Annotated in this window: 55 protein-coding genes (1 of these 55 cut by a window edge); 25 read left to right on the top strand and 30 right to left on the bottom strand. The window is 61.1% G+C overall.

From position 1 onward, the window contains the following. Positions 1-241: 241 nt before the first annotated feature. Positions 242-2,269, top strand: coding sequence for an NADPH-dependent 2,4-dienoyl-CoA reductase (locus Q1A44_RS04570; protein WP_299620329.1), 2,028 nt, complete (start codon positions 242-244; stop codon positions 2,267-2,269). A gap of 84 nt (positions 2,270-2,353) precedes the next feature. Further along, positions 2,354-3,292: a zinc transporter ZntB gene (locus Q1A44_RS04565; protein WP_299620326.1), complete on the top strand. Its 939-nt coding sequence runs from the start codon at positions 2,354-2,356 to the stop codon at positions 3,290-3,292. A 35-nt stretch (positions 3,293-3,327) separates the two neighbouring features. Here the strand turns inward: Q1A44_RS04565 and Q1A44_RS04560 are convergent, their stop codons facing one another. Further along, complete coding sequence (locus tag Q1A44_RS04560) at positions 3,328-3,726, bottom strand: DUF4399 domain-containing protein (RefSeq protein ID WP_299621376.1); 399 nt, start codon at positions 3,724-3,726, stop codon at positions 3,328-3,330. A 141-nt stretch (positions 3,727-3,867) separates the two neighbouring features. Between Q1A44_RS04560 and Q1A44_RS04555 the strand changes: the two genes are divergently transcribed. From Q1A44_RS04555 to Q1A44_RS04535, 5 genes are all read left to right on the top strand, one after another. After that, positions 3,868-4,353: an RNA polymerase sigma factor gene (locus Q1A44_RS04555; protein ID WP_299620323.1), complete on the top strand. Its 486-nt coding sequence runs from the start codon at positions 3,868-3,870 to the stop codon at positions 4,351-4,353. Next, positions 4,350-5,123: a hypothetical protein gene (locus Q1A44_RS04550; protein ID WP_299620320.1), complete on the top strand. Its 774-nt coding sequence runs from the start codon at positions 4,350-4,352 to the stop codon at positions 5,121-5,123. Before Q1A44_RS04555 ends, Q1A44_RS04550 begins: the two co-directional genes overlap by 4 nt. 130 nt (positions 5,124-5,253) lie before the next feature. Further along, the gene (locus Q1A44_RS04545; RefSeq protein ID WP_299620317.1) at positions 5,254-6,159 is read left to right on the top strand and encodes a LysR family transcriptional regulator; all 906 of its coding nucleotides are present in this window, start codon (positions 5,254-5,256) and stop codon (positions 6,157-6,159) included. A 42-nt stretch (positions 6,160-6,201) separates the two neighbouring features. Continuing rightward, positions 6,202-6,468 carry a hypothetical protein gene (locus tag Q1A44_RS04540; RefSeq protein ID WP_299620314.1) on the top strand — a complete coding sequence of 89 codons (267 nt, stop codon included), beginning with the start codon at positions 6,202-6,204 and terminating at the stop codon, positions 6,466-6,468. Between the two features lie 29 nt (positions 6,469-6,497). After that, on the top strand, positions 6,498-7,268 hold the full coding sequence (locus Q1A44_RS04535) for a hypothetical protein (protein ID WP_299620311.1): 771 nt from the start codon (positions 6,498-6,500) through the stop codon (positions 7,266-7,268). Positions 7,269-7,389: 121 nt separating this feature from the next. Here the strand turns inward: Q1A44_RS04535 and Q1A44_RS04530 are convergent, their stop codons facing one another. Genes Q1A44_RS04530 through Q1A44_RS04515 form a run of 4 tightly spaced genes read right to left on the bottom strand, consistent with a single transcriptional unit; the run spans position 7,390 to position 10,326 of the window. Continuing rightward, positions 7,390-8,319: an OmpA family protein gene (locus Q1A44_RS04530; protein ID WP_299620308.1), complete on the bottom strand. Its 930-nt coding sequence runs from the start codon at positions 8,317-8,319 to the stop codon at positions 7,390-7,392. Positions 8,320-8,321: 2 nt separating this feature from the next. Continuing rightward, the gene (locus Q1A44_RS04525; RefSeq protein WP_299620305.1) at positions 8,322-8,888 is read right to left on the bottom strand and encodes a peroxidase-related enzyme; all 567 of its coding nucleotides are present in this window, start codon (positions 8,886-8,888) and stop codon (positions 8,322-8,324) included. Then, positions 8,885-9,607 carry a GNAT family N-acetyltransferase gene (locus tag Q1A44_RS04520; RefSeq protein WP_299620302.1) on the bottom strand — a complete coding sequence of 241 codons (723 nt, stop codon included), beginning with the start codon at positions 9,605-9,607 and terminating at the stop codon, positions 8,885-8,887. The genes Q1A44_RS04525 and Q1A44_RS04520 overlap by 4 nt, the downstream gene beginning before the upstream one ends. Beyond that, positions 9,604-10,326, bottom strand: a complete 723-nt coding sequence (locus Q1A44_RS04515; RefSeq protein WP_299620299.1) for a molybdopterin-binding protein — start codon at positions 10,324-10,326, stop codon at positions 9,604-9,606. The genes Q1A44_RS04520 and Q1A44_RS04515 overlap by 4 nt, the downstream gene beginning before the upstream one ends. A gap of 48 nt (positions 10,327-10,374) precedes the next feature. Between Q1A44_RS04515 and sfsA the strand changes: the two genes are divergently transcribed. Next, complete coding sequence (sfsA, locus tag Q1A44_RS04510; protein WP_299620296.1) at positions 10,375-11,085, top strand: DNA/RNA nuclease SfsA; 711 nt, start codon at positions 10,375-10,377, stop codon at positions 11,083-11,085. A gap of 54 nt (positions 11,086-11,139) precedes the next feature. Beyond that, positions 11,140-11,952 carry a type I methionyl aminopeptidase gene (gene map / locus Q1A44_RS04505; RefSeq protein WP_299620293.1) on the top strand — a complete coding sequence of 271 codons (813 nt, stop codon included), beginning with the start codon at positions 11,140-11,142 and terminating at the stop codon, positions 11,950-11,952. A 51-nt stretch (positions 11,953-12,003) separates the two neighbouring features. Here the strand turns inward: map and rsmD are convergent, their stop codons facing one another. Beyond that, on the bottom strand, positions 12,004-12,558 hold the full coding sequence (gene rsmD / locus Q1A44_RS04500; protein ID WP_299620290.1) for a 16S rRNA (guanine(966)-N(2))-methyltransferase RsmD: 555 nt from the start codon (positions 12,556-12,558) through the stop codon (positions 12,004-12,006). After that, positions 12,555-13,757, bottom strand: a complete 1,203-nt coding sequence (locus tag Q1A44_RS04495; protein WP_299620287.1) for an FAD/NAD(P)-binding oxidoreductase — start codon at positions 13,755-13,757, stop codon at positions 12,555-12,557. The genes rsmD and Q1A44_RS04495 overlap by 4 nt, the downstream gene beginning before the upstream one ends. Positions 13,758-13,841: 84 nt before the next feature. Between Q1A44_RS04495 and Q1A44_RS04490 the strand changes: the two genes are divergently transcribed. Continuing rightward, positions 13,842-14,330: a peroxiredoxin gene (locus tag Q1A44_RS04490; RefSeq protein ID WP_299620284.1), complete on the top strand. Its 489-nt coding sequence runs from the start codon at positions 13,842-13,844 to the stop codon at positions 14,328-14,330. Between the two features lie 95 nt (positions 14,331-14,425). On the opposite strand, the gene Q1A44_RS04485 is transcribed toward Q1A44_RS04490, so the two are convergent. The 7 genes from Q1A44_RS04485 to Q1A44_RS04455 all read right to left on the bottom strand — a co-directional run bounded on the left by Q1A44_RS04485 (position 14,426) and on the right by Q1A44_RS04455 (position 21,170). Then, positions 14,426-15,280 carry a mechanosensitive ion channel domain-containing protein gene (locus Q1A44_RS04485; RefSeq protein WP_299620281.1) on the bottom strand — a complete coding sequence of 285 codons (855 nt, stop codon included), beginning with the start codon at positions 15,278-15,280 and terminating at the stop codon, positions 14,426-14,428. A 3-nt stretch (positions 15,281-15,283) separates the two neighbouring features. Next, positions 15,284-15,580: a 4a-hydroxytetrahydrobiopterin dehydratase gene (locus Q1A44_RS04480; RefSeq protein WP_299620278.1), complete on the bottom strand. Its 297-nt coding sequence runs from the start codon at positions 15,578-15,580 to the stop codon at positions 15,284-15,286. Between the two features lie 9 nt (positions 15,581-15,589). Then, on the bottom strand, positions 15,590-16,777 hold the full coding sequence (locus tag Q1A44_RS04475; RefSeq protein WP_299620273.1) for a GNAT family N-acetyltransferase: 1,188 nt from the start codon (positions 16,775-16,777) through the stop codon (positions 15,590-15,592). Between the two features lie 53 nt (positions 16,778-16,830). Further along, positions 16,831-17,598, bottom strand: coding sequence for a glycerophosphodiester phosphodiesterase family protein (locus Q1A44_RS04470; protein ID WP_299620270.1), 768 nt, complete (start codon positions 17,596-17,598; stop codon positions 16,831-16,833). Beyond that, on the bottom strand, positions 17,595-18,053 hold the full coding sequence (locus tag Q1A44_RS04465) for a RidA family protein (protein ID WP_299620267.1): 459 nt from the start codon (positions 18,051-18,053) through the stop codon (positions 17,595-17,597). The genes Q1A44_RS04470 and Q1A44_RS04465 overlap by 4 nt, the downstream gene beginning before the upstream one ends. Positions 18,054-18,135: 82 nt before the next feature. Next, positions 18,136-19,437: an HlyD family type I secretion periplasmic adaptor subunit gene (locus Q1A44_RS04460; RefSeq protein WP_299620264.1), complete on the bottom strand. Its 1,302-nt coding sequence runs from the start codon at positions 19,435-19,437 to the stop codon at positions 18,136-18,138. Further along, entirely contained in the window at positions 19,434-21,170 is a 1,737-nt protein-coding gene (locus tag Q1A44_RS04455) for a type I secretion system permease/ATPase (RefSeq protein ID WP_299620261.1), read from the bottom strand. Before Q1A44_RS04455 ends, Q1A44_RS04460 begins: the two co-directional genes overlap by 4 nt. A gap of 166 nt (positions 21,171-21,336) precedes the next feature. On the opposite strand from Q1A44_RS04455, the gene Q1A44_RS04450 reads away from it, so the two are divergent. Both Q1A44_RS04450 and Q1A44_RS04445 read left to right on the top strand, forming a co-directional pair. Further along, positions 21,337-22,098, top strand: a complete 762-nt coding sequence (locus Q1A44_RS04450) for a VacJ family lipoprotein (protein WP_299620258.1) — start codon at positions 21,337-21,339, stop codon at positions 22,096-22,098. Positions 22,099-22,100: 2 nt separating this feature from the next. Then, positions 22,101-22,691, top strand: coding sequence for a phospholipid-binding protein MlaC (locus Q1A44_RS04445; protein WP_299620255.1), 591 nt, complete (start codon positions 22,101-22,103; stop codon positions 22,689-22,691). A 2-nt stretch (positions 22,692-22,693) separates the two neighbouring features. Here the strand turns inward: Q1A44_RS04445 and Q1A44_RS04440 are convergent, their stop codons facing one another. Next, on the bottom strand, positions 22,694-24,898 hold the full coding sequence (locus Q1A44_RS04440; protein WP_299620252.1) for a transglycosylase domain-containing protein: 2,205 nt from the start codon (positions 24,896-24,898) through the stop codon (positions 22,694-22,696). A 252-nt stretch (positions 24,899-25,150) separates the two neighbouring features. On the opposite strand from Q1A44_RS04440, the gene Q1A44_RS04435 reads away from it, so the two are divergent. Together Q1A44_RS04435 and Q1A44_RS04430 are read left to right on the top strand one after the other, a co-directional pair. Continuing rightward, a complete protein-coding gene (locus Q1A44_RS04435; RefSeq protein ID WP_299620249.1) occupies positions 25,151-25,489 on the top strand; it encodes a P-II family nitrogen regulator in 339 nt (112 codons plus the stop codon). A gap of 28 nt (positions 25,490-25,517) precedes the next feature. Continuing rightward, positions 25,518-26,828, top strand: coding sequence for an ammonium transporter (locus Q1A44_RS04430; RefSeq protein WP_299620246.1), 1,311 nt, complete (start codon positions 25,518-25,520; stop codon positions 26,826-26,828). Between the two features lie 446 nt (positions 26,829-27,274). On the opposite strand, the gene Q1A44_RS04425 is transcribed toward Q1A44_RS04430, so the two are convergent. From Q1A44_RS04425 to smpB, 4 genes are read right to left on the bottom strand one after another with little or no spacing between them, the layout of a single operon-like run. After that, a complete protein-coding gene (locus Q1A44_RS04425; protein ID WP_299620243.1) occupies positions 27,275-28,456 on the bottom strand; it encodes an amino acid aminotransferase in 1,182 nt (393 codons plus the stop codon). Further along, a complete protein-coding gene (sseA, locus tag Q1A44_RS04420; RefSeq protein ID WP_299620240.1) occupies positions 28,456-29,313 on the bottom strand; it encodes a 3-mercaptopyruvate sulfurtransferase in 858 nt (285 codons plus the stop codon). The genes Q1A44_RS04425 and sseA overlap by 1 nt, the downstream gene beginning before the upstream one ends. Before the next feature lie 30 nt (positions 29,314-29,343). Next, a complete protein-coding gene (locus tag Q1A44_RS04415; RefSeq protein ID WP_299620237.1) occupies positions 29,344-29,994 on the bottom strand; it encodes a glutathione S-transferase family protein in 651 nt (216 codons plus the stop codon). Continuing rightward, positions 29,991-30,464 (bottom strand): SsrA-binding protein SmpB, encoded by a 474-nt coding sequence (gene smpB / locus Q1A44_RS04410; RefSeq protein ID WP_299620233.1) that lies wholly within the window; start codon positions 30,462-30,464, stop codon positions 29,991-29,993. Before smpB ends, Q1A44_RS04415 begins: the two co-directional genes overlap by 4 nt. 339 nt (positions 30,465-30,803) lie before the next feature. Between smpB and Q1A44_RS04405 the strand changes: the two genes are divergently transcribed. Both Q1A44_RS04405 and Q1A44_RS04400 read left to right on the top strand, forming a co-directional pair. Further along, entirely contained in the window at positions 30,804-31,853 is a 1,050-nt protein-coding gene (locus Q1A44_RS04405; protein ID WP_299620230.1) for a phage minor head protein, read from the top strand. Between the two features lies 1 nt (position 31,854). Then, positions 31,855-32,160: a hypothetical protein gene (locus Q1A44_RS04400; protein WP_299620225.1), complete on the top strand. Its 306-nt coding sequence runs from the start codon at positions 31,855-31,857 to the stop codon at positions 32,158-32,160. 180 nt (positions 32,161-32,340) lie between these two features. On the opposite strand, the gene Q1A44_RS04395 is transcribed toward Q1A44_RS04400, so the two are convergent. Next, on the bottom strand, positions 32,341-33,159 hold the full coding sequence (locus Q1A44_RS04395) for a sulfotransferase family protein (protein ID WP_299620222.1): 819 nt from the start codon (positions 33,157-33,159) through the stop codon (positions 32,341-32,343). A gap of 141 nt (positions 33,160-33,300) precedes the next feature. Between Q1A44_RS04395 and Q1A44_RS04390 the strand changes: the two genes are divergently transcribed. The 3 genes from Q1A44_RS04390 (at position 33,301) to Q1A44_RS04380 (ending at position 39,128) form a co-directional block, all read left to right on the top strand. Continuing rightward, a complete protein-coding gene (locus tag Q1A44_RS04390) occupies positions 33,301-34,878 on the top strand; it encodes a DUF5928 domain-containing protein (RefSeq protein WP_299620219.1) in 1,578 nt (525 codons plus the stop codon). Positions 34,879-34,910: 32 nt separating this feature from the next. Beyond that, the gene (locus Q1A44_RS04385; protein WP_299620216.1) at positions 34,911-36,026 is read left to right on the top strand and encodes an N-6 DNA methylase; all 1,116 of its coding nucleotides are present in this window, start codon (positions 34,911-34,913) and stop codon (positions 36,024-36,026) included. Positions 36,027-36,155: 129 nt separating this feature from the next. Further along, a complete protein-coding gene (locus Q1A44_RS04380; protein WP_299620213.1) occupies positions 36,156-39,128 on the top strand; it encodes an error-prone DNA polymerase in 2,973 nt (990 codons plus the stop codon). 226 nt (positions 39,129-39,354) lie between these two features. On the opposite strand, the gene Q1A44_RS04375 is transcribed toward Q1A44_RS04380, so the two are convergent. Continuing rightward, positions 39,355-40,545 carry a hypothetical protein gene (locus Q1A44_RS04375; protein WP_299620210.1) on the bottom strand — a complete coding sequence of 397 codons (1,191 nt, stop codon included), beginning with the start codon at positions 40,543-40,545 and terminating at the stop codon, positions 39,355-39,357. Positions 40,546-40,866: 321 nt separating this feature from the next. Next, positions 40,867-41,358, bottom strand: a complete 492-nt coding sequence (locus tag Q1A44_RS04370; protein WP_299620207.1) for a DUF3291 domain-containing protein — start codon at positions 41,356-41,358, stop codon at positions 40,867-40,869. 122 nt (positions 41,359-41,480) lie between these two features. Between Q1A44_RS04370 and gpmI the strand changes: the two genes are divergently transcribed. The 4 genes from gpmI (at position 41,481) to Q1A44_RS04350 (ending at position 45,920) form a co-directional block, all read left to right on the top strand. Next, a complete protein-coding gene (gene gpmI, locus Q1A44_RS04365) occupies positions 41,481-42,992 on the top strand; it encodes a 2,3-bisphosphoglycerate-independent phosphoglycerate mutase (protein ID WP_299620204.1) in 1,512 nt (503 codons plus the stop codon). Further along, positions 42,989-44,134 carry a peptidase M23 gene (locus Q1A44_RS04360; protein WP_299620201.1) on the top strand — a complete coding sequence of 382 codons (1,146 nt, stop codon included), beginning with the start codon at positions 42,989-42,991 and terminating at the stop codon, positions 44,132-44,134. The genes gpmI and Q1A44_RS04360 overlap by 4 nt, the downstream gene beginning before the upstream one ends. Positions 44,135-44,140: 6 nt before the next feature. Beyond that, positions 44,141-45,481: a S41 family peptidase gene (locus tag Q1A44_RS04355; protein WP_299620198.1), complete on the top strand. Its 1,341-nt coding sequence runs from the start codon at positions 44,141-44,143 to the stop codon at positions 45,479-45,481. 70 nt (positions 45,482-45,551) lie between these two features. Next, positions 45,552-45,920, top strand: a complete 369-nt coding sequence (locus Q1A44_RS04350) for a GFA family protein (protein WP_299621373.1) — start codon at positions 45,552-45,554, stop codon at positions 45,918-45,920. Here Q1A44_RS04350 and Q1A44_RS04345 read toward each other — a convergent pair. The 6 genes from Q1A44_RS04345 to Q1A44_RS04320 form a co-directional block, all read right to left on the bottom strand. Further along, the gene (locus tag Q1A44_RS04345; protein ID WP_299620195.1) at positions 45,917-47,245 is read right to left on the bottom strand and encodes a UDP-glucose/GDP-mannose dehydrogenase family protein; all 1,329 of its coding nucleotides are present in this window, start codon (positions 47,243-47,245) and stop codon (positions 45,917-45,919) included. The two genes, Q1A44_RS04350 and Q1A44_RS04345, sit on opposite strands and share 4 nt — an antisense overlap. A 79-nt stretch (positions 47,246-47,324) precedes the next feature. Then, positions 47,325-48,401: a mandelate racemase/muconate lactonizing enzyme family protein gene (locus Q1A44_RS04340; protein WP_366942591.1), complete on the bottom strand. Its 1,077-nt coding sequence runs from the start codon at positions 48,399-48,401 to the stop codon at positions 47,325-47,327. Between the two features lie 4 nt (positions 48,402-48,405). Continuing rightward, positions 48,406-49,341 carry a 2-hydroxyacid dehydrogenase gene (locus tag Q1A44_RS04335; RefSeq protein WP_299620189.1) on the bottom strand — a complete coding sequence of 312 codons (936 nt, stop codon included), beginning with the start codon at positions 49,339-49,341 and terminating at the stop codon, positions 48,406-48,408. After that, positions 49,334-50,176 (bottom strand): fumarylacetoacetate hydrolase family protein, encoded by an 843-nt coding sequence (locus tag Q1A44_RS04330; protein ID WP_299620186.1) that lies wholly within the window; start codon positions 50,174-50,176, stop codon positions 49,334-49,336. The genes Q1A44_RS04335 and Q1A44_RS04330 overlap by 8 nt, the downstream gene beginning before the upstream one ends. Positions 50,177-50,192: 16 nt before the next feature. Further along, positions 50,193-51,992, bottom strand: a complete 1,800-nt coding sequence (locus Q1A44_RS04325; RefSeq protein WP_299620183.1) for an IlvD/Edd family dehydratase — start codon at positions 51,990-51,992, stop codon at positions 50,193-50,195. Continuing rightward, positions 51,989-52,735 (bottom strand): SDR family oxidoreductase, encoded by a 747-nt coding sequence (locus Q1A44_RS04320; RefSeq protein ID WP_299620180.1) that lies wholly within the window; start codon positions 52,733-52,735, stop codon positions 51,989-51,991. Before Q1A44_RS04320 ends, Q1A44_RS04325 begins: the two co-directional genes overlap by 4 nt. A 121-nt stretch (positions 52,736-52,856) precedes the next feature. On the opposite strand from Q1A44_RS04320, the gene Q1A44_RS04315 reads away from it, so the two are divergent. Next, positions 52,857-53,735 (top strand): NAD(P)-dependent oxidoreductase, encoded by an 879-nt coding sequence (locus Q1A44_RS04315; RefSeq protein WP_299620177.1) that lies wholly within the window; start codon positions 52,857-52,859, stop codon positions 53,733-53,735. Then, positions 53,732-54,703: a D-erythronate dehydrogenase gene (gene denD, locus Q1A44_RS04310; protein WP_299620173.1), complete on the top strand. Its 972-nt coding sequence runs from the start codon at positions 53,732-53,734 to the stop codon at positions 54,701-54,703. The genes Q1A44_RS04315 and denD overlap by 4 nt, the downstream gene beginning before the upstream one ends. Here the strand turns inward: denD and Q1A44_RS04305 are convergent. Together Q1A44_RS04305 and Q1A44_RS04300 are read right to left on the bottom strand one after the other, a co-directional pair. Continuing rightward, on the bottom strand, positions 54,676-55,497 hold the full coding sequence (locus Q1A44_RS04305) for an amidohydrolase family protein (RefSeq protein ID WP_299620170.1): 822 nt from the start codon (positions 55,495-55,497) through the stop codon (positions 54,676-54,678). The two genes, denD and Q1A44_RS04305, sit on opposite strands and share 28 nt — an antisense overlap. Next, positions 55,494-55,939: the 3' portion of an aldo/keto reductase gene (locus tag Q1A44_RS04300; protein ID WP_299620167.1), read on the bottom strand. 574 nt of this gene lie beyond the right edge of the window; 446 of the gene's 1,020 nt are visible here — the last part of the coding sequence; the start codon falls outside the window, past its right edge; its stop codon occupies positions 55,494-55,496. The genes Q1A44_RS04305 and Q1A44_RS04300 overlap by 4 nt, the downstream gene beginning before the upstream one ends.

The raw sequence follows: 55,939 nt of genomic DNA, 5'->3' as shown, positions 1-55,939 counted from the left end.
CGCCCGCTCCGTTAAGCGCATGGCAAGGAACATCGCCCTTCTCCATCCCACATCTCCGCCTCACCCCAACCCGCTGTGCCAAGCTCATTTTGCCCCACAAACCTGTCCCCGCGGGGACAGGCTGCCCCCACCATGACGCCGCGTCGCGCGTGACAACCCGCGCTGCATGCCAGACACAAATACGCGTGACATCGCGTGCCCAATAACCGACACCAAGGGCATTCACGCCGGGGAGGGCACCATGACCGATTATCCACATATGCTTGCGCCGCTTGATCTGGGCTTCACCACGCTCAAAAACCGGGTGCTCATGGGGTCCATGCACACCGGCCTCGAAGAGACCAAGGATTGGAACCGCGTCGCCGAGTTCTATGCCGAACGTGCGCGGGGCGAGGTTGGTCTGATGGTCACCGGCGGCATCGGCCCCAACCTCGAAGGCTCCGTGTTGCCCGGGGCGGCCATGATGGTCACCCAGGACGACATCGACAACCATTCCATCGTGACCCGGCGGGTGCACGACGCAGGCGGCAAGATCGCGATGCAGATCCTGCATGCTGGCCGCTATGCCTACGGGCCCAAATGCGTTGCCCCCTCGCCCGTCAAATCCCCCATCTCGCCCTTCCCCCCGGCCGAGCTGGACGAGGACGGTATCGAAAAACAGATCAGCGACATCGTCGCCACCGCCCAGCGCGCCCAAGAGGCGGGCTATGACGGGGTCGAGATCATGGGGAGCGAGGGGTATTTCCTCAATCAGTTCCTCGTTACTCACACAAACAAGCGGACCGACCGTTGGGGCGGGTCCTACGAAAATCGGATGCGCCTGCCCATCGAGGTGGTGCGCCGCACCCGCGAGGCCGTCGGCACCGATTTTATCATCATCTACCGCCTGTCGATGATTGACCTTGTGCCAAACGGCTCGACCCATGACGAGGTTGTGCAACTGGCCAAGGAAATCGAAAAGGCAGGCGCCACCATCATCAACACCGGCATCGGCTGGCACGAGGCGCGCATTCCAACCATTGCCACCTCGGTCCCCCGCGCCGCCTTTGCCTGGGTCACGAAAAAGCTGATGGGGCAAGTGAGCATCCCGGTCATTACCTCCAACCGGATCAACACGCCCGAGGTGGCCGAAGAAGTCCTCAGCACCGGCTGCGCCGACATGGTGTCGATGGCCCGGCCCATGCTCGCCGACGCGCATTTCGTGCGCAAAGCGATGGAGGGCAAAGCCAACCACATCGCGCCCTGCATCGCCTGCAACCAGGCCTGCCTGGATCACACCTTCTCAGGCAAGCTCAGCTCGTGCCTCGTGAACCCGCGTGCTTGTTCGGAAACCGAACTGGTGGTGGAACCTGCGAGCACCAAGAAATCCATCGCCGTCGTGGGTGCGGGCCCCGCGGGCCTGTCCGCCGCCATGACCGCCGCAGAGCGGGGGCACAGCGTCACCATCATCGACCGGTCGGACGAGATCGGCGGCCAGCTCAACATGGCCAAACAGGTGCCGGGCAAGGAAGAGTTCTGGGGCCTGGTCGATTGGTATCGGACCATGGTTGCTGACATGGGCATCGACGTGAGGCTCAACACCGAGGCGACGACCGAGATGTTGCAAGGCTTTGACGAGGTCATCATCGCCACCGGCGTGCTGCCACGCGATCCGGCCATTCCGGGCCAGGACGGGGCCAATGTCCATTCCTATATCGACGTGCTGAAAAAACGGGCCACGCCCGGCAAGCGGGTCGCAGTTGTGGGCGCGGGCGGCATCGGGTTCGACGTGTCGGAATACCTGGTCCACGAAGGCGAAAGCCCGACGGAAAACCTGCCGGATTGGATGGTGGAATGGGGGGTCTCTGACCCCGCCGAGCATCGCGGCGGCCTGTCGCCCGAAGGGCCCAAGCCAGAGGCTCCCGCTCGCGCCGTCACCCTGCTGCAACGCAAGGCGGAAAAGCACGGGCGTCGGCTGGGCAAGACCACCGGATGGATTCACCGCGCGGCCCTCAAGATGAAGAACGTCGAATTTGTCGGCGGCGTGAATTACGAGCGGATCGACGAAAAGGGCCTGCACGTGTCCTTTGGCGAGGCGCGCGAGAACCCCACGCTGATCGAGGCGGATGACATCATCCTCTGTGCGGGCCAAGTGCCGGACCGTTCACTGGCGGATGCACTAAGCGATGCAGGGATCGTGCACCACATCATCGGCGGGGCCGACGTGGCCTCTGAGCTGGACGCAAAGCGGGCGATTGATCAGGGCACGCGGTTGGCCGCCACGCTCTGAGGCCAGACGCATCCCCGTAAGGCGGATCTTGATCCGCCACTGCCAGCCATTGCGCCGAGCGCGCGGGGGGCATACCGTCCGGCCATGCCCATTTGCGTCTTTGATATTGCCCCCGACGGCACGGCACGGCCCCCGGCCGAAGACCGCCCCCTGGGTGAAGGGTATCGGTGGTGGCACTTTGATCTGAGCGATCCGGACCTGCCCGAATTCCTTGCCGCCGAAGTTCCCGACATCCCCGCCGCAGCCCTCACTGCCCCTGAAACCCGGCCTCGCGCGGACACCTATGGCGATGGGCTGATGCTGAACCTGCGGGGCGTGAACCTGAATGCGGACGGGCCTGCGGACCAGATGGTCGCAGTACGGATGTGGATCACTGCGCGTATGATCGTCACGGTACGGGTGCGGCGTGTCTTTGCGCTCAACACCATCCGACAAGAGGCCGAAGCGGGCCAGGCCCCCTCCAGCCCCATGGGCTTTGTCGGGGTGCTGAGCGCGGGGCTGATGGCGCGGGTGCAGGACACGGTGTTTGATCTGGGCGACCGGGTCGACGCGATGGAGGACAGTGTCGTGGATGACGCCAGCCCCTTGCCGCCCGAGCTGGCTGAAGAACGGCGCATGGCCATACGGTTGCGTCGGTATCTGGGGCCACAGCGCGATGCGCTGGCCGCCCTTTTGAGCACCGAGACCGATCTGATGACCAAAGGCCAGCGCGCGCGTCTGCGCGAGCAGACTAATCTGGCCAAACTGGCCGTGGAAGAACTGGAAGCCCTGATCGCCCGCATGACCGCCGTGCAGGATCACCACACCGCGCGTGCGGCCGAGGCGCAGGGACGCAATGGCTATGTCCTGTCCATCGTGGCGGCAGTATTCCTGCCGCTGGGATTTCTCACCGGGCTTTTTGGTGTCAACGTCGCGGGGATGCCGGGCATCGAAACGCCCTGGGCCTTTGCAGCGCTCTGCGGTGGGTTGGTTATCCTTACCGCAGTGGCCATCTGGATCCTGCGGCGGATGCGCTGGATCTAGGGGCCCGGCGGCGCGCGCAAGGCCCCTGACACGGTTTACTCGACCGTGATGGTGATCACCTCACTGGTCACCGGATCGATATGGGGCACGTGGTTCAGGTCGCCCATCACCAATTGCATCGTGTGCTGACCGGCAGGCAGGTCCAGGGTCACCTGAGTCTGGCCCCCACCAAAGTGGATGTGATTGTCATCAGCAGGCAGGCCATATTCCAACTCGCCCTCTTCGCCCTCACCCAGGGGCGGACGGTTCAGCAGCAGGTGGTGGTGGCCTGTGTTTTCCTTTTCGGTCCCGGCGGGGGCAACGCCCATGCCTTCGAGCCCAAAGATGATGGTGACCGGGGAGGACACTGTTGCGCCATCCTCAAGATTGACGAAATAGACAGCGGCCCCTTCGGGCGCGGGCGTGTCCTGAGCCAGGGCGGCACCGGCCATCATCACAACCGCGACAAGGGGCGTTACAAAAGATTTCATTTCCAGTTTCCTCCGATATGTGTTCGCTTACCTGACAGTAACACCCAAAGGGCCGCTCCTATTCGCACCACTTCTCAAAATTCTGTCAGCGAGGTCCGCGACGGCATGGCCGAGGTTTTTCCCCGGCTCTGGCGCTATGCCGTTTCGCTGACAGGCAGGCGGGATTGGGGCGATGATCTGGCCCAGACCACATGTCTGCGCGCGCTGGACAAAGCCGACCAGTTCGAAGCGGGCACCCATCTGGATCGCTGGATGTTCCGCATGGCGCAGCGCATCTGGCTGAACGAATTGCGGTCGCGAAAGGTCCGCACCGGCGGCGGGCTGGTCCCTGTCGAAGAAATCGACCTGCCGGATAAAAGTCCTGACGCGGAAGTGAATATATTTGCGCGTGACGTGTTGAATAAGGTGAATGCTTTGCCAGAGGCGCAGCGCCAGTCCGTGGTGCTCGTCTATGTCGAAGGGTACTCGTACAAGGAAGCCGCCGAGATCATGGAGATCCCGATCGGCACCGTCATGAGCCGTCTCGCCTCTGCGCGCAAACGGCTGAACACTCAGATGGCTGACACGCAAGGGCAAGGGCACAGCACATGACCGCACCGCGCGCCTTTACAGACGAAGAACTGACCGCCTTTCTGGATGGGGAAGCGGACGATGAACTGCATGCTGCGATTGATGCGGCCCTGGAAACGGATGCCGCGTTGCTGGCCCGGGCTGAGGCTCTGTTTTTGCCGCCCGAGGTGATGGGCGCGATGGCCCAAGGCTATGACGCGTTGCTGGACACTGCGCCTGCGATGGCGGCCTTGCCCGAACCTGTCGCGCCGCCGGCACGCCGTCGTCGGTCCTGGGCCGTGCTGCCCTTTGGTGTCGGTCTGGCCGCAGGTCTGGCTGTGGCCGCCTTTGTGGGCCTGAGCACGCCCGAACCTGCCCCCGCCCGCGGTTGGGTATCTTTTGTGGCCAGCTATCAGGCGCTTTATACCACCGCGACCTTGGCCGATGCCGCCCCGACGGCGGCAGAGACAACCGCGCAATTGGTCACCGTCTCGCAGGCTGTGGGCCTGGACCTGACCGGATTGCCGGAGGCGGCAGGCCTGACCTTCAAACGGGCGCAGGTGTTGGGTTTTAACGGCAAGCCGCTGGTGCAGATTGCCTTCCTGCGCGACGATGGCACACCCGTGGCGCTGTGCATCATCCCCGCGGGGCCGGATGCGAAGCCGGTGAATATGGGGGCTGCCGAAGGGCTGGGCCTGGCGCGCTGGAACACGCCGGGACACGGGTTTTTGTTGATCGGGGGGACGGATGCCGCCCCGCTTGAGGCCGAGGCCGAAACCTTTGCCGATTGGGCCGAGGACATTGCGACCTGAGGCATGCCCAACCGTTTCCATGCCTTCAACGATCCCTGCAATCACCCTGATATTATCCCACCCCTGCCCTGATCTTGCCGTGTTTGAGGTCGATACCTGATCCTCGAACCGCTAGATGAAAGGGACGGGCATGGACCGCCTCACTGAAATGGAAGCCTTTGCCACAGTCGTGGACCAAGGTGGCTTTACAGACGCCGCAAAGAAGATGGGGATTTCAAAATCCGCCGTGTCCAAGCACGTGTCTTCGCTGGAGGCCCGTCTGGGTGCCCGCCTGTTGAACCGGACCACCCGCCGGGTCAGCCCGACCGAGATTGGCCTGGCCTATTATGACCGCGCCCGCCGCGTGTTGAACGATGCTGGCGAAGCGGATTCGCTGGTCACTTCGATGCAATCGGCGCCCTCGGGCCTCTTGCGGATTTCGGTGGCGACGGACTTTGGTGTGAACCACCTGTCGCCGCGCCTGTCCGAATTTCTTGAGGATTTCGAGGATATTACCGTCAACATGGTCCTCAACAACCGCTATGTCGAGCTGATCTCGGAAGGGTTTGACATGGCCGTGCGCATTGGGGAGTTGGAAGACAGCACCCTGCGTGCCCGCAAGCTGACCGAGACGACCAAGCGGATGATCGCCTCGCCCGAATATTTCGAGAAATACGGCCGTCCCGAAAAGATTGACGACCTGAACGAGCACAAGCTCTTGCATTATTCCAACCAGTCTTCGGGCAATGTGTGGAAGCTGACTGCCCCCTCAGGGGAAAAGCGTCAGGTGCGCACCGCCGGTTGGCTTTCGGTCAATGACGGGCAATCCTTGCTGAATGCGGCCATCTCGGGTCTGGGCATCGCCTACCTGCCCTCGTTCCTATACGGCGAGGCGATGGAAAAAGGTCTGGTGATGGACGCCATCCCCGACCTGCCGGTCGAGACCCAGGGCATTTATGCCGTCTACCCGCCGGGCCGGTTCACGCAGCCCAAGGTTCGCGCCTTCATTGATTTCCTCGTCCACGCCTTTGCCGACAAAGGCCCCTCGGACTGGTAACCCAACAACCATCCTCCCCTCGGTTGACCTGCCCCGGTGCGCATGCATCGGGGGTTCTTTTTGCAGAGCGTGACTTATGATGCGCGCTATGCATCGAATGTCTGGTTGGAGCCCTTTTTGCAAATTGCTGCGCAGCGCATGTATGTCCGCAAGTTACGCGCAAGCAAACTCTCGATTTACTTTTTGGTCTTGTGGCATGCGGACATTACTCCTTGGCGAGCTAGGAATTCATTGATGCCAGGTGAGCCACGAAGCTGGAAATTACACAGCGCCGATGATACTGGCTTTGAGGAAATGAAAGAGTTTTGATTGATGCATAGCGTTTTGAAGATTGTAGAATGAGATGGTTTGCCAAATGGCTGAAAGAGCACCCAGTCGTGGTGCTTATCGGTCTCTTGGGTGCTTTAATTGGTGGCGTCAGGTCAATACTCGGTGCCGTGACCTATATCTGTACTTTAGCGTCATTTTGCCAAGACGATTCTGCTCTGACTGTAAATCTTAATTTTGCTTCCTTTGACTATGATTTCAACTACATCAGCGCTACCAAGTTTTCGCAAAGCACGGAGATTAACGGCTCACTAAAAGTGAAAAATTTCGGTGAAACTAGCGCAAGAATACACGCTGTATTGCTTGAGAACACCGCTGTTGCGTCACAACTATATTCCGTCGAGGGCTGCGGTTGGGGAGAAATCGAGGTAACCGCAAGTACGGTGCCTGCAAATGGATTTGAAATAGAAATACCCACCAAGATTTTTTTTGGTCTCGACTATTCTCAGCAGATGTCCGGTTACGTCAGCTCTCATTCAGGCCAAATCGACTTGGGGATAAATGCTGAATATTTCGAAGAAATTATCAGAGATTCGATGAATATCCTTGTATTTTGGTCTGATCCCAACGGCTCTTTCTATACGAAAATCCAGAACGGTGATTACAAGAATTTTGTTGAGTACGACACTGGGATAGGAGATCGCGATATCTGCCGTGATCCTGTACTTAGGAGCGAGCTTGGTCTAACGACCAGCGAACGTAATGAATATCGTGCAGGGCTCAACCGCTCTTTCAGAATCGGTGATACTACAAGGTTCTCGGATTTACTTTTAGCGCAGTAGCAATTTCGCCCGAGTTTTTCGATCTGAATATGTCGGCCTGATGAGTTAGAACCGAGATCAAAAACGGCCGTTGGCGCAGCCGCAGCGAAAGCCCGCTTCGTCCCGCTTACCTGCTGCGCCCCTACTCCCCTTCGCCGACAACAATCACCTCGACCCGGCGGTTTGCTTCGCGACCCTCTGCGGTCAGGTTGGAGGCGCGGGGGGCGAGGTAGCCCATGCCTTCGGCCTCGACCCGCTCGGCTGAGACGCCGTAGTCGCTGATCAGCTTGTTGCGCACCGATTGCGCGCGGGCGCGGGAGACGGTGATGTTGGCCTCCAGCCCGCCGACCGTGTCGGTGTGCCCGACCACCGCCACCCGCAGCCCCGGGCGCGCGGCCATCAGGTCGGCCAGCGCGGACAGATCAGAAGAGGTTTGCCCGTCAAGCGATGTGGTCCCCACCGCAAATTCAATGTCATGCAGGACAACCGAGCCCTGTGCCAGAAGGCGGGCCGAGAGGCTGTCGGCGGCCTCTTGAGCGCGGGGCCGCGACACGGGTGGGGCGGGCAGTACGGGCGCCGGGGTCACCCCGCCCCCTGCGCGCACCACTTGCAGATAACCCGCGCTGCCCGCCGCACTGGCCAGCAGGGTAATCGCCTCGCCGCTGGTGGGGTGCAGACCCGTCACAAAGTGGAAGGCCCGGATGTTCACATACATGTTCGGCGCAGGCAGCACGTCGATGGCGAAGCGGAAATCATAACCGCCGCAACTGTTTTGGTTGCAATCGAGCACAAGGTCGAACCCTGCCGCCTCTACCTGCGTCCGTAGGGGGGCAAGCAATTGCAAAGGCGTGAGGCCCGGCGTGTTGATCCGGTAGGCGCGGCGGGTCACCGCCCCTTCGAACTGTCGCGTGGCCAGGCTTCCATCTGCAAAGGGGCCGACAGGAATGTCGATCTGGTCCAGCGTGCTGTCGCGCGACGCCGTGGCGGTGGCGGCGCGTGGAAGCTCAAGTTGCAGCGCATGGAGCGGCCACGCCGCCAGACAGAGCACAATCCAGAGCCCGCGCATGCCCATTCTTAGCGCGCCTGCCCGTGATATTCGGGGTTGGGTTGCATCGCTGTGGCACTGGCCACCCTGTTGGACATGTTGAAAAAGGCAGCCACGTTTATGACGTCCCAGATGTCGCGGTCACTCAGCCCGTGATCGCGCAGGGCCTGGCGGTCGGATTCTTCGATCGTGGCGGAGGCGAGCGTTATTTTCTCGGCCATCACCAGCATGGCCCTTTGCCTTTCGGTGACATTTGCCACCCGCCAGTTCATCACCAGTGCTTCGCCCAGGGCCGGGTCGCCTGACAGTTGCCGCACCGCCGCCCCATGCGCCGTCAGGCAATAAAAACAACGGTTTGTGGCGCTGACCACCACCGCGATCATCTCCCGCTCAAGCTTGGTCAGCCCGCTGTCGGCCAGCATCAGGTCATTGTAGAGCCCGGTGAAGGCATCCAGCTTGGCCACGTCAAAGGCGTGCGCCTTGAGCACGTTCGGCACCATCCCAAGTTTGTCCTGGCAGATGTCGAAATATTTCTGTGTCGCGTCGGGCAGCGGGTCGACCATGGGCAGGTCGAGGGCGGTGGGCTGATCTGTCATGTATCCTCCGGGTGTTGTCGGTAATGATAGCCGCAGAGTTTGCGAAAACCCAACCGTTGATAGAGCGCATTGGCCGGTTGATTGGCCTCGACGCAGAGGACGGCCATCCTGTCTGCCCCGTGGTTTTGCGCCCAGAACGCTGCCGCCCGCATGATCCATCCTGCCACGCCCTGGCGCCTTTGGTGTTCCAGCACCTCGACCGCGTGGACCATAGCGATGCCGTTGTGCACAGCGACGAATCCTGTGCCTGCGGGCTTTTCGTTCCACCGCGCTAGGATGCCGGTTTTGGTCTTGGCCCGCGCCATCACGTCCAGCCGTTCCGGACCGATACCGCCTTTGGCCCAGATCTCGGCCATGATGGCCAACGGCTCCCAAATGGCGAAGGCCGTGACGCGGGGGATGGGCTTGTCGGTAAGCGTTGCGGAGTCGGTGATGTAGCCATTGACCGGATCGACAATGGTATAGCCGCGCGCGTCGAGCAGCCTGTCGAGTGCCTTGTCCGTGTCGCGGATCATGAACAGAGGGCGCTGGCCAAAGCCCCGCATCCCATCCTCGGCCATCCCGATATCCGCGTCAGTCACCGGACGGGTGGCCGTCGCAGCACTCACCCGTTTGCCGCCCCCGGCCCCGTCGCGCAGCATCCAGGGCCCGATCCGATGAAGCGCGGCGGCAGGCCAAGTGCCGTCGATCGCATCATAGAAGGCGGCAGGTGTCGTCATGCGGGGAACTGCGCTTGGAGCGTTGCGAGGGCCGTCGCAATCTGGTCCGCGTCGGTGCCCCGGATCACGATATTGGAGCCGTATTTGCCGTCTTTCTGGAAGGGATAGGAGCCGATGCTGAGGTCCGGGTTTTCGGTGGCCAATATGCCAAGCGGGCCTGCGATGTCGCCCTCCCCCCGCTCGATCCGGAGGGTGGAGGACAAGAGCGGCGCGCCCCCGGTCAGTGTGGGCAGAACGCTGGCGACCATGGCGGTGAAAACCGAAGGCACCCCCGCCATCACATGCACATTTCCGATGCTGAACCCTGGTGCTGCAGAGACAGGATTGTCGATCAGGGTGGCCCCGTCCGGGATACGTGCCATGCGCAGGCGGGCCGCGTTCAGTTCAGAGCCGGATTTGGCGTAGTGTTCAGCGAGGATGGCACGGGCGTCGTCGCGCACGTCGATATGGGTGTCAAAGGCCGCCGCGATACAGTCGGCGGTGATGTCATCGTGGGTCGGCCCAATGCCGCCCGAGGTGAACACGTTGTCATAGGCCCCCGACAGCGCTTGGACGGCCGCAATGATTGCGTCGCGGTCATCGCTGACGACGCGCACCTCGCGCAGGTCAATGCCGGTTTCGGTCAATTGCCCGGCCAGATAATGCATATTGGCGTCGCGGGTGCGGCCCGACAGAATCTCGTCCCCGATCACGAGCATGGCGGCGGTGGGGTTGGGCATTGTCAGACCTCCTTGAGCAGTACCGTGCTTGGGTATAGGCCCGTGCCCATGCGCTTTCAAACCGAACTTGTCCCCGCCACGCTGATCCGACGCTATAAACGCTTTCTGGCTGATTGTACCCTGGCGGATGGGCGCGAAGTGGTGGCCCATTGCGCCAACCCCGGGTCGATGATGGGGCTGGCGGAGCCGGGCATGCGCATCTGGCTGGAGCCCAATGACGACCCCAGGAAAAAGCTGAAATTCGGTTGGCGGTTGGTGGAATTGGAGGACGGCTTTGTCGGGGTCGACACGTCGGTGCCCAACCGTGCGCTGCGGGCCGCGTTGGAGGCGCAAGCGGTGGCGGAGTTGGACGCCTATGACGAGGTCAAGCCGGAACAGAAATACGGCGAAGGCAGCCGTATTGATTTCCTGCTGCGCGGTGCGGGCCTGCCGGATGCCTATGTGGAGGTGAAATCGGTGACCTTATCACGCCAAACCGGTCTGGCCGAGTTTCCTGACAGCGTGACGGCGCGCGGTGCGAAACATCTGGACGAACTGGCCCGTATGGCGCATGCCGGGCACCGAGCAGTGATGCTTTATCTGGTGCAGCGAACCGATTGTGACCGCTTTACCTTGGCCCATGACATCGACCCCACCTATGCACAGGCGTTTCGTCGCGCGCGGGCCGCCGGGGTGGAAACCCTGTGCCTGGGCACCCATATCAGCCCTTCGGGTGTCGACGTTGCTACCCCGATATTGATCGAAATTGACGGCCCCTAGCCCTTTTTGCCGCAGTGCAGTAAAAAGGGCGCGAATTTGCCGATGGAGCAGACAGTGAACCATGAGACCCGCGGCCGCCTGACCAAGGACGGCATTCGCATTTATGATCAAGCCGACTTTGCCGGGATGCACGCGGCGGGGCGCCTTGCGGCCGAAATTCTGGACGCCATGGGTGCCCATGTCTTTGTCGGTCAGACCACGGGCGAGATTGACCGCATCATCACCGCGATGGTCGAAGAGGCGGGCGCAAAATCGGCTACAATTGGTTACAAGGGCTATAAGCACGCAAGCTGTATCAGCGTGAACCATGTGGTGTGTCACGGGATTCCCGGCGACAAGACATTGAAAGATGGCGATATTCTGAACATAGACGTGACTGTGATCGTCGATGGGTGGTTTGGCGACACGAGCCGGATGTATGTGGCGGGCAAACTGCCCCGCAAGGCCGAGCGCCTGATCGAGGTGACCCATGACGCATTGATGCGCGGCATCGAAGCCGTAAAACCGGGCAACACCTTTGGCGATATCGGCCACGCCATTCAGGCCTTTGTCGAAGGGCACCGGATGTCGGTTGTCCGCGATTTTTGTGGCCATGGGCTGGGCCGCGTTTTTCACGCGCCCCCCAATGTTCTGCATTACGGTCGTCCGGGGACGGGGGCCGTGTTGGAACCGGGCATGTTCTTTACCATTGAGCCGATGGTGAACCTGGGCCGCCCCGAGACCAAGACTTTGGCCGATGACTGGACGGCCGTAACCCGCGACAAATCCCTGTCAGCCCAATTCGAACATTCTGTGGGTGTGACAGAAGACGGCGTTGAAATCTTTACCCTGTCGCCCAATGGCACATTTCATCCCACATATGGCTGAGGGATGGCGGACGACACGTCCGCCTTACGGGGCAAGCGTGACCGCCACGCGTCAGTCATTGGGCGCGCGTTCGAGCAGCGTGACATGCGCCTCGCCGAATTTTCTCTGGTCTAGCGCTCGATAGCCCGGGGGTGCCACCATGACCGCGTTTTCTTCCCAGATCACTGTGGCCTCTGGCGCCAGCCACTCTTGGACTGCCGCCAGTGCCTGTTCCCCCATCCCTTTGCCGTAAGGCGGGTCGAGGAACACCAGATCATAGGCGGCGTCCGGGTTCGCGCCCAACCGTGTCGCATCGCTGCGCAGCAGTTTCGTCTTCGCCTTGGCGTTGAGCTTGGCAATGTTTTCTGCGATCAGCCGCTGCCCCGTCCGCCCGTTTTCGACAAAGGTTGCCACGGCCGCGCCACGCGACAGCGCCTCCAGCCCCAGCGCGCCCGTTCCTGCAAAGAGGTCAAGAACCCGCGCGCCGTCCAGCACCCCGCGATGGGTCAACATGGAAAACAGGCTTTCGCGCACCCGGTCCGGTGTGGGTCGCAGATGTGCGCCCGGATCGCCCTTGCCCAGCGTGGCCAGCCGTGTGCCCCGCCAGCGCCCTGCGATGATCCTCACTTGAGCAATGCCTTGAGGTCTGCATCCGCATCCGCGACCAGCGCGGGATCGGCCGTCTTGCCCGCCTCGATCAGCCGTTTGCCGATCATGTAGCCGCGCGGATCGTTGGCCGCGTCCACCGCAAGAAGCGTGTCGCCCTTGTAATACCAGAAGGATTTCGCTGCCCCGCCATCGCGCGTCACGACCCGGTCATAGCCGGTGTTAAGCCCCGCAATCTGCAATTTGACGTCATATTGATCGGACCAGAACCAGGGCTTGGCCACGTAATCGCGGCCCGCGCCCATGATGTTTTCGGCGACACATTCGGCCTGATCAATGGCGTTGGGCACACTTTCCAGCCGGATGCGCCCACCGCGATAGGGGAAGGACGCGCAATCGCCCGCCGCCCAGACTTGGGGAGCCGAGGTGCGGCCCTGCGCATCGGTTTTGATGCCGTTCTCGATCTCGATCCCGGCAGCCTCGGCCAGCTTGGTGCCGGGGGCGATGCCCACGCCCACAACCACGAAATCCACGTCGAGCGTGCTGCCATCCGACAGCTCAGCCGCTGTGACGGCGCTGTCGCCGGTCAGGCGTTGCAGGCCGACGCCCTCGCGAATATCGACCCCATGCGCGGCGTGCAGAGTGCGGAAGTAACCGCTTGTTTCGGGCGCGGCCACCCGTTGCAAAATGCGGTCCGCCATCTCGACCAAGGTCACGTGCAATCCCTGCTTGGCCGCGACCGACGCCGCCTCAAGCCCGATATAGCCGCCACCCACGATCAGAACCCGCGCGCCTTTGACAAAACGCGGCGCCATGGCGTCCACGTCCGACAGGTCGCGCACGCCGAACACGCCGTCCAAGTCGCCGCCAATCGCAGCAGGCAGACGGTGGGGGACGGAACCGGTGGCAAAGACCAGATCGTCATAGGCCAACACCTCGTCCCCCAGCGAAACGGTCTGTGCGGCGGTGTCCACGCCTGTGACCTCAGCACCAAGGCGCAGATCAATGTCATTCTCGGCGTAAAACGCCTCAGGTCGCAGGAACAGACGCTCCAGCGTCATGTCGCCCATCAGGTATGCCTTGGACAATGGCGGGCGCTGATATGGGGGCACCGGTTCGGCACCGATCAGGGTCACGCGCCCCTCAAACCCCGCATTGCGCAGCTTGGCCACGCAGGACGATCCGGCCTGACCGGCCCCAATTACAACCACATGGCTCATTTCTCGCCCTTTTCGCTCGCCCGATGCCGCTCATCAGCCTATATCGCACTCAAGTAACAACGCAATTCCAAGAAAGGCGACCCCATGGCGATTTCCCAAGGCGATACACTTCCCGATGCAACGCTGGTGCAGATGGGTGCGGATGGCCCCGCCCCCGTGCAGCTGTCGGACAAGACCAAAGGGCGCAAGGTTGTCATCTTTGCCGTGCCGGGGGCGTTCACGCCGACCTGCCATTCGGCCCATGTGCCCAGCTTTATCCGGACAAAGGACCAGTTCGACGCCAAGGGCGTGGACGAGATCATTTGCGTGTCGGTCAACGACCCTTTCGTGATGAAGGCGTGGGGCGAAGCGACGGGCGCCACAGAGGCCGGGATCACCATGCTGGGCGACGCGGAAAGCGCGTTTACGACGGCGATCGGTATGGATTTCTCTGCCCCGCCCGCGGGCCTGATGGCGCGGTCGAAACGCTATGCGATGCTGGTCGAGGATGGCAAAGTCACGCTGCTGCAGGAAGAAGAGAGCCCCGGGGTGTGCGAAGTATCAGGCGGCGAAGGGTTGCTCGCGTCGATGTAGGCGCCAAATCAAGAATGACTGAGTGCATTCCGTGTTGCTGTAACACGGAATGTACTCGAAAGGCTCCCGCATCGCGGGGGCCTTTTTCATTTGGATCAGTCCGCAGCCTGGACAATCGTACGGGTGGGGAACGGGATGTCGACGCCCGCATCGTCCAGCGCCTCTTTGACCTTGCGCTTGATGTCGGCCTGAAACTGGAAATATTCCGAACTGTCGCACCACGCCCGCACCAGAAAATCGACTGAACTGTCGCCCAGATTGTTCACCTGCACGAAGGGTTTCGGGTCGGCATGGGTGCGTTCGTCGGCCAGAACCGTCTCGCGGATTACATCCTCGGCCGCCTTCAGGTTCACGCCGTAGCCTACGCCAAAGGTCCAGTCGGCCCTGCGCGTCGGGTAGGACGAATAGTTCACGATCACGTTTCCCCAGACTTCGGAATTGGGGATGATGACTTGGACGTTGCCCACATCCGCAAGCTCGGTAAAGTTCAGCGTCACGTCCTTGACCGTACCCATCTTGCCCGCAACATCCACGAAATCGCCGATCTTGAGAGGTCGGAACAGGATCAGCATCACACCCGCCGCCACGTTGGACAGCGTCCCTTGCAGTGCCAGACCAATGGCCAGGCCCGCCGCACCCACGGCAGCCACCACCGACGTCGTTTGCACCCCGAACGTGTTCAAAACAATCATGCCGGTAAAGCCCAGCACCGTGTAGCGCACCAGCGAGCCCAGGAAATTAAAAAGCGTGTCGTCCAGATGCGCCGTTGCCTCACCGATGCGCCGCACGCGCCGACCCAACCAGGCGGCGATGATCCAGCCCAGAAACACGATGGTGATGGCGGCCAGAACCGACCCCAGGATACTGGCCAGAAATTCGACCGTCAGAAAGTCGCCAAGCGTTTGGCCCTGCCACACTTGTGTGGACAGCAGTTCGTTCACGTATTCCATGGTCTACCCTGCCAAACTGTCCATCTTGCGCGCCAGTTTGGCGTCCAGTGTGCTCAGCCCACCCACGTCATGGGTGGTGAGCGTCACCTCTACAGTCTTGTAAACATTGGACCATTCTGGGTGATGGTTCCACTTTTCGGCCCAGATCGCGACCCGCGCCATCCAGCCGAACGCATCCACGAAATCGGCAAACACGTAAGTCTTGTGGATCGCGTCCCGCCCTTCGATCAGGTCCCAGCCATTGGCCAACAGCGGGGCCAGCAAGGGCGCGCGTGTTTCGTCGCTTAATAATTCTGTCATCGCGTTTCCTTAGTCCTGTTCTTCGATCCGGGTCCGTTTGAAGGGCCCATAGTCCGTCAGAATTTCGATTTCTTCCTCTACCGCCGCCCGTTCGGCGTCAAGGTAACGGGCGATGGCATCGGCAAAGCCCGGATCACCCACCCAATGCAGGCTGTGGGTCTGTGTCGGCAGGTATCCCCGCGCCAGTTTGTGTTCGCCCTGTGCGCCTGCCTCGACCCGGGCCAGACCCCGCGCAATCGCAATGTCGATGGCCTGATAATAGCACAGCTCGAAGTGCAGGCAGGGGTGGTGTTCGTTGCAGCCCCAGTATCGTCCATAAAGCGTCTGCGCACCCACAAAGTTCAGCGCACCGGCCACATATCGCCCGTCCCGCTGCGCCAGAACGAGGGCCATGTCATCGCGCAACGTCTCTTGGGCAATGCGGAAAAACCGGCGCGTAAGGTAAGGCGTGCCCCATTTGCGCGCGCCTGTGTCCTGGTAAAATTCCCAAAACGCGTCCCAGTGTTCCGGTTGCAGGTCGTCGCCGGAAAATGTGTGGATGGTGCCGCCGAACTCCTGCGCCTGTTTGCGTTCCTTGCGGATGTTCTTGCGTTTACGGCTGCTGAGCGTGGCCAGAAAATCGGCAAAGCTGCCGTAGCCGTCGTTCAGCCAATGAAATTGCTGCGTCATGCGGGGCATCAGGCCCAGTTCGGTGCCCAGGTCTTTTTCGTCTTCGGTGCAGAACGTCACGTGCAGGGAACTCAGGTCGTTGTTCTTAGCCAGTTGCACCGCGCCTTGCACCAGAGCCGAAAACCCGGCCTCTGGAAAATCGGGGTGCGTCAAAAAGCGTCGGCCCGTGGCGGGCGTATGCGGCACCGCCATCTGCAATTTAGGGTAATACCGCCCCCCAGCTCGCTCGAACGCGTGCGCCCAATTGTGGTCAAAGATGTATTCGCCCTGGCTGTGCCCCTTGGCGTACATCGGTGCCACACCGATGGTCTGACCTGCCAAGGTCGCCTGCAAATATTGCGGCTGCCAGCCGGTGCCGGGGCCAACCGAATTGCTGTCTTCCAACGCCTTGAGAAACCGGTGCGTGGTAAAGGGATCGTTGGGGCGTGCGCCCTCTGCCGCTTCGGGGCAGGCGCAGGCATCCCAAGTGGCTGCATCAATCTGGGACAGACTGGGCAGCACACGAATTTCGATCTCTTGCTCGGACACGGGCCGCAATACCTCTTGGTGGAGTGCTTAATGTGTGGCGGGTTGGCGTCGGATCAACCGGGCAAGGCGGCCAGATACCCTTCAAAGGTCACATTTTGCGCGACCTTGCGCGCCTCTGCCTCGGCCTTGGGGGACCGGATCGTCCAGCACAGGATATTTGCGCCCGCCCGTTTAAGCTCCGCAACGCGCGGGCGCGACAAATCGGCGGCCTCGTGACTGATAAAGGACGCGCCGACCCGATCGAAATCGGGGATCGCGCGCAACCGGTCACAGGTGGCCTGCGGCAGGGGCCAATCGGCCTTGGCATAGCTGCTGGTAACAAGGCCTCGGGGGATGTGGGGCATGAGATCCGCCATGCGCGCGACCGAATGCGGGTTAAAAGACATGACGGCAACCGGCCCTTGATATGTGGCAAGTGCCGCGGCGGTGGCCACCTCAAGCGGGCCGATGTTTTCGCCCATGCCGCCATCCTGATCCTTGATCTCGATCAGCAGGGGCACCTGGCCCGCGACCTGCGCAAGCACCTCCTCCAGGGTCGGTATCCCCTCGGCCCCACCCAAGAGCGGCGTATGCGTGAGTGTTGTTGCTGGGACCGCCCGCACCGGCCCTTTGGCCGCAGCCAGCCTGTCGAGCGCGTAGTCGTGAAAGACCATGGGCTGGTCATCGGCGCTAAGCTGCACGTCAATCTCGATGCCATAGCCATGCGCGATGGCGGCGGCGATGGCCGCGCGGCTGTTTTCCGGGCGGCCATCCGTCATATCATGCAAGGCACGGTGCGCCAGAGGCGCGCCCAGAAAGGCATCGTCGAGGCGGGGGGTCATTTGATTTGAAAGATGCCTTCGATCTCGACCGACACACCCAGTGGCAACGACGCCGCAGAGATCGCAGAGCGGCTGTGACGGCCCGCATCGCCCAGTGCCTCGACAAGGAAGTCGGACGCCCCGTTGATGACCTTGGGTTGGTCGGTGAAATCGGCGGTGGAATTGACGAAACCCGTCAGCTTGATGACCCGCACCAGCCGTTCGATATCGCCCCCACAGGCTGCTTTGACCTGAGCCAGCAGGCTAATGGCACAGGTCCGCGCGGCGGCGGCACCGGCCGCAACGTCCATCTCGGCACCCAGCTTGCCCGTGATCAGGCCATCGGGCCCGTTTGATATCTGGCCCGAAACATAGACGATATCGCCCACTTGGACGAAAGGCACGTAATTGGCGGCAGGGGCCGGGGCGTCGGGCAATGTGACGCCCAGTTCGGCGAGGCGGGCAGAGATACTCATGGCAGCGTCCTTTCGGGGATTGTGGTTGCGCGGACGCTAGCCCGCGCGGACGGGCATTGAAAAGCCCCAGAACACGAAACGGTCAGGATTCGCGGAAGGCCCGGTTGAAATAGTCGGCCATCGGCTTGACCAGATAGGCCAGAGGCGAGCGATCCGCCGTCTTGATAAACGCCTCGACCGGCATGCCGGGGATCAGGATTTGCCCCTCGGCCAGCTTTTCCTGCTCGCCGGGGTTCAGCACGATCTCGGCCCGGTAATAACTGGCCCCGACATTCTCGTCCTCGAACGCGTCGGCAGAGACCAGCGCCACCTTGCCCACCAGTTCGGGGGTGGTGCGTTGATCGAGCGCGGAAAAGCGCAAATTCACCTCCTGGCCGGTGACAATCTGGTCGATGTGGATCGGGTCGACGCGTGCGGCGATCACAAGCGGGCGATCCTGGGGGATCAGAAACAGCACCGGATCGGCGGCCCGCACGACCGAGCGCAGCGTGCGCACCCGCATCCCATAGACGATACCCGACACTGGCGCACGGATTTCCATCAGGTCAATCTCGGACAGCAGGGCGAGGCGCTGTTCCACCAGTTCGGATTCACGCGACCGCAGGTCCCTCAGGCGAGTGATTGCCTCTTCGCGGCGCTGGGTGATGAGGCGGAGCGATTCGATCTCGATCTCGGTGATCCGTTGTTCGGCCTGCGCCTTGGAGGCGGCCAGTTCGCCCAGGCGCCCGTCAAGCGATGCGGATTCCCGTTGCAGCGCCAAGACCCCGGCGGCAGGGGCCAAGCCGCGTTCAAACAAGCTTTGCTGCACTTCCAGCTCTTGCTGGATCAGTTCAAGCTGTCGGCCCAGCGAGGTTTCCTGAGCGGTGATGCCCACGATCTGATTGCGGGTCTGGTCGGCGCGTTTTTCAAGCTGTTCGGTCTGGCTGGCGATGGAGGCGGCGCGCGCCAGAAACAGGTTGGTCTGACCATTGATCAGTTCGCGCACATCGGGGCGGTTTTCCTGGGCGGCCAGCAACTCGGTGTCATAGGTGATCTGGTCCAGCTCATCCCGTTCGGCGGACAGCCGCCCGCGCCGGGCCATCAACTCGTAAAGCTGGCTTTCGATGATCGCGAGGCTGGATTTCATCTGTTTGACGTCCAGCTGGATCAGCAGATCGCCTGCATTGACCGCGTCGCCTTCCTTGACTTCGATCCGGTCGACGACACCGCCCACCGGGTGTTGAACGATCTGCCGGTTCTGATCGACCTCGATCCGGCCCGAGGCGATGATGGCCCCCGCAATCTCGGTTTGGGTCGCCCAGATGGCAAAGCCGCCCAAGAGCCCAAAGAGCCCAAAGCAGCCGAAAAGCACAGCGCCCCGCGCGGACCATGTATTGTCGCTCATGTCACACCTCCGGCACCTGCGGGGGCGCGCTGGATCTGTTCGTGGTTCTTGACCATGGATTTGAGGACCTCGTCCTTGGGCCCGAAGGCCGTGCGCGTGCCATTGTCGATGACCAGCAGCAGGTCGCATTCCTGAATGGCGGCGGGTCGGTGCGCCATGATGATCACTGATTGCTGGTTGGCTTTCATCGCGCGAATGGCCGCATTCAGCGCCTGCGTGCCCTCATTATCGAGGTTCGAGTTCGGTTCATCCAACACCAAAAGCACCGGTTCATCATAAAGCGCGCGGGCGAGGCCGATCCGCTGGATCTGTCCCCCGGAAAGCCGCTGTTGGCTGGAGTTGATCCGGGTGTCATAGCCTTCGGGCAGTTCCAGGATCATCTTGTGGGCGTCGGCCTTTTGCGCGGCAGCTACCACCTTTTGACTGTCCGGCTGCGTGGACAGGCGGGCGATGTTTTCCGCGATGGTGCCGTCAAAAAGCTGCACCCGCTGGGGCAAGTAGCCGATGTGCTGGCCCAGAACAGCGGGCTCGTATTGATCAAGTGCCGCGGAATCGAGCCGGATCGAACCGCCCGCGGGCCGCCACACACCGGTCAAGCACCGCGCCAGCGTGGATTTGCCCGCCCCCGAGGGGCCGATCACGCCCATGGCGTGGCCCGGTGGCAGGTCAAAATTCAGGCTGCGCAGGGCGGCGGTCTTGTCCCCCGGTGGCACCACCGTCAGGGCCTTGGCCACCAGCCTTGCTTTGGGTTTGGGCAGGGCCGTGCGCTCCGCCTCTGGCGGGACTGCGCCGAGAAGTTCCGACAGCGCGTCCCAACCCTTGGTCGCGCGTTGCACCATGGGCCATTGCGTCAACATGGTTTCGATCGGGGCCAGTGCGCGGCCCAGCAGGATGGAGCCTGCGATCATCGCACCGGGCGTCATTTCGTTTTGCAGCACCAGGTAGGCCCCAAGGCCCAGCATCGCGCTTTGCAAGAAGAGACGCAGCGTCTTGGTCAGTGAGGTAAAGCCGCCGCCGACATCCGTGGCCTGGATTTGCGCGCTCAGCGCCTCGCCGCGCGCCTGTTGCCAGCGGTTGAAGGCCGCGTCGCGCATGCCCATGGCCTGCACCATCTCGGCCTCGATCCGCAACTGATCCGACATGGCACCGGCCACCTGACCCGCCTGCCCCGCCTTGAGTTGTGGCCTGCGCGACAGAACCTGGTTCACCAGAGCAATGACGATCAAAAGCGCGCCGCCAGCCACGGCCAGCCAGCCAAGCAGCGGGTGGAAGAGGAAGATGCCCGCGATAAAGATGGGCGTCCACGGCAGGTCGAAGAATGCAAGCAGTACCGGTGAGGTCAAAAACCGCTGGATGCTTTCCAGATCGGCCAGACCCGATTGCGTGCGCATATCGGGGGCCACCGCAGATTTTCGCACAACGGCGTCAAACACGCGGCGGTCAAGCCGGGCCTGAAACCGGGCGCCAACACGGGCCATGATCCGGCCGCGCGCGTAATCGAGGATGCCCATCACGCCGTAAAGGAACAGCACCAAAAGCGACAGGGCGATCAGGGTTTCTTCACTCCGGCTGCCCAGGACGCGGTCATAGACCTGAAGCATATAGATCGGGCCGGTCAGCATCAGCAGGTTGGCAAAGAGGCTGAACAATCCAACCGCCCAATAGAGCCCACGGCTTTGGGCCCGCGCGGTTCGCAATTCGGCCCGACCCATCTGTGTCATCTTGTCTTGCATGGGCACCTTTTCGCCTGCTGGCTGCTCAGCTTTTGTTTGAGCCTACCTTTGGCCCTATTTTCCTGTCACGCAAGTGCCACAAACGTATCAAATGATGTCAAAAGACTATGGGCATTTCGCGCTGACACATTAGGTACGTCATACGAATATTAACCGGAGATTTCCATTGGCACTTTTTTACCGGGCCACACGCATCATTTCCGCGACACTGCTGGCCCTCTCGGTTGCAGCGTGCAGCGCACCTGACGACGTTGCCGTGACGCAAGATGGAATTTACGACCCCTATGAGACGCAGAACCGGAAGGTACATGCGTTCAACCTTGGGCTGGACCGCGCCATCGTGCGCCCGGCCTCTGTCGGCTATTCCACGATCCTGCCTGACGATGTGGAAGACAGCGTGTCCCACTTTGCTCGCAATCTTGGCCAACCTTCGGTCGTGGTGAACAGTCTGTTGCAGGGGGACTTGCGCGGTGCAGGCCTGTCGACGGCGCGTTTTGTCACCAACTCCACCCTGGGTATCTTTGGCCTCTTTGATGTGGCCAGCGATTTTGACGTACCCGATCATGACACCGACTTTGGCCAGACATTGCAGGTCTGGGGTGTGGGCGAAGGCGCCTTTATTACCCTGCCCGTGCTTGGCCCATCGACACAGCGGGACACGGCTGGCAAGGTTGTGGACCTGTTTACCAACCCGCTTAGCTATGCGGTCGACAGCCCCGAGGCCTATTACGGCACCGCGGCCAGCGTCGCCTCTGGCCTGAGTACGCGCGGCCGGTTCTCGGACACGGTTGACGCGATCCTGTATGAGAGCGCCGACAGCTATGCGCAGGCCAGGTTGATCTACCTGCAAAATCGGCGGTTTGAATTGGGCGATCAGGAATCTAGTATCGAGATCGACCCGTTTGCACTGGACACAGAAGGATTTTGATCATGGATCGTCGTTCTATCATCGCCGGCATCGGCGCATCTGCCGCTCTGCTGCCTGCCTTTCCGGCCCTTGCCATCACCGAAGCGGGCGCTGAGCGCCTTGTCAACGCGCTGGTCAGCGACATCAATGGCGTCATTGCCTCGGGCAAGAGCCAGAACGCGATGTTCCGCGACTTTGAGCGCATCTTTGCGAAATACAGCGACACCTCCTATATCTCGGCCTATGCGATGGGTGTTGACGGGCGGCGTGCCACGTCGGGCCAAAAGCGCGCCTTTTCCAAGGCGTTCCAGGGCTATATCGCCCGCAAATATGGCCAGCGTTTCCGTGAATTCATCGGTGGGCGGCTTGAGGTCAAAGGCGTGAAACCCGTCAAGAACTGGTATGAAGTCACGACAACCGCCTTTTTGCGCAACGAAGCCCCCTTTACCGTGACCTTTCAGGTGTCGGACAGGGCGGGCAAGGACCTGTTTTTCAACATGTTCATCGAAGGGGTGAACCTGCTGTTGACCGAACGGACCGAAGTGGGCGCATTGATCGACCGCAATGGCGGCGACATCGACGCCATGATCGCGGACCTCAGCAAGGCGGGTTGACCCTAGCGGCTTTCGCCCGGAATACGGTTGTTGGGTTGGCCCGATGGTGGGCCGCCCCCGCCCAGAATATCGCGCAGCAGCATGTCAATCAGACCCTCGGTCGTGCGGGGGATCGTCCGTTCGCGCCGGTTGCTGGTTGTTTCGGCCTGCGGTCGCGGCGCACCTTGCGGCGCAAGCATCGGGAGCGGCCTGACTGGCACACCTTCGTGAACCCGGATCATCGTCTCGCGAAATATCTCTGCAGGCAATCCGCCCCCGGTCACGCCTGTCAGCGGCGTGTTATCGTCATAACCCATCCAGACGCCCGTGACGTAATCCGCCGTAAAGCCGATAAACCACGCATCCCGCGCAGCCTGCGTCGTGCCGGTCTTGCCCGCGATCTGGCGGCCACCGAATTGCGCCCGCGCGCCCGTGCCTTCTGACACAACCTTTTCCATCATCCAGATAAGTTGCCCGGCCGCCTCTTCTTGGATGACCCGCTCGCCGATGCCGCCACCGGTGCCCATCAAAGGTTCAGTGTCGCCCTGCAAGCGCAGGTTCACAAGGCCGTAGGGCGTGACCGATGACCCGCCATTCAGGATGCCCGCATAGGCCCCCGTCATCTCAAGCAACGTGCTTTCCGATGCTCCCAGCGCAAGTGCGGGCCCGTCTGCCAGATCGTTTTCGATACCGAACTGGCTGGCCACTTGGCGCACAAGGTCGCGGCCCACCGATTCCGATACTTTGACCGCAGGTATGTTCAGCGACTGCTTCAACGCGTCGGTCAACGTCACCTGGCCCGAGAACGTGTTGGTATAGTTGCCGGGACACCATTCGCCCGAGCCGGGGATGTTCAGGCAATAAGGTTCGTCCACAACCGTGTCCAAGGGCGAATAGCCCAGATCCATCGCCGCGGCGTAAACGAATGGCTTGAAGGCAGAGCCGGTTTGCCGTTTCGCCTGGATCGCGCGGTTGAACACACCCGCCACACGGCTTTCACGCCCACCAACCATGGCCCGCACAGCGCCGTCCGCCCCCATGACGACGATGGCAGCCTGGGCCTTGGACCCCTCGCGCACCTTGTTTTCGAATATATAGTCAAGCGCCTCTTCGGCGGCCCGTTGAAGGCGCTGATCCAGCGTGGTGCTGATAATCACGTCTTCGGTCGTGTTGCGGGTAAAGAACTCGGGGCCGGACGCCATGACCCAATCGGCAAAATACCCCCCTGCTTTGCGCCGGGCGGCCGGCGACAGGGTGGCGGGGTTTTCCTGCCAGCGCGCGACCTCCGTTTGGGACAGGTATCCTTGATCCCCCATGAGGCGCAGCACGGTGGCCGCCCGATCCTGCGAGCGTTGCAGGTTCGCGGTTGGCGCAAGCGAGGACGGCGCGGTCAATAGTCCGGCCAGCATCGCGGCCTCTGCCGGGGTGGTCAGAGCCGCCGCCTTGCCGAAATAACGCTGTGCAGCCGCCTCTGTGCCATAAGCGCCGCCGCCCATATAGGCACGGTTGAGGTAGATCGACAGTATCTCGTCCTTGGAATACTTCGCCTCCATCGCCAGGGCATAGACGGCTTCCTTGGCTTTGCGTTGCAGCGACCCACGCCGACAATCGCGCACGTAAGCCGCCTCGGAGGCCCAGGCGCTGGGATCATATTCAACGCCGAGGCAAAGCAGTTTCGCCGTCTGTTGGGTGATGGTCGAGCCACCATGCCCCTCAAGCGGCCCGCGCCCCTCGCGCAGGTTGATACGCACGGCCGAGGCGATGCCGCGGGGGCTCAGCCCGAAATGGCGATAGAACCGGCGGTCTTCGGTGGCGACCACAGCGTCGCGCAGTGCGGGCGAAACGGTAGCCACGGTCACGGCCCCGCCGAACTGGTCCCCGCGCCAGGCAAAGGTTTTTCCCTCGCGATCCTCAAGCGTCACTGACCCCCGTGCGCGGCCATCCAGCAAAGCATCGGCATTGGGCAGCGTCGTCCATGTATATCCAACCGCCAGCGCCAGGATCAGCACGGCCACCGCCGTGACGCGCCAGGTGATCACCCAGATCAAACGGAGGAACCAGCGAAGGATGCGAACAAGGATATTGTCGGTCTTTTTGGGTTTGCGGGCAGGCGTGCGCCGTTTGGGCGCGGGTTTCTTGACAGGCTTTTTGGCGGGCGCTTTGCCCGTGCCCTTGGGATACCGGCGATCAGCCACAAGGGGCCGTTTCCCACGTTTTGAATCACTCATTATCGACCCCTGCCCGGCCTTTTGTTTTGCGCATCATATCGTCTTTGATCGGCTTTGCCACGCCCGTAGAGCGGCCTGATTGCGATTCCTAACTGATTATTAATTAGGCGATCTATGCTTTTTGCGCATTTTTTATGCACACGCACAGAAGATCATCGCCCGATTCCGGCGCCACATCTTTGCCCCAAAGCCCCGATGCACTCTTTTCCCCAGCATATCGCAGGGACACCTGCCAAGCGAAGGGGACACGAGGTGAAACTCATTATTGCAACGATCAAACCGTTCAAGCTGGAGGAGGTTCGCGAAGCGCTGACCGAGGCCGGCGTGCGCGGCATGATGGTCACGGAAATCAAGGGCTTCGGCTCGCAATCGGGCCACACGGAAATCTATCGCGGTGCGGAATACGCCGTGAATTTCGTGCCCAAGGTCAAGATCGAGATCGTGGTCGCCGCCGCAATGGCCGACCAGATCGTCGAGACCATCACAAAGACCGCCCAGACCGGCAAGATCGGCGACGGCAAGATCTTTGTTCTGGATGTGGAACAGGCCGTGCGCGTGCGCACCGGCGAAACCAACGAAGACGCACTTTAAGCGCACCAGCATAGGGAAACTACGGACAATGAAACTCACGAAATCTCTTATCGTTGGCGCGGCTCTGACCGCATTGCCGACGCTGGCGCTGGCACAAGATGCCCCCGCTCCGAGCTTTGACGAGATCGGCCCATATATCATGACAACCCTGCTGTTCTGCATGGCGGGTTTCCTCGTATTCTTCATGGCCGCCGGCTTTGCGATGCTCGAAGGCGGCCTTGTCCGCTCCAAGAACGTCACGATGCAGATGACCAAGAACATCGCGCTCTTCTCGATCGCGGCGATCATGTATTGGCTGGTCGGCTTCAACACGATGTACCCCGGCGACTTTAACGGGTTCTTTGCCCTGGGTGGTTGGACCATTCTGGACGATGTTGGCGTTTCGGCTGCGGATGCGGCCCTGGATTATGCGTCCGTTGGTTCGGATTTCTTCTTCCAGCTGGTGTTTGTCGCGGCCACCGCATCCATCGTTTCGGGTGCCGTTGCTGAGCGGATCAAGCTGTGGCCCTTCCTGATCTTTGTCGTTGTTTTGACTGGCTTTATGTACCCGATCTCGGGCTCCTGGCAGTGGGGCGGCGGCTGGTTGTCCGAGCTGGGCTTCTCCGATTTTGCCGGCTCAACGGTCGTGCACTCTGTGGGTGGCTGGGCCGCTCTGGCTGGTGTCATCGTGCTTGGCCCCCGCTTGGGCAAATACAAGGACGGCAAAACAAATCCGATGCCTGGTTCGAACCTCGCCCTTGCTACTTTGGGTACGTTCATCCTGTGGCTGGGTTGGTTCGGCTTTAACGGTGGTTCGCAGCTTGCGATGGGCACCGTGGGTGACGTGTCTGACGTATCGCGCATCTTTGCCAACACCAACATGGCCGCCGCAGCCGGTGCTGTCACAGCGCTGATCCTGTCGCAACTGCTCTACAAAAAGCCTGACCTGACCATGGTGCTGAACGGCGCGCTGGCGGGCCTGGTGTCCATCACGGCCGAGCCTCTGGCACCGTCCCTGCTGGGTGCGTTGCTGATCGGTGGTGTTGGTGGTGTGATCGTTGTGTTCACCATTCCGCTGCTCGACAAGCTGAAGATCGACGACGTTGTCGGCGCCATTCCGGTGCACCTGTTTGCAGGCATCTGGGGCACCATCGCGGTTGTGTTCAGCGGTAGCGCGACCCTTACGGCTCAGCTGACAGGTATCGTGGCATACGGTGTGTTCACCTTCGTCGCATCGCTGATCGTCTGGTTCATCCTCAAGGCTGTCATGGGTATCCGCGTCAGCGAAGAGGACGAGATCAACGGTCTGGATATGTCGGAAATGGGCATGGAAGCGTACCCTGAGTTCTCCAAGGGCTGAGCACCTTCCTCTCGGAACCTTGAACCACTGGCCGGGCGTTCGCGCCCGGTCTTTTTTTGTCCAATGAACAGAACGCTTACACAGCGTGCGGTGGGTTAAGGGACAATCCCGGTTTTCCGCAGCGCTGACGTTTCTTTTGAAAAACGTACAGTGCGGGGCCAAACCTGTGCACTTTGAGCGGGGTGGATTTGCGCCAAATCCATGCTCATTTTTAAAATGAGCACTTTGTGCCCCAATCTGTACAGATTGATTTGGCCCTACGGATGGCAGGGTTAACAAAGCGATATCTGCCGGGAATTTGTGCGCCGTTAACCGGGTGGTTAGATTTAGGCCGTTGCACCTGTGGCCAAACGACCCTCCGGGGGGAGCATATTTTTGGAACAATGAAGATAAAGAGGGCCGCCCTGGAGAGAGCGACCCTCGTTTGCATTGTGGGCGTCGGGGTTTCAGACGCCTGCTTTGACGATCGCCTCGGCCAGCAGCGGGACGCTGTTGGCGTTGAGCCCTGCGATGTTGAGGCGGCTGTCACCGACCATGTAGATGCCATGATCTTCGCGGAGTTTCTGGACCATCTCGGGCGTGGTGCCGAGCCGTGAGAACATGCCCCGGTGTTGGGCGATGAACCCGAACCGGTCAGAGCCTGCCCGCTGCCGCAATTCCGTGGCCAGTTGTTCCCGCAGGCCCAGCATGGAGACGCGCATCGCCTCGACCTCGGCCATCCAGTCGGTACGGAGTTCGTCGTCATTCAGGATCATCGTCACCAACCGCGCGCCGTGATCGGGTGGGAAAGAGAAGTTTTGACGATTGAGGAAGGCCAGCGTGCCCTGCGCCACTTTGGCCTCTGTTCCGTTTGCGATCATCATCAGGATGCCGGTGCGTTCGCGGTAGATGCCGAAGTTTTTCGAGCAACTGGCGGCAATCAGGCATTCGGGCAGCGCAGCGGCCACGGCGCGGGTGGCTTGCGCGTCCGCCTCTAGCCCGTCGCCGAACCCCTGATAGGCAATGTCGATCATTGGGACTGCGCCAGTCTGTTGCAGCACCGCGATGACCTCTTGCCATTGCGGCATGGTCAGGTTGGCCCCGGTCGGGTTGTGGCAGCAGCCGTGCAGCAGCACGACATCGCCCGCTTTGGCCGTTTTGAGATCATCGAGCATGGCATCGAAATCCACGCCCCGTGTTTCGTTGTCGAAATAGCGGTAGGGCACCATTTCCATGCCCAGATATTCGAGGATCGACAGGTGGTTGGGCCAGGTCGGGTTCGACACGAACACCCGCGCATCAGGCCGCGCCAGCTTGATCAGCTCAAACGCCTGCCGCACAGCGCCTGTACCACCGGGCGTTGCCGCCGCCGAGACGGTGGCGCGCGGCACCGCGTCGCCCAGCACCAGTTTGACCATTGCATCCGAGAAGCCCGGATCGCCCGTCAGCGCCACATAGCTTTTGCTGGTCTCGTTTTCCCAAAGCTGCTGTTCGGCGGCCTTGACCGCGCGCATCACGGGCGTGTTGCCCGACGCATCCTTGTAGACGCCGACGCCCAGGTCGATCTTGTCGCTGCGCGGATCGTCCTTGAACATCTGGACCAGAGCGAGAATCGCATCGGGTTTTTGGGCTTGCAGGGTTTCGAACATCAGGCCTCTCCTGTGGCGACGGGCACGGTGGGGAACATCCCCCATTCGGCCCAGCTTCCGTCATATAGCGACCAGCTGTCGTGGCCTGCGCGTTCCAGCGCGAGGCCGAGGATCGCGGCGGTGATCCCTGATCCGCAGCTGGTGATAATGGGTTTTGACATGTCGATGCCTGCCGCTTCGAAAATGGCTGTCGTCTCGCTGGCGGGCTTCATCGTTTGGTCGTCATTGAGCAGCAGGCCAAACGGCACGTTGCGCGACCCCGGGATGTGCCCGGCGCGCAGCCCCGCGCGTGGCTCTGGCGCCTCACCCCGGAACCGGGCGGCGGCGCGCGCGTCCACGATCTGGGTCGAGCCCAGTTTTGAGGCGCGACTGACTTGGGTGACGTCCCGGACCAGTTGGTTCTGGAACCGCACCGTCATGTGCCGATCCTTGACAATGGGTGCCATGTCTTCGGTCGGGCGCCCCTCGGCTTGCCATTTGGGCAGCCCGCCGTCGAGCACCGCCACGTCCCGGTGCCCCATCAGTTTGAAGAGCCACCAGACCCGTGGGGCCGAGAAGATACCCGTGCCGTCATAGACCACCACCTGGTGCCCGTCGCCCACGCCAAGGGCCCGCATCCGGCTCATGAATTTCTCGACCGGGGGGGCCATGTGCGGCTGATCGGAGCGGGCGTCGGAGATCTCTTCGATATCGAAGAACCGTGCGCCGGGGATATGCGTGCCCTCGTATTCGGCGCGCGCGTCCCGCCCGCTGTCGGGCATGTACCAAGAGGCGTCGAGGATCCGCAGATCGGGGTCTTTGAGATGGGCCGCCAACCAATCGGTTGAGACCAGTGTTTTGGGATCATCCTGGGGCATATGCGCCTCCCGCTTTGCGTCCTTGTCTGGTTACGCCTGCGCGGTGAGCGTTGCAAGACCGGGGTCGGTCGCAATGTAGCTTGGATGCTGTTGCATCTTGTCCCACCATTTGGTGAGCGCCGGGTGGGTCTGCAGCGCCTGAGCGCCTTGGGGGGCCATGGCGAAATAGCCGAGCATGGGGGCGAGGTGGAAGTCGGCGAGGGTCAGGGGGCCGTTCAGCACGAGCCCTTCGGCAGCGATGTCGTTCAGTTGGGCGAGGATGGGGGTCGCGGCGGCGAGGCCTTGTTGGACCATTTGCGGGTCTGCATCGGCGCCGATGAGGGGCCGGAAGACGCCGTGGGAGAACACCTGTCGCACCATGGGCCAGTAGCCGTAGGCGTCGATGATGGCGATGGTCTGGGCCATGCGGGCTTGGGCCTTTGGGCCGCCGGGGATCAGGTTTGTGCCCGGCAAGGTCGTCGCGAGATAGCGGGTGATGACGGACGTTTCGCACAGGGTGAAGCCGTCGTGGTCCAGCACGGGGACGCGATGGAAGCGGGTAATTTTTGCCAGTTCCGGGTCGGGTAGATCAGCGAAGGGGTCCACTTCGACCGAGATGTAGTCAACGTTCAGAGCGGCCAGCGTCATCCGGGCGATGCGTGTGTAAACGCTGTAGCGGTAACCATAGAGGGTCAGCGTCATCCTTGTTTCAGGAGCCGCTGTTTCTGGCGGCCCCAATCGCGTTTGGCCGAGGTGTCGCGCTTGTCATGCAGCTTTTTGCCTTTGGCGATGCCGAGTTTGATCTTGGCCATGCCCTTGTGGTTGAAATAGAGGACCAGCGGCACGAGGGTCATGCCCTTGCGCTGGGTCTCGTTCCAGAGCTTGGACAGTTCCTTGCGGGAGACGAGGAGCTTGCGGCGGCGGCGTTCTTCATGCTTGAAGGATTTGGCCTGGGCGTAGGGGGCGATGTAGGAGTTCACCAGCCACAACTCGCCGTCCTCGACCGCTGCATAGCTTTCGGCGATGTTGGCCCCACCCTGGCGCAGCGCCTTGACCTCGGAGCCTTCGAGAACGACGCCGCATTCGATGTCATCCTCAATGGCATAGTCAAACCGCGCCCGCCGGTTCTCGGCAGCGATCTTGTAGTTGGGGTCTGATTTACCGGTGGCCATGGGGTGAGGATGTAGGGGGTGGGGGTGTGGAGGGCAAGAGGAAGAGGTTTGTCACACCTGCTACGCGGCGCAGCGCGATACTGTGCTACATAAGGTGGCTGGCCGCATTGCGCAGAAAGCGGACTTTGCAAAGTTTGGCGTGTTTCCCGACAACAGCCGTTCGTGTAGCATGCGGCTAAAGCCGGGTCAGAGCCCACTTTACCGGATGCTTCGCCATTAACGAACGGCTGCTTATGAGTGTCAACCACGTTGCGCTATTGAACTGCTCATAGAACGCAGCGAGCAGTTTTTGTTCATAAATTCGCAGTAAGTCTTGCTAAACTATTGCGCGGAGAGTCCATGCAACAGAATTTTAGTGACTTCCTAAGGCATGGCGGCACTGGCCAATACGTCCTTTCGCACCGGCACGGGAGAATTCTAGGCCGAAACCTTGGGCTTTCTCTCAAATCGGCTTTCCCGAACTACTCCGCTCTACGGGCAGATTTTGACGACCGCCTTGACCAAGTGGCGGCCGAAAACACCCGGATGCTTCTGAACGCTTTGACGCCCCCAGATACCGTGCCGCTCGTGTCTGAAGCTGATCTCAGAGACGTGTCAGACGCCAAAGAGGAAGCGTTAAGCGCATGGGAGTCGCGACTTGATAGCATATTCAATGAGTACCAAGACCACCCTCAACGACTGAGACCTCTGCGTACGGCAATGGAAGAACGCTTGTTGCGAGCGTTTGCTGGTCTGATCAACCAGCTTCGACAAGAGGACCTTGGTATTGAGAGCTATGTTTGGCGCTCACAGGATGATGCCAAAGTGCGGGATAGCCATGCAGAGTACGACGATCAAGTATTTCGCTGGGATGATCCCCCGGCTGGCGGGCATCCGGGCGAAGCTCATAACTGCCGGTGCTACGCGGAACCCATGGCGCCAACCCCTCGAGACAACGTAATTTTAGCTGACTTTGACGGCAGCGTTCCGCCACAAGATTTGTTGGAACATGAAGTTCGTGGAGGGCATACCATTGCTCAACACGTAGGAAAGAGCGATGATTTCCTGCTGAGTTCTGTCACGACCCCTCGCGTTCGATCACCATTTCTTAGCCTTTATCGCTATCGTCACGGATCATTTCCGTCCCTTGAGGCTGCACGCAAGTTGACGAATTCCAACCTTGCTAACAATGCTGCTGTTGTCGAAGACGTCGTAAGCGGAAGGAGAAAAAGGGCATTCTTGAAAAGTGATTTTTCTTCACCGACGGGAACGGAGGCGTTCCGAATGACCCAACGACGCTCATCACCCGTAATTCTTCGGCAGACGTTTGGGGTTGGAACGGTGATTGAGTATGCCCCAGATATGCCCGATGGCTTTATTATCATCACATCGTATCCAAGGAGGGACTGATATGAAGCCACCCCAGTCGTTTTATGACTTTACTCTACAGCTTCACCAGGACCTAGATCTTGTCTATCCCGGATGGGATTCAGACACGCCGGGCGCGCGCTATGAAATTTATGAAGATTTTCGCCAAGGATACGGTGATCGGGCAGTCCGGGAACTGGCCAAGTACGGCAAAAGTCTCTTAGCTGACGACAAAACGGACCTGGGCACACTTTGGTTCAATGAATCCAGGGCTGATTGGGCTATTCCAGACAAGGGCGTCCGTTTTCTGTTCGAGGATTTTTTGAGCTGGGCAGCTTCGCTTTCTTAGGCCGTTTCTGAACTTAAGAGCTCACAAAGCAGACCTTAGCGCAAGCGCAGCGAAAAGCAGCTTCGTCCCGCACCTTACCAGTTGGCGACTCGCGCGTCGAAGGTCAGCTATCGCACAATCCCGTCAGAGGGCATGGGTCCGCTTTGGGCTGACACCTGCCATTGATGGAACCAATGCCCCTCAATCGCCGAGCTTTTTATGCACCTCGTCCAGGTCGATCTCGCCTATGGGCATCTTGTTCCCCGGGTTCTCGAAGTCGTATTTGAACAGATTGAAGTCCCGTTTGTAGATTTCGTAGACCAGATGCATCGACAGGTCGTCGAAGTAGTCTTCGACCGGGTGGGCGCGTTTGGGGCCATGGCCTTCGCTCTCGTTGAACCTTGGGATGTCTTCGAGGTTCACCGCGTTGGGCGTCTTGATCGCCCCCATGACATCGGCCATGCCTTCGTTGAATTTCTCTGTCCAGATAATCTTGTCGTAGCGGCCGCCATTCACGATGAAGGTCGAGACGTGGCCCGACATGGCGGACCAGTGGATGTCAGGCTCCATCGGGCGGCGCCAGCGGATGGTGTCGCGGGCAAAGAGCAGGAAGCGGCGGAACGATTTGATCTGATCGAACTCCTGCTTGCCGTCGTGGCCCCCCACCTCGATCCCGTATTTCTGGATCAGCAGCGGCACGAGGTTGCCGCGATAGCGTTTGCCGTTGCGCTGGATACCGCAGATCTTGTCGAAGAACGAGCTGAGGATCCGCGTGTAGGGGTTGCGCACGCAGGTGAACGCGTAGCTGGAATGGGTTTTCACGTTGTCGGTGATCTTGGGCTGGCTTTCTTCCAGCGCCCATTTGTGCATGCCGCCCTGGGCGTCATGGATGTCGCCGTCGAAAAACTCGCCATGGTCGGAGTAGAACATGATCTGGCCGATGGTCGAGCAGGCGCATTTGGGCACCACACGGTACACCACGCTCTCGCTTTCCGTCATCCACGTGCCTGGAAACCCCATAATACTCGCCCCTGATCTGTCGCCGCTTTGTCGCGCCCGCTCATTGAACGCCAAAAAAGCAAATAAATTCTGTTTATTCAATCTCTCCTTAGTCTTATCTACGTAAACAATCCCACGTAAAGAGGTTGGTACGTTTCCAGAATGGCAAAAATCGCCTACATCCTGCTCTGTCACAAAGACCCCGACGCCATCATCAAGCAGGCGGAGCGGTTGACGGCGGCTGGCGACTATATGGCCATCCATTTTGATGCCCGCGCCAACCCTGTCCATTTTGCGGCGATCCGTGCGGCGTTGAAGGACAACCCAAACGTGACCTTTGCCCATCGCCGCATCAAGTGCGGTTGGGGCGAGTGGAGCCTGGTGCAAGCCACGCTTTATGCTGTGGAATCCGCAGTCGAGGCGTTTCCGAGGGCCACCCATTTTTACATGCTCTCGGGCGATTGCATGGCCATCAAGTCGGCCGAATACACCCATGAGTTCCTGGACAACAACGACGCCGACTTTATCGAGAGCTTTGACTATTTCGACAGCGACTGGATCAAGACGGGAATGAAGGAAGAGCGGCTGATCTACCGCCATTTCTTCAACGAGCGGACCCAGAAGCGCCGCTTCTACGCCAGTTTCAACTTTCAGCGCCGCTTTGGCCTGACCCGTGACATTCCGTCCGACATTCAGGTCCAGATCGGCAGCCAGTGGTGGTGCCTGCGCCGCCAGACCATCGAGGCAGTGCTCGATTTCACCCGCAAGCGCCGCGACGTGATGCGCTTTTTCCGCACCACCTGGATCCCGGACGAGACGTTTTTTCAGACCATCGTCCGTCATGTGGTGCCCGAAGAGCAGATCAGGGGCCGCACTCTGACCTTTCTGATGTTCACCGATTACGGGATGCCGGTGACGTTTTATGACGACCACTATGACCTGCTGGTCAGTCAGGACTACCTTTTTGCCCGCAAGATCAGCGCCGAGGCCAAGGACCTCAAACGCCGTCTTGGCCTGCTCTATGCGGCGGAAAACGTGCAATTCCAGATCTCGAACGAGGGGCGGAGCCTGTTTCAGTTCCTCACCGGGCGGGGCCGGATTGGCCGCCGCTTTGCCACAAGGTTTTGGGAGACCGAAAGCACGCTGGGCCGCAATCGCGAGCTGATGATTATCATCTGCAAAAAGTGGCACGTGGCCAAGCGCCTGCTGGAACGCATCCGCCAGGTCACCAATGTGCCCTCGATGGAATACCTCTTTAACGAAGAGCACACGCCCCTGCCCGACCTGGGCGGCATCCAGAATACCATCGGCAAGCGGACAAGGCACCGCCGTGCCCTGATGCGGATGCTGTTTGACTATTACGAGACCGATCAGCTGATCGTGTGCATGGATCCGGGTGCCATTGACCTCTTGCAGGATTTCGCGGGCGACCGGTCGATCACACGGATGCTGGAGATTCAGTGCGAGTTTTCCGACGACTACCTGATCGGCCATGCGATGCGCGTGGGCCTGGCGGGCGAGCAGACCTCGATCGAGACGCTTGAGCGGCTCTTGCCCACGATCCGCAACGACATGACCTTTGAATCCGATCGCATCCGGGATGCTGATTTCGAACATCTCGACCGCATGCGCGAGGCGGCCGATCTGGATGACAATGCGCGCGCCCTGGCCCGTTTCCTGTCCATCACCGACGACAAGGCCCGCCAGATTGCCGAGGCCGATTACCTCTTTGCCGATTGATCATCGCGGCCCGGCCCGGATAAGCACGCGGGATGAACAACAGCCCAGATTTGGAAATTTTTGCCATTACCCTGCCGGGGATGGAAGACACGCTGGCCCTTGAGGCCCGCGAGATGGGCTTTGACGTGGGCAGCACGATGCCTGGCGGCGTGACCTTGCGGGGCGGGTGGCCCGAGGTGTGGCGCGCCAATCTGGAGCTGCGCGGCGCAAGCCGGGTGCTGGTGCGTCTGGGGTCTTTCATGGCGTTCCATCTGGCGCAGCTCGACAAACGGGCCCGCAAATTCCCCTGGGGTGACGTGTTGCGCGCCGATGTCCCGGTGCGGGTCGATGTGGCCACCTCGCGCAAGTCCAAGATTTACCATGCGGGGGCCGCCACCGAACGGATCGCCAAGGCGCTCGACAGCGACGGGTTCACCGTCGCCGCAGATGCGCCCGTGATCCTCAAGGTGCGCATTGATGACAATCGGGTCACGATCAGCGTCGATACCTCGGGCGAGCTTTTGCACAAACGTGGCCACAAAGAGGCCGTAGGCAAGGCCCCGATGCGCGAAACGCTGGCGGCGCTGTTCCTGCGCCAATGTGGTTTTGACGGCAGCCAGACCGTCTATGACCCGATGTGCGGGTCGGGCACGTTCGTGATCGAGGCGGCGGAAATTGCGGCAGGCATGCAAGCGGGGCGCGCGCGCGGCTTTGCCTATGAACTGCTCACCACATATGAGGCCACAGCCGCCGCCGCGCTGCGCCGTACCACGCGCACAACTACCCCCAACACCCGGTTCTACGGCAGTGACCGGGACGCAGGCGGGGTCGACATGGCCCGCGCCAATGCGGAGCGGGCGGGCATCGCGGATCTTACCCGGTTCACCCAAGCCCAGGCCAGTGACATGACGCCCCCTGACGGCCCGCCGGGCATCGTCATGGTCAACCCACCCTACGGCGCCCGGATCGGCGACAAAAAATCGCTCTACCCCGTTTACGGGCGGCTGGGCCAGGTGCTGCTGGAACGGTTCTCGGGCTGGCGCGTCGGGATCATCACCAGCGAGGCGGCGCTGGCCAAGACTACGGGCCTTCCCTTTGCCCCCGACGGGCCCAGCATCGCCCATGGGGGCCTGCGCGTGCGGCTCTATCGCACAGAACCCCTGCCCTGATCTTCATTGTTCCATAAATACTGCCGGGGGAGCGCAGCGGGGGCAGAGCCCCCTCCAACATATCCATTCAAAAAGGAACAAAACGTGAATATAGTGAAGACTTCCTAACCTGCGAATCTGCTGCCACAGATGTTTTGCGAACTGTCGATCACGTCGAATTTTACCTTTCTCACCGGGGCGTCCCACCCCGAGGAGTATGTGGGCCGTGCCGCCCTTCTGGGGATGGAGGCGATTGCGATTGCCGATGACAACTCGGTCGCAGGCATCGTGCGGGCACATACAGAGGCGCGCAAGATCGCGCGGATGGTCAAGGAACGGCAGGGTTTTGACGCGGCATATGGCCTGATCGGGCCACCGCGTCCCGCGCATATCCCCGCCCCCCAAAGCACGATCATGACAACGCCGCGGCTGATCCCCGCCGCGCGCCTGATCTTTGCCGATGCGCCTCCCATCACCGTCCTGCCGCGGGACCGCGAGGGCTGGCGCAGCCTCTGCCGGATCATCTCGCGCGGGCGGCTCAAGGCGAACAAGGGCAGTTGCGACATCACGCTGGCCGACCTTGAGGAATTCAGCACCGGCCTCTCCCTCCTGCTCTGGCCACAAGCGCCACAGTCGCAGCCCGGCGCGGGCAATTGGGTGCAAACGGCGCGACGGCTGACGCGCCGCTTTGCCGGGAACATCCATGTGTTGATGGTGCCCAAATATGACGGGCGGGATACGGCGCGCTTTGACCGGATTGCCGATCAGGCCCGCGATCTGGGCCTGCCCACCCTCGCCTCTGCCGCGCCGTGCATGCATCACGGCGCGCGGCGCAAGCTGGCCGATGTGGTCACTGCCATCCGGACGGGCACGCGGGTTGATGATTTGGGCCGCGCGGCGCTGGCCAATGGCGAGGGGCGCTTGCGCGGGGCGGCTGACATGATGGCCCTCTTTGCCGGGCACGAGGCCGCCGTGACCCGCACCGCAGCCCTCGCCCAAAGCCTGACCTTCTCGCTGGACGAGCTGCGCTATGAATACCCCTCCGAGGTGACGGATGCTGAAACGCCCAGCCAACGGCTGGAACGGCTGGCCTATGAAGGGTTGAACTGGCGCTATCCCGGCGGGGCCTCGGACCATGTGCATGGTCTATTGCGCCACGAACTCACTCTGATTGCCAAGCTGAAATACGAGCCCTATTTCCTGACCGTCCGCGACATCGTCGCCTTTGCCCGCAGCCGCGATATCCTGTGCCAAGGGCGCGGGTCGGCTGCCAATTCGGTGGTTTGCTATTGCCTCGGCATCACCTCGGTCAGCCCCGAGATCGGGACCATGGTGTTTGAGCGTTTCGTCAGCGAGGCCCGCGACGAGCCCCCCGATATCGACGTGGATTTCGAGCATGAGCGCCGCGAGGAAGTGATCCAGCACATCTATGAACGCTATGGCCGCGCCCGCGCGGGCCTATGCGCCACCGTCGTCCATTACCGGGGCAAACGTGCCATCCGCGAGGTGGGCCGCGCCATGGGCCTGAGCGAGGATACGATCTCGGCCCTCAGCTCCCAGCTTTGGGGCTTTTTCTCCACCAAGGGGCTGGAGGCCGAGCGCATGGCCGAAATCGGCCTCGATTTCCGCGACCGCCGCCTGCAACAGACCATCGAACTGGTCTATGAAATCAACGGCTTTCCCCGCCATCTGTCGCAGCATGTCGGCGGGTTCATCATCACCGAAGGGCGGCTGGACGAGCTGGTGCCCATCGAGAATGCCACGATGGAGGATCGCACCGTCATCTGCTGGGACAAGGACGATATCGACACGCTGGGCATCCTCAAGATCGACGTGCTGAGCCTTGGGATGCTGACCTGTATCCGCAAGGCGTTCGACCTGCTCAAGATGCACCACCAGCAAACCTTTACTCTGGCCACCCTGCCCCCCGAAGACCCCCACGTCTATGACATGCTTTGCAAAGCCGACAGCGTCGGGGTGTTTCAGGTGGAAAGCCGCGCGCAGATGAACTTTTTGCCGCGCATGCGCCCGCGCTGTTTCTATGATCTGGTGATCGAGGTGGCCATCATCCGGCCCGGGCCTATTCAGGGCGACATGGTCCACCCCTATATCCGGCGGCGGAACGGAGAGGAGGAGGTCAGCTTTCCCTCTGACGCGCTGGGGCGGGTGCTGGGCAAGACGCTGGGCGTGCCTTTGTTTCAGGAACAGGCGATGCAGATCGCCATTGTGGGCGCGGGCTTTACCCCCGATCAGGCGGACCGGCTGCGGCGGTCGCTGGCCACCTTCAAGAAGCATGGCAATGTCAGCGAGTTTCGTACGCTTTTCCTGCGGGGCATGCGCAAGAACGGCTATGATGACGACTTTGCCGAGCGGTGTTTTTCCCAGATCGAGGGGTTCGGCTCGTATGGCTTTCCCGAAAGCCACGCGGCGAGCTTTGCGCTCTTGGTCTATGCCTCAAGCTGGATCAAATGCCACCATCCGGGCATCTTTGCCTGTGCGCTGCTCAACGCTCAGCCGATGGGGTTTTATGCCCCCGCCCAGATCGTGCGGGACGCGCGTGAACACGGGGTCAAGGTGCGCCCGATCTGCATCAATGCCAGCTTTTGGGACAATGTGATGGAGCCCGATGGCCAAGGTGGCCTCGCCCTGCGCCTGGGCTTTCGCCAGATCAAGGGGCTGAGCGAGGAAGACGCCACCTGGATCACGGCGGCGCGGGGCAACGGGTACCGGTCGGTGCGGGACGTGTGGCGGCGGGCCGGGCTGGGGCCGAATGTGATCATATCGCTGGCGGAGGCGGATGCCTTTGCAGGCATCGACCTCAGCCGCCGCGATGCGTTGTGGGAGGCCAAGGCCCTGGTGCCCGGTCCGGCCCTGCCCCTCTTTGCCAACGACATTGACGGCGAGGTGGTGGACGAGCCTGCGGCGCTGTTACCCCAGATGACATTGGGTGAGGAAGTGGTGGAGGATTACGTCTCGACCCGCCTGACCCTCAAGGCGCACCCGGTCGCCTTGCTGCGCCATATCCTGACACCAGAGCCGGGTCGGCCGGCGCCCTTGAATGCGGCGGATGTACGGGCCCCTGATCTTTCAAAGATCAGTTACACCCGTGGCAACCCGGATTGAGCGGAAGGCGGGGAGGCTGCGGGGCAAGTGATCGCCGCGGCAAAAAAAGTCAAATCTGAAAAGGTTGTACGGCACATATCGAAGGTCGGCAATGCGGGGCAAAGCTGTCGTTGCCGCTCCCAGAACGAATGGCCGCAAGAGGATGTAAACATACACTGTAAAAAATGGGGTCAGGTTAGAATAAGTGCTAAAAATTCGTGAGACTGCTTTGCGTTTTGAGTTAAACTTAATTTCCTCCAAACACCCGAGCTTCCACTTGAATAGACTGATCCAAGGTGCCATCTGGCACGCCAAAATCAGACAGCCGCCATTGCACGTTGTTGAATTCAACCTCGCCAAATTGGAGCAGATCGTTGCTGGCTTTTATGACCGGAACCCCGCGCATTCCCGGCGACATTGTTGTATCCATGGCCGTGCGCAACAGGCCAAGTCGAGTAGACAGATCGGCTTCTTGATACTTCTTTCCTGTATCCAATGTGCTCAACCGGCGCCGCACCTGAACAGCGCCGGTGCGGACAACGGCTCTATAGACTAGAAGAATTTCGCGCTCGGTCCGCAAGCCAGCGTTGAGGGCTAAACCGACAGCCCAATCGTAGAACGACTTCGATACTTGATCGTAACTCGCCCAGAACATCAAATTGCGGCTAAGCGGGTCCATAGCCTCTGAAAGTATGCGCAGCTGATCAGCTGACAAACGGTTGCGCGGAACCATGTTTTCAGCGACCTCTCTCAGACCTGACAGCGCAAGTGTTTCCAAAAACTCGAGTTTGTGCGCTTCCTCCATCTGATGGACAATTGAGTTCAAAGGGATCCCTTCACAACCCACGTTGACACCAAAGGAATTGACCACGTAGCTGCGAGCGCATTCAGGTGTTCCCATTTCGAACAAGCCAATAATCGCCTGCGCGCGGTCAAATTCAGGCGTAGCTGACGCAATTTGGAGCATCGTGCGTCTAGGTTCAAACACTTCGGTAGCGCGCTCGGCTTCACCAGTAGGTAGAACGGCACCGGTATCGATGTATTCCAGTTGGAGACCTGCCGGTCCGTCATTTTCGGTGGCGACCGGCACTAACCGAACCACGATGCTGTCGCTTGTCGTAGGCAAAGACTGTTTGCCAGCGGCGTAGCCCGCGCCGGTCCAAGACACATCAAACTCTCGGTTCCGGCGCAACTCGAACACGTAATCCTTACCTGGTAAAAGTGTTCGGCGTACTGGGTCGTTGTCCGTTTCATCTACGTCTTTGAAACGCAACAGCACCGGCTGTTGCGTAGGCCATTCCTCGAAGCTTACTGTCACATTTGTCTGCCCATAAAACGCTGGAGCAATGTATTTAGTGTGGAATGCAATGATATCGTCGACGTTTGATAAAACCGCTGCGACAGCCGCCACAACCGCGACTATTGTTGCTGTATGCATGAACACTTGCCTCATTCGTCATCGGGTTGCCAATTCTACCATGAGACTATGAATGCACCATTCCTTTAAATCGACCAGGTCACCGGCAATGGCTGTAAGGCTTCCGTTTCAAGGACCATATCGCTGCATCAAAGAAGTCGGTAGGGCAGGAAGGCATGGATAGGCAGTGCATGTATGACTCAATGCCTGCTTTGTTTCTCTTATGGACCATTGGTAAAGCGCGCAGCAATTTGCAATTTAGGCTCAAACCCGACATTCGTCGGCTCCGCACGACCGGCTTACGGTCACAGTGTCGAACCTGAGGCCTGCATGCTTTACGGCCTAGCCCGGGGCCGCGCGCGCTGTGCGTGGGGTGAAGACTGTGTCTGATGGCCCGTCGCGGCGCAACCGCGCCAGCTTGTCCCACGCCTCGTCCAACGAGACCCGTGTCCCCCTTGGCGCCCACCAGAGTGCAAGTGTCGGCCCTTCGGATCTGTCCACCCAGCCTTTGAGCCGACGGATCCCTTCGGCGTGCAGCGGTTCGCGGTAGGTAAAGCGTTGCATTGCGGCCAGATCGCGCCAGCCCGCCATGGTCATGATGTGAAAGTTCTCTTCGGTCGCTGTTGTGCTGTGCGCCATCACCCCAGGCAATTCAAGATAGCCGCCATCGGGCAGCCGCGCGCCGTGGTTGTGCCAGAACATGTCTCCATCTTGCTTGGCCCGCGCAAAGACCAAGGGCAGTTGCGAAAAGAAATAGACGGCGTTGTCCTGGGCTGCGCTGAAGGCCCCGATCGGGCGCACCACATTCAGGTGCACCAGCATATGTTCGCTCATCTCGCCCTCCTTGCCGTTGCGATCACCATAGAGGGGCCGCAAGGTGGGGCAACCGTTCTTCCCAAGGGGGCGCGAGCGCGGTAGAAGTCGCCCAACCGCTGAAATCAAAGGTGATTGCGCTTATGCCTGCTCCGAAACCTGTTGTTCTGTGTATCCTTGATGGCTGGGGCCTGCGCGCGGACACCACCGGCAATGCGCCTGCCCTGGCCAACACCCCCACCTTTGATCACATCATGGCCACCTGCCCCAATGCCACCCTGATCACCCATGGCCCCGATGTGGGCCTGCCCCGCGGGCAGATGGGCAATTCGGAGGTCGGCCACACCAATATCGGCGCGGGCCGCACCGTCGCCATGGATCTGGGCCAGATTGATCTGGCCATCGAAGAGGGCAGCTTTTTCCGCAATCCGCAGCTGACCGCCTGGATCGCCGCCATCAAGGACGCGGGCGGGCGCGCGCACCTGATGGGCGTGATGTCGGATGGCGGGGTCCATGGCCACCTCACCCACATGATTGCAGCGGCCAAGGCCTGCACCGATGCGGGCCTTCAGGTGCTGATCCATGCCATCAGTGATGGCCGCGACGTGGCCCCGAAATCCGCTTTGACCTACCTTGAGACGCTGCAGGCCGCCCTGCCGTCGGGCGCGCGCATCGTGACCCTGACGGGCCGCTATTTTGCCCTTGACCGCGACAACCGCTGGGACCGTGTCGAAACCGCCTTTGCCGCTATGGTCCGGGCCGAAGGCACCATCGCGGAAACGCCGGAAACGGCTGTTGCCATGGCCTATGATGCCGACAAGACCGACGAGTTCATCCCCGCCACCGTCATGGACGGCTACAAAGGGGCCAAGGATGGCGATGGCCTTTTCTGTCTGAACTTCCGCGCCGACCGTGCCCGCGAGATCATGGCGGCGATGGGTGATCCGAATTTTAACGCATTTGAACCTGCGGGCCGCCCCGACTGGGCGGGTCTGTTGGGCATGGCCGATTATTCCGAGGCCCATGGCGCCTATATGACCACCGCCTACCCCAAGCCCGAAATCGTGAATACCTTGGGTGCGTGGGTCGCCAAGGCGGGCCTGCGTCAATTCCGCCTGGCCGAGACCGAGAAATACCCCCATGTCACCTTCTTCCTGAATGGTGGCGAGGAAAAGCCCGAACCGGGCGAAGAGCGCGCGATGCCCAAATCGCCCGCCGTCGCCACCTATGACATGCAGCCCGAAATGTCGTCCGTCGAGGTGACGGACAAGTTCGTGGCGGCCATCGAGGAAGGCTATGACCTGATTGTCGTGAACTATGCCAACCCTGACATGGTCGGCCATACCGGTGATCTGGAGGCCGCGATTGCCGCCTGCGAGGCCGTCGATCAGGGCCTTGCCCGCGTCTTGCCCGCCCTTGAGGCGGCGGGGGGCGTGATGATCGTGACGGCGGATCACGGCAATTGCGAGACCATGATAGACCCCGACACCGGCGCGCCGCACACAGCCCACACCACCAATCTGGTGCCTGTGGCACTCGTGGGCGCCGACGGCACGTTGAACCATGGCAAGCTGGGTGATCTGGCCCCGACCCTGCTGGAGCTGATGCAGTTGGACAAGCCAGACGAGATGACGGGGCAGAGCCTGCTGGGATGAGATGGTTCGCGGCCTTTTGCCTGAATTTGGCTCTGAGCCTTGCGGCCTCGCTGGCGTCGGCGCAACAGGATGCGGGGGCCTTGGCCCGAGAGGCGGGGGCGGCACTGAACGCGGCCTCTTTGCAACTGAGTGCAGCCGAGACCGCGCGCGACCGGGTTCGTGCCCTGACCCAGACGGTACAAGCCTATGAGGACGGGTTGGCCGCCATGCGCGTGGGCCTGCGCCGCGCCGCCATTCGCGAGGCGCAATTGCGCGCGCAACTGCAAGCCCGCGATGCGGAGATTGCCCAACTGTTGGCCGTGTTGCAGACCCTGACACCCGGTCAGGGGCCGACCGCGTTCCTGCATCCGGGTGGCCCGAATGGCACCGCACGCGCAGGCATGTTGCTGGCCGAACTGACCCCTGCCCTGAACCAACGGGCGCTGACCTTGCGCAAGAACCTGAGCGATGTAGAAACCCTGCGCATCCTGCAAGAGGATGCGGTGGCCCAGTTGCAAACGGGCCTGAAGGAAGTGCAGACCGCGCGCTTTGCCCTCAATGACGCGATGGCCGAACGCACCGACCTGCCCATGCGCTTTACCGAAGATCCGGTGCGCACCGCGATCCTGCTGGGATCATCCGAGACGCTGGATGCGTTTTCCAGTGGGCTGTCTAACATCACCTCGAACGATGCGGCCTGGACCCCGCCCCTAATCGCCGATCAGATCGGGTCACTGCCCCTGCCCGCGCGCGGCGTGGTATTGCGCCGCGCGAACGAGCCGGATGCCGCAGGCATTGCGCGCCCCGGCATCCTGCTGGCCACCCGGCCCGGCGCGCTGGTGACCGCGCCGACGGCGGCCACGGTCCGCTATGTCGGTCCCCTGCTGGACTTTGGGAATGTGACAATCCTTGAGCCGCGCCCAGGCACTTTGTTCGTCTTGGCGGGCCTTGGCATTACCTATGCAGTCACCGGAGAGATCATCGCGGCACAGACACCTTTGGGCCTGATGGGGGCTTTGCCGTCACAGGGCGGACAAAATGCCCTGTCAACTGTCGGTGAAGGGGGTGGCGCTGCGGCTTCGGAAACGCTCTATATAGAGGTAAGACAGGATAACGTGCCTCAGGACCCGCTTGCGTGGTTCAGCACCGACAAGGATGGATAGAAAAGAATGAAGAAATTCGTCATGGCCGCGTTGGGCGGCACCCTGGCCGGGGCCATCGCCACAACGCAAGTGGCGGGACCGCTGTTGGCCCAGGAAAGCGCATCAAACGCCAGCGTCTACGAGCAGTTGGACCTGTTTGGCGACATCTTTGAGCGTATTCGCAACCAATATGTCGAAGAGGTCGAGGCAAACGAACTGATCGAGGCGGCCATTGACGGCATGCTGACCTCGCTTGATCCGCATTCCAGCTATCTGTCACCCGATGACGCTGCCGCGATGCAGGTGCAGACGCGTGGCGAATTTGGCGGTCTGGGCATCGAAGTCACCCAGGAAGAAGGTTTTGTCAAAGTCGTGTCGCCCATCGACGGCACCCCGGCGGCCGAGGCGGGCATCGAGGCGGGCGATTTCATCACCCATGTGGACGGCGAATCGATGCTGGGCCTAACCCTCGACAAGGCGGTTGAGCGGATGCGCGGCAGCGTTGGGTCGGAGATCATCATCACCGTTGTGCGCGAGGGCGAGCCCGAACCCTTTGACGTGTCCATCATCCGCGACATCATCGAATTGCAGGCCGTCCGCAGCCGGACACAAGGCAACGCCGTTGTCCTGCGGGTGACCACGTTCAACGACAAGACCACGCCAAACCTGGTGTCCAAGCTGGACGAAGAGGTTGAGGCGCTGGGGGGCATCGACAATGTCGACGGCTTTATCCTTGATCTGCGCAACAACCCCGGCGGTTTGCTGACCCAGGCGATCCGGGTTTCGGATGCCTTCCTTGAAGAAGGCGAAATCGTGTCGACCCGGGGCCGTAACCCCGCAGATGGCGACCGGTTCAACGCCACCCCCGGCGATCTGGCCCAAGGCAAGCCGATCGTGGTGCTGATCAATGGCGGCTCTGCCTCTGCCTCTGAAATTGTGGCGGGTGCCTTGCAGGATCACCGCCGGGCCATCGTCGTGGGCACCAAGAGCTTTGGCAAAGGGTCGGTGCAGACTGTCATGCCATTGCGCGGTTCCAGCGGGATGCGCCTGACAACAGCCCGCTATTACACGCCGTCGGGCCGGTCGATCCAGTCGCTGGGTGTGAGCCCCGACATCGTGGTGGAACAGCCACGCCGCGCTGCCGCCACCGAGGAAGAGGATGAGCCCGCAAGCGCCGTGCGCCAGCGGTCAGAGGCGGATCTGCGCGGGTCGCTCAACAACGACTCGCTGAGCGAGGACGAGATTCGCCAGATCGAGGAAGACCGGGCCAAGGCCGAAGCGGCCGCCGCCCTGCGCGAAGAGGATTATCAACTGGCCTATGCCATCGACATCCTCAAGGGTCTGAACGCGCTGGGTCCGCAGGACTGAGGGTTTTCCTTTTGACCAAGAACGAAACCCCGCATCCTGGTTGGTGCGGGGTTTTTTCGTGCAGGGTGGCGTGCAGATGGTGAGCGGTGGATGCGGTTGCGGTGCGGTGCGACTGGTGGCTTCGGGCGTGCCGGACCGTGTGGGCCTGTGCCACTGTCTGGACTGTCGCAAGCATCACGGCGCGCCGTTTTTCGCGGCGGCTGTGTTTCGCACTGCGGAGGTCGCGGTGACCGGTGCCACCCAAAGCCACGCAGGTCGGCATTTTTGCGCGATCTGCGGCGGCTCGGTCTTTGCCCGCAGCGGGGAAGAGGTGGAGGTACACTTGGGCGCATTGGACCAGCCGAGCCTTTTCACCCCAACCTATGAGTTGTGGACAATCCGCCGTGAACGTTGGCTGGCCCCGGTGCCCGGGGCCGTGCAATTCGAGCGTGGGCGTTAATCGGGATCAGCGTGGAACGGGGGGCGCCCGAGGCTGTCATAAGCCACAAAGCCCGCGCGCTTGGCGTCCTTGACCGAGTAGATATTGCGCAGATCGGCCATGCGAGGCGTCGCCATGCGTCGCGCTACTTTCTTGAGGTCCAATGCGCGGAATTCGTTCCATTCGGTCAGGATCACCATCAGGTCAGCGTTTTGTACTGCCTTGTAGGCATCAACCGACCACTGAACGCCGGGCAGCAGCGCCTCGCCCTCGTGTTTGCCTTGCGGATCGGTCACGCGGACCTTGGCGCCTGCGCCCACAAGCGCCGGCACAATCGTCAGCGCGGGCGCGTCACGCATGTCGTCCGTGTTCGGTTTGAAAGTCACGCCCAGCACCGCCACTGTCTTGCCGTTAAGCGAACCGTCGCAGAGGTCGAATATCTTGTCGATCATCCGCCGCTTGGTTTCTTCGTTCACCTTGATCACGGTTTCAGTGATCTGCATGGGCACGGCGTGATCCTGGCCCATACGGGCCAAAGCCTTGGTATCCTTGGGAAAACACGACCCCCCATAGCCGGGACCGGCATGCAGGAACTTGTTGCCGATACGCCCATCTAGCCCCATGCCCTTGGACACCTGTTTGATGTCGGCGCCTGTGCGTTCGCACAGGGCGGCGATTTCGTTGATAAAGGTGATCTTGGTCGCCAAAAACGCGTTGGCGGCGTATTTGATCATCTCTGCGCTTTCCAGATCGGTGGTCACGATGGGGAAATCCCGCAGGAAGAGGGGGCGATAGATCTCGGCCATGACGTCGGCGGCGCGATCCGATTGGACACCCACAACCACGCGGTCTGGTTTCATGAAATCGTCGATCGCAGCGCCCTCGCGCAGGAATTCGGGGTTAGAGGCGACGTCAAAATCAAGGTCGGGATTGGCCTTGCGTACCGCTTGTTTCACCTGACGATTGGTGCCCACGGGGACGGTGGATTTAGTGACGATGACCACGTAATCCTTGGCCATCTGCGCAATTTCCTCGGCGGCGGCCATCACATAGGTCAGGTCCGCATGTCCGTCGCCGCGCCGGGTGGGCGTGCCCACCGCAATGAAAATCGCTTCGGCCCCGTCGATGGCCTGGGCCAGATCGAGGGTGAAGGACAACCGCCCGGCAGCGACGTTCTTGGCCATGAGCGCATCAAGACCGGGCTCGTAAATGGGCACCTCGCCGCGTTCCAGCATCTCGATTTTGGCGGGGTCCTTATCGACACAGACCACTTCGTGCCCAAAGTCGGAAAAACACACACCCGAGACGAGGCCGACATAGCCTGTCCCGATCATCGCAATTTTCATGGCTGTCTGCCTTATTCGTTACGCCTGCTCTTGCCCTTTCGTAGGGTGGCCGGGGGTGTTGCGTCAACCTTTGGCCGGATCAGAGAGGAACTTCGAATGGTTCAAGTTGTGCCCAGTCGAATTCGACCCCGGTTCCGGGCTGATTTGGGGCAACCGCCAGGTGGTTTTCGATGACAAGGGGGCGTTTGGTGTAACGGTCGATCGGAAAGCTGTGCACCTCGAGCCAACCACCATGGGGTTGAGACGAGACCAGAGAGACGTGCAATTCCTGCATCCCGTGACTGCACACAGGGACATTGTGGTTCTCGGCCATCTTGGCCACTTGCAGCCAGCCGGTGATCCCGAGGCAATTGGACGCGTCGGGTTGGATGAAATCCACATGCGGCAGGGCGCGTTCAAATTCGTGCATCGTGTGCAGGTTTTCGCCCTGAGCGACGGGAATGCCGGTCGCTGCGCGGATCTTGCCATAGTCCTCGAAGGCGTCTGGGATAATCGGTTCCTCGAACCACGTGATGCCGTGCGGCTTGAACGCATTCGCCATGCTGATCGCCTGATCGACCGTCATGGAATAGTTGGCATCCACCATGAAGGTTGTGTCGGGGCCAATGAGATCGCGCACTGCCTTGATCCGCGTCAGGTCTTCGGCCTCGGTTGGCTGGCCGATCTTGATCTTGACCGCATTATGCCCCCGATCCAGATAGCCTTGGATGCTGTCCAACAGCTTGGGCAGGTCAAAGCCCAGATCAATGCCGCCCGCATAAGCCTTGCACCGGTCAGACACGCCGCCCGCAGCCTGCACCAGCGGCAGGCCCGCCTGTTTCAGTCGCGCATCCCAAAGGGCGATATCCACCGCCGAGATTGCAAAGCTCAGCACGCCGCCCCGGCCCACATAGTGCATGTGCCAGTCCATGGCGTCGGTGAGTTGTTCAACGTTATCCGCGTCTTGACCCAAGAGGAACGGGGCCAGATCGTGTGTGATCATGGCCGCCGTCGCGTGCCCGCCCCGACCCCCGTTATAGGTATAGCCTGTGCCGGTCACGCCATTGTCCAGCGTCACTGTGGCGGTGATCAGGTGAAAGTGGCTGTGGTCGCCATGTTTGGCATCCACGAGCACTTCGTCCAGTGGCACGGCGAAAAGCCGTGCCGTGACCGACATGATCCTACCCATTGAGGTGTGCGGTTTCCGGCACCGGCGTCAGGACCTTGCCGTTTTTCAGATGCTCCAACAGGTTGTCCACCACCAGCCCGCCCATGGCGGCGCGGGTTTCCACCGTGGCGCTGCCCACATGGGGCAGAAGGACGACGTTGGACATGGTTTTCAGTGCATCCGGGATTTTTGGCTCGGCCTCGAACACATCAAGGGCGGCATAGCCCAAACGCCCGTCTTGCAGCGCTGCAACCATCGCCGCCTCGTCCACCACAGACCCGCGCGAAACGTTGATCAGGGTGCCGTCAGAGCCAAGTGCATTCATGACATCCGCATTGACGATCTTGTTGGTCGACGGACCGCCGGGTGTGATGCAGATCAGCACTTCGACGGCGGCTGCCATGTCAGTGAGATTGGCGTGGTACGTGTAATCCACGTCCTTTTTGGTCCGCGTGTGATAATGGATTTCGGCGTTGAACGCCTCAAGCTTGTCGGCGATGGCCTGACCGATCCGACCCAGACCCAGGATGCCAACCTTGCGATTGTCGGCGCTGCGCGACAGGGGCGCATTTCCATTCGCCTCCCAATTGCCGGACCGGGCGTGTGCCTCGTCCGCCAAAAAATTCCGGAAACTTGCAAGCATCAGCAAGATAGTGGTCGAAGCGACTTCGGCGTTCAGAACATCAGGCGTATGGGTGACCAGAATGCCCCGATCCGCTGCCGCCTTGGTGTCGATGGCGTCATAGCCGACGCCGTAGCAACTGACCATTTTGAGGTTCGGCAGGCCCGCCATCACGTCGCTTGGGACGCCATCATGGCCGTTCGTGGCGATGTGGGTGATGGCATCGGCGGGATAGGTGCCGTCAGCCAACTTGTGGATGGTGAACTCGGCTTCCAGACGGTCGCGCATGGTGTCGGTGATCCCACCGATCTGCAAAAGATCAGGCATCTTGTTTCACCTCTTGGCGCTGTTTGCCCAAGCTTTCGATTTCCAGTTCCATCACGTCGCCGACCTTGAGGAAAGTGGGCGGCTTCATCCCCAGACCGACGCCGGGAGGCGTGCCCGTGGTAATTACGTCACCGGGGTGCAAGGTCATGAGTTGGCTGAGATGTTCGATGATCTCGGCCACGGTAAAGATCATGGTGGCGGTGTTGCCGGTCTGCATCCGCTTGCCGTTCACGTCCAGCGACATGGCGAGGTTTTGCGGGTCAGCCACCTCGTCCCGGGTCACAAGATACGGACCCGTAGGGCCGAAGGTGTCGCAGGATTTGCCCTTGGTCCACTGGCCCGTCAGGTTCGCCTGAAAATGCCGTTCGCTGACGTCGTTGACGACGCAATAGCCCGCCACATAGTCCAGCGCCTCGTCCTTGGAGACGTATTTGCAGGTGGTCCCGATGACCACGCCCAGTTCGACCTCCCAATCTGTTTTCTCGGATCCGCGCGGCATGTAGACGTCGTCATTGGGGCCGACGATGGCCGAGTTTGCCTTGAAAAACAGGATCGGATGTTCGGGGATCGCGGCCCCGGTTTCAGCGGCGTGGTCGGAGTAGTTGAGACCGATGCAGAGAAACTTGCCAATGTCGCCGACGCAGGCCCCGATGCGCGGATTGCCGTCCACTGCGGGCAGCGTCGCGGGGTCAATGTCGCGCAGTTTGGCCAGGTTGTCATCGCCCAGCGTCGCACCATTGATGTCGTCTATCACGCCGGACAGGTCGCGCAGCGTTTCGCCGTCCATCATCCCGGGCTTTTCGGCACCCACATCGCCGTAACGAACTAATTTCATGACTTTAATTCCCTGTTTAGTGGTTGTCGCGCGGCATGTGCTTGCGCGAGATATCCTGGTAATCGGCGGCCCCTTTCAGAGTCATCCCTTCATCAAAGCGTCCCACGCGGTCGCGGAAGATCTCTTGCCACGGGCTTTGGTTTTCCGGGCTGTCATAGCCGCCCGCCTCGGCCAGCGCCACGGATCGCGCCGCGAGTTCAGAGGCGTCGATCAGCATGTCGGCGGTACATTTCTTCAGGTCGATCCGCACCTTGTCGCCGTTCTTGAGCAGGGCCAGACCACCCCCATCCGCCGCCTCGGGTGAGGCGTTGAGGATCGAAGGGCTGCCGGAGGTGCCCGACTGTCGCCCGTCACCGACGCATGGCAGGGCGTGGATATCCTTTTTCAGCAGGTACGAGGGCGGACGCATGTTCACCACTTCGGCCCCGCCGGGATACCCTTTGGGGCCCGCCCCGCGCATGAACAGGATGCAATTTTCATCAATGTTCTCTGCCGGATCGTCGATGCGATGATGAAAATCCTCGGGGCCGTCAAACACCACGGCGCGGCCTTCAAAGGCATCGGGGTCGTCGGGGTTTGACAGATAGCGATTACGGAATTCATCTGAAATCACCGAGGTTTTCATGATCGCACTGTCGAACAGATTGCCCTTGAGGTTGATGAAGCCCGCATGCTCCTTCATCGGGTCCGACACGGGGCGGATCACGCGGGTGTCCGCGCTCCGCACCCCTGCGCAGTTCTCGCGCATGGTCTTGCCATTGGCGGTGATCACGTCCGGATGGGGCAGCAGATCGGCGGCGATCAATTCCCCAATAACGGCCGGCACGCCGCCCGCATGTTGGTAATCCTCGCCCAGATATTCGCCTGCAGGCTGCATGTTCACGATCAGCGGGATTTCATGGCCGACGTTTTGCCAGTCGTCATTGTTCAAAGGCACATCGAGATGCTTGGCGATGCCGTTGAGGTGGATTGGCGCGTTCGTTGACCCGCCAATGGCGGAGTTGATAACGATTGTGTTTTCAAAGGCTTCGCGCGTCATGATGTCGGAGGGGCGCAGGTCTTCCCACACCATATCAACGATGCGGCGTCCGGTTTCATAAGCCATCTGCCCCCGCTCGCGGTAAGGCGCGGGGATGGCAGCCGCCCCCGGCATCTGCATGCCCAACGCTTCGGCAAGCGAGTTCATCGTGGTCGCGGTGCCCATCGTGTTGCAATAGCCGACCGAAGGGGCGGAGGAGGCGACCAGTTCCATGAACCCATCGTCGTCAATCTCGCCCGCTGCCAGCATTTCGCGGGCCTTCCAGACGATTGTGCCTGATCCCGTCCGCTCACCCTTGAACCAGCCGTTCAGCATGGGCCCGACCGACAGGGCCACGGCGGGGATGTTGACTGTGGCAGCGGCCATCAAAAGGGCCGGAGTGGTCTTGTCACAGCCGATGTTCAGAACAACGCCGTCCAGCGGATAGCCAAACAAAGTTTCCACCAGCGAGAGATAGGCGAGGTTGCGATCGAGCATAGCGGTGGGCCGCTTGCCGGTCTCCTGAATGGGGTGCACGGGCACTTCGATGCACGTGCCACCCGCCGCGATGATGCCGTCGCGCACCCGCTTGGACAGTTCGAGGTGATGGCGGTTGCAAGGTGACAGGTCGCTGCCCGTCTGCGCAATCCCGATGATCGGCTTGCCCGATTGGAGTTCGGCCCGGGTCAGGCCGTAATTCAGATAGCGTTCAAGATAGAGCGCCGTCATTTCCGGATTGTCGGGGTTCATGAACCATTTGCGCGACCGCAGGTCTTCGATACCGATACGTTTTGTCATTGGCCTGACCAGCCTCCGTCGATGATATGGGGGTGCCCGGTGGTAAAGCCGCTTTCGTCGCTGGCCAGATACACCACAAGAGCAGCGATTTCGCTGGCAGAGGCGACGCGGCCCATGGGTTGGCGGGCCACGAACTGTGCCAGAGCCTCGTCATAGCTGCCCAATTCTTCGCCCAGTGCCTTGACCCGGTCCAACCAGCTTGGGCTTTCCACCGTACCGGGGCAGATGCAGTTGCAGCGGATGCCTTTGGTCACATAGTCCACGGCGACCGATTTGGTCATGCCGATCACGGCGGCCTTGGTCGTGCCATAGATGAACCGGTTGGGCGCGCCGATGATGCTGGAACAGGCCGAGGACATGTTGATGATCGACCCGCCACCCCGTTCGATCATACCAGGCAAGGCCGCCTGCATCGTCCGCGCCATGGAGCGCACATTGAGGGTGAAGGCGAAATCCCATTCGTCGTCGGTCGCGTCCAGAACCGTACCGTGATGCACAAAGCCCGCACAATTGAACAAAACATCCGGTGCCGCATGGGCGACCCCGGCTTTGATGCTGTCGGCGTCCATCGCATTCAGCACCAGTGTTTCGATATTGTCCCCGGTAAGGTCGGCCAACGCCGCCTCGTTCACATCGGTGGCAAAGACTTGTGCGCCCTCGGCGGCCATGGCCAGTGCACTGGCCCGCCCAATTCCCTGGCCCGCAGCCGTCACAAGCGCGCGCTTACCGTCCAAACGGCCCATGGCGTCGTCCCTCCCATTTTTGATCAGGTGTTGCGCAACGGCGTCCGCTGCGTTTTGGTGTTAGCGTAAGACAAGGCGTTGGGCTTGACCAGACGGCTTGCGAAATTTCGGGAGTATCAGAATGGCGATGGAAAAGGTGGCTTTGTTGGGCACCGGGTTGATGGGATTTCCCATGGCCCGCAATCTGGCAGCGGCGAGTGTGCCGCTGACCGTTTGGAACCGAACCCAGGCCAAGGCCGATCCGCTGGCCGTTCATGGCGCGACGGTCGCAGCCACTGTGGCAGAGGCTGTCGCCGGGGCCGATATCGTCATTTCCATGATGAGTGACGGGCCCACAGTCTTGGCCGTGGTCGAGGAAAACGTGGGCGCGTTGAAGGACGGGGCGCTGTGGATCGACATGTCGTCGACCAAGCCTGAAGAGGCCCGCGCCCAAAAGGCGATCCTGGCCAAGGCGGGCATTGCCCATCTGGATGCGCCCGTGTCGGGTGGCACCAAGGGGGCCGAAGCCGCCGGTCTGGCCATCATGGTGGGCGGCGAGGCGTCTGATTTCGACCGCGCCCGCCCGGTGTTCGAGGCGATGGGCCGCCCTGTGCACGTGGGCCCTGCGGGAACGGGGCAACTGTCCAAGCTTTGCAATCAGACGATTGTGGCCGTGACCATTGGCGCGGTGGCCGAAGCGATGCTGCTGGCCGCTGAGGGTGGCGCCGACCCTGCGGCGCTGCGCGCGGCCCTCAAGGGCGGTTTCGCTGACAGCACCATCCTGCAACAGCATGGAGAGCGGATGACAGAAGGCAATTTCGTGCCGGGTGGCCTGTCCAAATTTCAGCTCAAGGACTTGGACAACGTGCTGGCCGAGGCCGCACATGTGAACCTGTCGCTGCCCATGACCCAAGGCGTGCGCGACCGTTTCGCGCATTTTGTGGACGACATGGATGGGGCGGACATGGATCATTCGGGCCTGTACCTTGAGCTGAAGAAACGCAACGGGATGCTCACATGAAACGCATTCTGATCCTGGGTGGTGGCGGCATGGTGGGGCAAAAGCTGGCCCACCATCTTGAAACGAACGGCCTGCCAAGCGGTGAAGCTTTCGATCTTACTTTGCACGACATTGCCCCGCCGCCCGCAGCCCCGAACCGCCGTCATCTGGTGGGCAATCTGTCGGTTGCCGCCGAAGGGGCGGCCCTGGCTGCGGAACGCTTTGACCTGATCTATTTCCTGGCCTCCGTCGTGTCGGGCGAGGCCGAGCAGGATTTCGACAAGGGCTGGCAAACCAATCTGTGGCCCATGTGGAATTTTCTTGAAGCCCTGCGCGCCCAACACCGGGCGACCGGCGGCGCCTATGTGCCCAAGCTGATCTTTACCTCGTCCATCGCCGTCTTTGGCGGGCCGTACCCGGACAAGATTTCGGATGAGTTCCTGCAATCGCCGCAAACCAGCTATGGCGCGCAAAAGGCCTCTTGCGAGCTGATGATTCAGGATTTTTCCCGCAAGGGTTTCATTGACGGGGTGTCGTTGCGCCTGCCCACGATCTGTGTGCGTCCGGGCAAGCCGAACCTCGCGGCCTCGTCGTTCTTTTCCGGCATCATTCGCGAGCCTCTGAATGGGGTCGAGGCGATCCTGCCGGTGGCGGATACGGTGCGTCATTGGCATGCTTCGCCCCGTTCTGCCGCCGGGTTTCTGGCCCATGCAGCGGGGTTGGACACAGAGGTTTTGGGTGGGCGGCGCGCGCTGAACCTGCCGGGCCTCAGCTGTACGGTTGCTGAACAGATCGAAGCGTTGCGCGATGTGGCCGGCAATGACGTGGTGGCCCGGATCAAGCCGCAACTGGACCCTGACATTGTCAGCATCGTTGACGGCTGGCCCCGTGACTTTGCGCCTGAGCGGGCGATTGGGTTGGGCTTTACGTCCGAGACGACGTTCCGCGACATCATTGACGTCTATGTTAACGAGGACATGCGCGGATAGGCGGCGCGCACGGTCTTGATGGCCTCGGGCTGATCCCGCATCAACCCCTTAAACGTGTCGCGCCACTGCCCATACTCGGACGCGAGGTTGACCACCGGCCAGTCGCTGCCAAAGAGGACGCGAGCGGGGCCAAAGGCCTGCACGACATGGGCCACGTAAGGCGCGAGGTCCTCTGCCGTCCAATCGGCATTCGCTTCGGTCACGAGGCCGGAGACTTTGCAGAAAACCTGTGGGTTCGCGGCGATCTGGGTCATGTCGCTGGCCCACGGCTCAAAGGCCTGATTGCGGATCTCTGGCTTGGCGCAGTGATCTACAACGACGCGAAGGTCAGGATAGCGCGCGAGGAAGGCTTTTAGATGGACCAGATGCCGGGGCATCACCAGCGCATCAAAGGTAAGATCGAGCGCAGCCATAGCGGCGAGGGCAGGCGCAATCGCATCGCGCAGCATCCAGGCATCATCGGCAAGGTCCTGGATCATGGGACGAATGCCCACCAGCTTGGGGTGCGCGGCAAGCCGGTACAAACTGTCCACGGCGCTGGGTGCCTCAAGGTCGACCCAGCCGACAACGCCCACGATCCAATCGTGTTCCTGCGTCAGTGACAGCAGGTATTCGGTTTCGGCCTCTGTATCCGCGGCCTGCACCGCGATGGTGCCGTCGATGCCCGCGGCGTCCAACAGCGGTTTGAGGTCTGAAGGGGCAAAATCGCGGTAAAGCGGGGCAAGCTCCGGTGTCAGCCAGCCGTAATCACCGCGATCGAGTTTCCAAAAATGCTGATGCGTATCGATCCTCATCCTTGTGCCTCCTCAAAGGGATGGGGGCGCGGTGTCGGCGCGTCGGGATGCATGAGTGCGCGCTGTTTCAGCGTCTCCCAAAAAGCGGATGGAATCGGGTGTGCAGCCCAGCGCAGTGTATCCGCCAGCTCGGCCCGGTTGCGCAGTCCGGGGATGACCGAACAGACCACATCGTGGCCCAGCGGGAATTGCAGGGCGGCCGCCGACAGCGGCACATCGAAATCCTGGCAAACAGCGCGCAAGGCTTGAACCCGGGCCACAACTTCGGCAGGGGCGGCGGCGTAGTTCCAGGTTTTGCCACCAGCAAGAATGCCGGAATTGAATGGCCCGCCCACCACGATCGACATGCCCCGCGCTGCGCATTTGGGCAGCAATGCGTCCAGCGCAGTCTGTTCCAGCAGCGTGTAGCGCCCGGCGAGCAAAAAAACGTCCCATTCGCCGA

The sequence above is a fragment of the uncultured Tateyamaria sp. genome, from assembly GCF_947503705.1.
In the GTDB taxonomy this organism is placed as follows: Bacteria; Pseudomonadota; Alphaproteobacteria; order Rhodobacterales; family Rhodobacteraceae; genus Tateyamaria.
Note: the sequence above shows the minus strand (reverse complement) of the source record. Positions and strands in the feature narration are given on the sequence as shown.

Bases quoted from the DNA above. Each gene is read 5' to 3' on its own strand.
- Q1A44_RS04570 (WP_299620329.1), top strand. From the start codon at position 242: ATGACCGATTATCCACATATGCTTGCGCCGCTTGATCTGGGCTTCACC.
- Q1A44_RS04565 (WP_299620326.1), top strand. From the start codon at position 2,354: ATGCCCATTTGCGTCTTTGATATTGCCCCCGACGGCACGGCACGGCCC.
- Q1A44_RS04560 (WP_299621376.1), bottom strand. From the start codon at position 3,726: ATGATGGCCGGTGCCGCCCTGGCTCAGGACACGCCCGCGCCCGAAGGG.
- Q1A44_RS04555 (WP_299620323.1), top strand. From the start codon at position 3,868: ATGGCCGAGGTTTTTCCCCGGCTCTGGCGCTATGCCGTTTCGCTGACA.
- Q1A44_RS04550 (WP_299620320.1), top strand. From the start codon at position 4,350: ATGACCGCACCGCGCGCCTTTACAGACGAAGAACTGACCGCCTTTCTG.
- Q1A44_RS04545 (WP_299620317.1), top strand. From the start codon at position 5,254: ATGGACCGCCTCACTGAAATGGAAGCCTTTGCCACAGTCGTGGACCAA.
- Q1A44_RS04540 (WP_299620314.1), top strand. From the start codon at position 6,202: ATGCATCGGGGGTTCTTTTTGCAGAGCGTGACTTATGATGCGCGCTAT.
- Q1A44_RS04535 (WP_299620311.1), top strand. From the start codon at position 6,498: ATGAGATGGTTTGCCAAATGGCTGAAAGAGCACCCAGTCGTGGTGCTT.
- Q1A44_RS04530 (WP_299620308.1), bottom strand. From the start codon at position 8,319: ATGGGCATGCGCGGGCTCTGGATTGTGCTCTGTCTGGCGGCGTGGCCG.
- Q1A44_RS04525 (WP_299620305.1), bottom strand. From the start codon at position 8,888: ATGACAGATCAGCCCACCGCCCTCGACCTGCCCATGGTCGACCCGCTG.
- Q1A44_RS04520 (WP_299620302.1), bottom strand. From the start codon at position 9,607: ATGACGACACCTGCCGCCTTCTATGATGCGATCGACGGCACTTGGCCT.
- Q1A44_RS04515 (WP_299620299.1), bottom strand. From the start codon at position 10,326: ATGCCCAACCCCACCGCCGCCATGCTCGTGATCGGGGACGAGATTCTG.
- sfsA (WP_299620296.1), top strand. From the start codon at position 10,375: ATGCGCTTTCAAACCGAACTTGTCCCCGCCACGCTGATCCGACGCTAT.
- Q1A44_RS04495 (WP_299620287.1), bottom strand. From the start codon at position 13,757: ATGAGCCATGTGGTTGTAATTGGGGCCGGTCAGGCCGGATCGTCCTGC.
- Q1A44_RS04490 (WP_299620284.1), top strand. From the start codon at position 13,842: ATGGCGATTTCCCAAGGCGATACACTTCCCGATGCAACGCTGGTGCAG.
- Q1A44_RS04485 (WP_299620281.1), bottom strand. From the start codon at position 15,280: ATGGAATACGTGAACGAACTGCTGTCCACACAAGTGTGGCAGGGCCAA.
- Q1A44_RS04480 (WP_299620278.1), bottom strand. From the start codon at position 15,580: ATGACAGAATTATTAAGCGACGAAACACGCGCGCCCTTGCTGGCCCCG.
- Q1A44_RS04470 (WP_299620270.1), bottom strand. From the start codon at position 17,598: ATGACCCCCCGCCTCGACGATGCCTTTCTGGGCGCGCCTCTGGCGCAC.
- Q1A44_RS04465 (WP_299620267.1), bottom strand. From the start codon at position 18,053: ATGAGTATCTCTGCCCGCCTCGCCGAACTGGGCGTCACATTGCCCGAC.
- Q1A44_RS04460 (WP_299620264.1), bottom strand. From the start codon at position 19,437: ATGAGCGACAATACATGGTCCGCGCGGGGCGCTGTGCTTTTCGGCTGC.
- Q1A44_RS04455 (WP_299620261.1), bottom strand. From the start codon at position 21,170: ATGCAAGACAAGATGACACAGATGGGTCGGGCCGAATTGCGAACCGCG.
- Q1A44_RS04445 (WP_299620255.1), top strand. From the start codon at position 22,101: ATGGATCGTCGTTCTATCATCGCCGGCATCGGCGCATCTGCCGCTCTG.
- Q1A44_RS04440 (WP_299620252.1), bottom strand. From the start codon at position 24,898: ATGAGTGATTCAAAACGTGGGAAACGGCCCCTTGTGGCTGATCGCCGG.
- Q1A44_RS04430 (WP_299620246.1), top strand. From the start codon at position 25,518: ATGAAACTCACGAAATCTCTTATCGTTGGCGCGGCTCTGACCGCATTG.
- Q1A44_RS04425 (WP_299620243.1), bottom strand. From the start codon at position 28,456: ATGTTCGAAACCCTGCAAGCCCAAAAACCCGATGCGATTCTCGCTCTG.
- sseA (WP_299620240.1), bottom strand. From the start codon at position 29,313: ATGCCCCAGGATGATCCCAAAACACTGGTCTCAACCGATTGGTTGGCG.
- Q1A44_RS04415 (WP_299620237.1), bottom strand. From the start codon at position 29,994: ATGACGCTGACCCTCTATGGTTACCGCTACAGCGTTTACACACGCATC.
- smpB (WP_299620233.1), bottom strand. From the start codon at position 30,464: ATGGCCACCGGTAAATCAGACCCCAACTACAAGATCGCTGCCGAGAAC.
- Q1A44_RS04405 (WP_299620230.1), top strand. From the start codon at position 30,804: ATGCAACAGAATTTTAGTGACTTCCTAAGGCATGGCGGCACTGGCCAA.
- Q1A44_RS04400 (WP_299620225.1), top strand. From the start codon at position 31,855: ATGAAGCCACCCCAGTCGTTTTATGACTTTACTCTACAGCTTCACCAG.
- Q1A44_RS04395 (WP_299620222.1), bottom strand. From the start codon at position 33,159: ATGGGGTTTCCAGGCACGTGGATGACGGAAAGCGAGAGCGTGGTGTAC.
- Q1A44_RS04390 (WP_299620219.1), top strand. From the start codon at position 33,301: ATGGCAAAAATCGCCTACATCCTGCTCTGTCACAAAGACCCCGACGCC.
- Q1A44_RS04385 (WP_299620216.1), top strand. From the start codon at position 34,911: ATGAACAACAGCCCAGATTTGGAAATTTTTGCCATTACCCTGCCGGGG.
- Q1A44_RS04380 (WP_299620213.1), top strand. From the start codon at position 36,156: ATGTTTTGCGAACTGTCGATCACGTCGAATTTTACCTTTCTCACCGGG.
- Q1A44_RS04375 (WP_299620210.1), bottom strand. From the start codon at position 40,545: ATGCATACAGCAACAATAGTCGCGGTTGTGGCGGCTGTCGCAGCGGTT.
- Q1A44_RS04370 (WP_299620207.1), bottom strand. From the start codon at position 41,358: ATGAGCGAACATATGCTGGTGCACCTGAATGTGGTGCGCCCGATCGGG.
- gpmI (WP_299620204.1), top strand. From the start codon at position 41,481: ATGCCTGCTCCGAAACCTGTTGTTCTGTGTATCCTTGATGGCTGGGGC.
- Q1A44_RS04360 (WP_299620201.1), top strand. From the start codon at position 42,989: ATGAGATGGTTCGCGGCCTTTTGCCTGAATTTGGCTCTGAGCCTTGCG.
- Q1A44_RS04355 (WP_299620198.1), top strand. From the start codon at position 44,141: ATGAAGAAATTCGTCATGGCCGCGTTGGGCGGCACCCTGGCCGGGGCC.
- Q1A44_RS04345 (WP_299620195.1), bottom strand. From the start codon at position 47,245: ATGAAAATTGCGATGATCGGGACAGGCTATGTCGGCCTCGTCTCGGGT.
- Q1A44_RS04340 (WP_366942591.1), bottom strand. From the start codon at position 48,401: ATGTCGGTCACGGCACGGCTTTTCGCCGTGCCACTGGACGAAGTGCTC.
- Q1A44_RS04335 (WP_299620189.1), bottom strand. From the start codon at position 49,341: ATGCCTGATCTTTTGCAGATCGGTGGGATCACCGACACCATGCGCGAC.
- Q1A44_RS04330 (WP_299620186.1), bottom strand. From the start codon at position 50,176: ATGAAATTAGTTCGTTACGGCGATGTGGGTGCCGAAAAGCCCGGGATG.
- Q1A44_RS04325 (WP_299620183.1), bottom strand. From the start codon at position 51,992: ATGACAAAACGTATCGGTATCGAAGACCTGCGGTCGCGCAAATGGTTC.
- Q1A44_RS04320 (WP_299620180.1), bottom strand. From the start codon at position 52,735: ATGGGCCGTTTGGACGGTAAGCGCGCGCTTGTGACGGCTGCGGGCCAG.
- Q1A44_RS04315 (WP_299620177.1), top strand. From the start codon at position 52,857: ATGGCGATGGAAAAGGTGGCTTTGTTGGGCACCGGGTTGATGGGATTT.
- denD (WP_299620173.1), top strand. From the start codon at position 53,732: ATGAAACGCATTCTGATCCTGGGTGGTGGCGGCATGGTGGGGCAAAAG.
- Q1A44_RS04305 (WP_299620170.1), bottom strand. From the start codon at position 55,497: ATGAGGATCGATACGCATCAGCATTTTTGGAAACTCGATCGCGGTGAT.